This window comes from Micromonospora sp. DT231 (assembly GCF_049847025.1).
Classification (GTDB): domain Bacteria; phylum Actinomycetota; class Actinomycetes; order Mycobacteriales; family Micromonosporaceae; genus Micromonospora.
The window spans coordinates 994,887-1,042,524 of sequence record NZ_JBNCNO010000001.1; the positions used below are offsets into that span (position 1 = coordinate 994,887).

General features: G+C 71.6%; 55 protein-coding genes (1 of these 55 running past the window's edge). 29 read left to right on the plus strand and 26 right to left on the minus strand.

The window, feature by feature from the left end:
- Positions 1-130, plus strand: partial view of a S9 family peptidase gene (locus ACPXBU_RS04490; protein ID WP_425756586.1) — the end only. Its footprint begins 1,766 nt before the window's first position; only the last 130 of its 1,896 coding nucleotides appear in the window; its start codon lies beyond the left edge, outside the window; the stop codon is at positions 128-130.
- Between the two features lie 69 nt (positions 131-199).
- Here the strand turns inward: ACPXBU_RS04490 and ACPXBU_RS04495 are convergent, their stop codons facing one another.
- Positions 200-595, minus strand: a complete 396-nt coding sequence (locus ACPXBU_RS04495; RefSeq protein WP_425756588.1) for a cupin domain-containing protein — start codon at positions 593-595, stop codon at positions 200-202.
- A 53-nt stretch (positions 596-648) separates the two neighbouring features.
- Between ACPXBU_RS04495 and ACPXBU_RS04500 the strand changes: the two genes are divergently transcribed.
- The 5 genes from ACPXBU_RS04500 to ACPXBU_RS04520 all read left to right on the plus strand — a co-directional run bounded on the left by ACPXBU_RS04500 (position 649) and on the right by ACPXBU_RS04520 (position 4,937).
- Positions 649-1,662 carry a helix-turn-helix domain-containing protein gene (locus tag ACPXBU_RS04500; protein ID WP_425756589.1) on the plus strand — a complete coding sequence of 338 codons (1,014 nt, stop codon included), beginning with the start codon at positions 649-651 and terminating at the stop codon, positions 1,660-1,662.
- 160 nt (positions 1,663-1,822) lie between these two features.
- Positions 1,823-2,809, plus strand: coding sequence for a prolyl aminopeptidase (pip, locus tag ACPXBU_RS04505; RefSeq protein ID WP_425756591.1), 987 nt, complete (start codon positions 1,823-1,825; stop codon positions 2,807-2,809).
- A 361-nt stretch (positions 2,810-3,170) separates the two neighbouring features.
- Complete coding sequence (locus ACPXBU_RS04510; RefSeq protein ID WP_334501616.1) at positions 3,171-3,524, plus strand: PadR family transcriptional regulator; 354 nt, start codon at positions 3,171-3,173, stop codon at positions 3,522-3,524.
- Entirely contained in the window at positions 3,521-4,582 is a 1,062-nt protein-coding gene (locus ACPXBU_RS04515; RefSeq protein WP_425756593.1) for a hypothetical protein, read from the plus strand. The genes ACPXBU_RS04510 and ACPXBU_RS04515 overlap by 4 nt, the downstream gene beginning before the upstream one ends.
- Before the next feature lie 178 nt (positions 4,583-4,760).
- Entirely contained in the window at positions 4,761-4,937 is a 177-nt protein-coding gene (locus ACPXBU_RS04520) for a hypothetical protein (protein ID WP_425756595.1), read from the plus strand.
- 584 nt (positions 4,938-5,521) lie between these two features.
- On the opposite strand, the gene ACPXBU_RS04525 is transcribed toward ACPXBU_RS04520, so the two are convergent.
- Complete coding sequence (locus ACPXBU_RS04525; protein ID WP_425756597.1) at positions 5,522-5,983, minus strand: HNH endonuclease; 462 nt, start codon at positions 5,981-5,983, stop codon at positions 5,522-5,524.
- Between the two features lie 21 nt (positions 5,984-6,004).
- On the minus strand, positions 6,005-6,505 hold the full coding sequence (locus tag ACPXBU_RS04530) for a TetR/AcrR family transcriptional regulator (protein ID WP_425756599.1): 501 nt from the start codon (positions 6,503-6,505) through the stop codon (positions 6,005-6,007).
- 82 nt (positions 6,506-6,587) lie between these two features.
- Between ACPXBU_RS04530 and ACPXBU_RS04535 the strand changes: the two genes are divergently transcribed.
- Positions 6,588-7,505 carry an oxidoreductase gene (locus ACPXBU_RS04535; protein WP_425756601.1) on the plus strand — a complete coding sequence of 306 codons (918 nt, stop codon included), beginning with the start codon at positions 6,588-6,590 and terminating at the stop codon, positions 7,503-7,505.
- A gap of 207 nt (positions 7,506-7,712) precedes the next feature.
- Here the strand turns inward: ACPXBU_RS04535 and ACPXBU_RS04540 are convergent, their stop codons facing one another.
- A complete protein-coding gene (locus tag ACPXBU_RS04540) occupies positions 7,713-7,838 on the minus strand; it encodes a hypothetical protein (protein WP_425756603.1) in 126 nt (41 codons plus the stop codon).
- 83 nt (positions 7,839-7,921) lie between these two features.
- Here ACPXBU_RS04540 and ACPXBU_RS04545 point away from each other — a divergent pair, with 83 nt between their 5' ends.
- Complete coding sequence (locus ACPXBU_RS04545) at positions 7,922-8,413, plus strand: hypothetical protein (RefSeq protein WP_425756605.1); 492 nt, start codon at positions 7,922-7,924, stop codon at positions 8,411-8,413.
- 3 nt (positions 8,414-8,416) lie between these two features.
- Here the strand turns inward: ACPXBU_RS04545 and ACPXBU_RS04550 are convergent, their stop codons facing one another.
- The gene (locus ACPXBU_RS04550) at positions 8,417-9,109 is read right to left on the minus strand and encodes a TetR/AcrR family transcriptional regulator (protein WP_425756607.1); all 693 of its coding nucleotides are present in this window, start codon (positions 9,107-9,109) and stop codon (positions 8,417-8,419) included.
- 55 nt (positions 9,110-9,164) lie between these two features.
- Between ACPXBU_RS04550 and ACPXBU_RS04555 the strand changes: the two genes are divergently transcribed.
- The 3 genes from ACPXBU_RS04555 (at position 9,165) to ACPXBU_RS04565 (ending at position 12,729) form a co-directional block, all read left to right on the plus strand.
- On the plus strand, positions 9,165-10,283 hold the full coding sequence (locus ACPXBU_RS04555) for an FAD-dependent oxidoreductase (protein WP_425756609.1): 1,119 nt from the start codon (positions 9,165-9,167) through the stop codon (positions 10,281-10,283).
- A 286-nt stretch (positions 10,284-10,569) separates the two neighbouring features.
- Positions 10,570-12,099, plus strand: coding sequence for a GMC family oxidoreductase (locus ACPXBU_RS04560; protein WP_425756611.1), 1,530 nt, complete (start codon positions 10,570-10,572; stop codon positions 12,097-12,099).
- Positions 12,100-12,246: 147 nt separating this feature from the next.
- Positions 12,247-12,729, plus strand: coding sequence for an NUDIX hydrolase (locus ACPXBU_RS04565; RefSeq protein ID WP_393374657.1), 483 nt, complete (start codon positions 12,247-12,249; stop codon positions 12,727-12,729).
- A 28-nt stretch (positions 12,730-12,757) separates the two neighbouring features.
- Here the strand turns inward: ACPXBU_RS04565 and ACPXBU_RS04570 are convergent, their stop codons facing one another.
- Both ACPXBU_RS04570 and ACPXBU_RS04575 read right to left on the minus strand, forming a co-directional pair.
- Entirely contained in the window at positions 12,758-13,492 is a 735-nt protein-coding gene (locus ACPXBU_RS04570) for an SMI1/KNR4 family protein (protein WP_425756613.1), read from the minus strand.
- 130 nt (positions 13,493-13,622) lie between these two features.
- Entirely contained in the window at positions 13,623-14,363 is a 741-nt protein-coding gene (locus ACPXBU_RS04575; RefSeq protein WP_425756615.1) for an SDR family oxidoreductase, read from the minus strand.
- 137 nt (positions 14,364-14,500) lie between these two features.
- Between ACPXBU_RS04575 and ACPXBU_RS04580 the strand changes: the two genes are divergently transcribed.
- Positions 14,501-14,983 (plus strand): RrF2 family transcriptional regulator, encoded by a 483-nt coding sequence (locus ACPXBU_RS04580; RefSeq protein ID WP_393374666.1) that lies wholly within the window; start codon positions 14,501-14,503, stop codon positions 14,981-14,983.
- Between the two features lie 7 nt (positions 14,984-14,990).
- Here ACPXBU_RS04580 and ACPXBU_RS04585 read toward each other — a convergent pair whose 3' ends face one another.
- Positions 14,991-16,541: an ArnT family glycosyltransferase gene (locus ACPXBU_RS04585; protein WP_425756618.1), complete on the minus strand. Its 1,551-nt coding sequence runs from the start codon at positions 16,539-16,541 to the stop codon at positions 14,991-14,993.
- Positions 16,542-16,663: 122 nt separating this feature from the next.
- On the opposite strand from ACPXBU_RS04585, the gene ACPXBU_RS04590 reads away from it, so the two are divergent.
- From ACPXBU_RS04590 to ACPXBU_RS04600, 3 genes are all read left to right on the plus strand, one after another.
- Complete coding sequence (locus tag ACPXBU_RS04590; RefSeq protein WP_393374671.1) at positions 16,664-17,695, plus strand: aldo/keto reductase; 1,032 nt, start codon at positions 16,664-16,666, stop codon at positions 17,693-17,695.
- Positions 17,692-18,198 carry a DUF664 domain-containing protein gene (locus ACPXBU_RS04595; protein WP_425756620.1) on the plus strand — a complete coding sequence of 169 codons (507 nt, stop codon included), beginning with the start codon at positions 17,692-17,694 and terminating at the stop codon, positions 18,196-18,198. Before ACPXBU_RS04590 ends, ACPXBU_RS04595 begins: the two co-directional genes overlap by 4 nt.
- A gap of 424 nt (positions 18,199-18,622) precedes the next feature.
- A complete protein-coding gene (locus ACPXBU_RS04600) occupies positions 18,623-19,117 on the plus strand; it encodes a CAP family protein (RefSeq protein ID WP_425756622.1) in 495 nt (164 codons plus the stop codon).
- A 107-nt stretch (positions 19,118-19,224) separates the two neighbouring features.
- Here ACPXBU_RS04600 and ACPXBU_RS04605 read toward each other — a convergent pair whose 3' ends face one another.
- The 5 genes from ACPXBU_RS04605 to ACPXBU_RS04625 form a co-directional block, all read right to left on the minus strand.
- Positions 19,225-20,493 carry an MFS transporter gene (locus ACPXBU_RS04605; RefSeq protein WP_425756624.1) on the minus strand — a complete coding sequence of 423 codons (1,269 nt, stop codon included), beginning with the start codon at positions 20,491-20,493 and terminating at the stop codon, positions 19,225-19,227.
- Between the two features lie 275 nt (positions 20,494-20,768).
- Entirely contained in the window at positions 20,769-21,695 is a 927-nt protein-coding gene (locus tag ACPXBU_RS04610) for an NAD(P)-dependent oxidoreductase (protein WP_425756626.1), read from the minus strand.
- On the minus strand, positions 21,665-22,582 hold the full coding sequence (locus tag ACPXBU_RS04615; RefSeq protein WP_425756627.1) for an SDR family NAD(P)-dependent oxidoreductase: 918 nt from the start codon (positions 22,580-22,582) through the stop codon (positions 21,665-21,667). The genes ACPXBU_RS04610 and ACPXBU_RS04615 overlap by 31 nt, the downstream gene beginning before the upstream one ends.
- Positions 22,583-22,747: 165 nt before the next feature.
- Positions 22,748-22,990: a flavin reductase gene (locus ACPXBU_RS04620; protein ID WP_425756628.1), complete on the minus strand. Its 243-nt coding sequence runs from the start codon at positions 22,988-22,990 to the stop codon at positions 22,748-22,750.
- Positions 22,990-23,283, minus strand: a complete 294-nt coding sequence (locus ACPXBU_RS04625; RefSeq protein WP_425756711.1) for a hypothetical protein — start codon at positions 23,281-23,283, stop codon at positions 22,990-22,992. The genes ACPXBU_RS04620 and ACPXBU_RS04625 overlap by 1 nt, the downstream gene beginning before the upstream one ends.
- A gap of 240 nt (positions 23,284-23,523) precedes the next feature.
- Here ACPXBU_RS04625 and ACPXBU_RS04630 point away from each other — a divergent pair, with 240 nt between their 5' ends.
- From ACPXBU_RS04630 to ACPXBU_RS04665, 8 genes are all read left to right on the plus strand, one after another.
- Positions 23,524-24,291: a DUF5753 domain-containing protein gene (locus tag ACPXBU_RS04630; protein ID WP_425756630.1), complete on the plus strand. Its 768-nt coding sequence runs from the start codon at positions 23,524-23,526 to the stop codon at positions 24,289-24,291.
- Positions 24,282-24,473 carry a DUF397 domain-containing protein gene (locus tag ACPXBU_RS04635; protein ID WP_425756632.1) on the plus strand — a complete coding sequence of 64 codons (192 nt, stop codon included), beginning with the start codon at positions 24,282-24,284 and terminating at the stop codon, positions 24,471-24,473. Before ACPXBU_RS04630 ends, ACPXBU_RS04635 begins: the two co-directional genes overlap by 10 nt.
- Positions 24,474-24,686: 213 nt before the next feature.
- Positions 24,687-25,202: a DUF2087 domain-containing protein gene (locus ACPXBU_RS04640; RefSeq protein WP_425756634.1), complete on the plus strand. Its 516-nt coding sequence runs from the start codon at positions 24,687-24,689 to the stop codon at positions 25,200-25,202.
- A gap of 52 nt (positions 25,203-25,254) precedes the next feature.
- Positions 25,255-25,731, plus strand: a complete 477-nt coding sequence (locus tag ACPXBU_RS04645; protein WP_393374688.1) for a MarR family winged helix-turn-helix transcriptional regulator — start codon at positions 25,255-25,257, stop codon at positions 25,729-25,731.
- A 77-nt stretch (positions 25,732-25,808) separates the two neighbouring features.
- Positions 25,809-26,222 (plus strand): DUF6069 family protein, encoded by a 414-nt coding sequence (locus ACPXBU_RS04650; protein ID WP_425756636.1) that lies wholly within the window; start codon positions 25,809-25,811, stop codon positions 26,220-26,222.
- Between the two features lie 41 nt (positions 26,223-26,263).
- The gene (locus tag ACPXBU_RS04655; RefSeq protein WP_425756638.1) at positions 26,264-26,758 is read left to right on the plus strand and encodes a GNAT family N-acetyltransferase; all 495 of its coding nucleotides are present in this window, start codon (positions 26,264-26,266) and stop codon (positions 26,756-26,758) included.
- A gap of 102 nt (positions 26,759-26,860) precedes the next feature.
- Positions 26,861-27,286 (plus strand): Hsp20/alpha crystallin family protein, encoded by a 426-nt coding sequence (locus ACPXBU_RS04660; RefSeq protein WP_393374694.1) that lies wholly within the window; start codon positions 26,861-26,863, stop codon positions 27,284-27,286.
- Positions 27,287-27,353: 67 nt separating this feature from the next.
- Positions 27,354-28,352, plus strand: coding sequence for a tyrosine-type recombinase/integrase (locus ACPXBU_RS04665; protein ID WP_393374696.1), 999 nt, complete (start codon positions 27,354-27,356; stop codon positions 28,350-28,352).
- An 11-nt stretch (positions 28,353-28,363) separates the two neighbouring features.
- On the opposite strand, the gene ACPXBU_RS04670 is transcribed toward ACPXBU_RS04665, so the two are convergent.
- The gene (locus ACPXBU_RS04670; protein ID WP_425756640.1) at positions 28,364-28,735 is read right to left on the minus strand and encodes a VOC family protein; all 372 of its coding nucleotides are present in this window, start codon (positions 28,733-28,735) and stop codon (positions 28,364-28,366) included.
- A gap of 73 nt (positions 28,736-28,808) precedes the next feature.
- Between ACPXBU_RS04670 and ACPXBU_RS04675 the strand changes: the two genes are divergently transcribed.
- Positions 28,809-29,654 carry an LLM class flavin-dependent oxidoreductase gene (locus tag ACPXBU_RS04675; protein WP_425756642.1) on the plus strand — a complete coding sequence of 282 codons (846 nt, stop codon included), beginning with the start codon at positions 28,809-28,811 and terminating at the stop codon, positions 29,652-29,654.
- 8 nt (positions 29,655-29,662) lie between these two features.
- Here ACPXBU_RS04675 and ACPXBU_RS04680 read toward each other — a convergent pair whose 3' ends face one another.
- Positions 29,663-30,835 (minus strand): PQQ-binding-like beta-propeller repeat protein, encoded by a 1,173-nt coding sequence (locus tag ACPXBU_RS04680; protein WP_425756644.1) that lies wholly within the window; start codon positions 30,833-30,835, stop codon positions 29,663-29,665.
- A gap of 31 nt (positions 30,836-30,866) precedes the next feature.
- Positions 30,867-32,570, minus strand: a complete 1,704-nt coding sequence (locus ACPXBU_RS04685; protein WP_425756646.1) for an acyl-CoA dehydrogenase family protein — start codon at positions 32,568-32,570, stop codon at positions 30,867-30,869.
- Between the two features lie 148 nt (positions 32,571-32,718).
- On the opposite strand from ACPXBU_RS04685, the gene ACPXBU_RS04690 reads away from it, so the two are divergent.
- Together ACPXBU_RS04690 and ACPXBU_RS04695 are read left to right on the plus strand one after the other, a co-directional pair.
- Positions 32,719-33,177: a hypothetical protein gene (locus ACPXBU_RS04690; protein ID WP_393374705.1), complete on the plus strand. Its 459-nt coding sequence runs from the start codon at positions 32,719-32,721 to the stop codon at positions 33,175-33,177.
- A complete protein-coding gene (locus tag ACPXBU_RS04695) occupies positions 33,164-34,369 on the plus strand; it encodes a low temperature requirement protein A (protein WP_425756648.1) in 1,206 nt (401 codons plus the stop codon). Before ACPXBU_RS04690 ends, ACPXBU_RS04695 begins: the two co-directional genes overlap by 14 nt.
- Before the next feature lie 82 nt (positions 34,370-34,451).
- Here the strand turns inward: ACPXBU_RS04695 and ACPXBU_RS04700 are convergent, their stop codons facing one another.
- The 4 genes from ACPXBU_RS04700 to ACPXBU_RS04715 form a co-directional block, all read right to left on the minus strand.
- The gene (locus ACPXBU_RS04700) at positions 34,452-35,168 is read right to left on the minus strand and encodes a thymidine kinase (RefSeq protein ID WP_393374710.1); all 717 of its coding nucleotides are present in this window, start codon (positions 35,166-35,168) and stop codon (positions 34,452-34,454) included.
- A gap of 56 nt (positions 35,169-35,224) precedes the next feature.
- Positions 35,225-36,619 (minus strand): MFS transporter, encoded by a 1,395-nt coding sequence (locus ACPXBU_RS04705; RefSeq protein ID WP_425756650.1) that lies wholly within the window; start codon positions 36,617-36,619, stop codon positions 35,225-35,227.
- 19 nt (positions 36,620-36,638) lie between these two features.
- On the minus strand, positions 36,639-37,406 hold the full coding sequence (locus ACPXBU_RS04710; protein ID WP_393374714.1) for a glycerophosphodiester phosphodiesterase: 768 nt from the start codon (positions 37,404-37,406) through the stop codon (positions 36,639-36,641).
- 78 nt (positions 37,407-37,484) lie between these two features.
- A complete protein-coding gene (locus tag ACPXBU_RS04715; protein ID WP_425756653.1) occupies positions 37,485-37,841 on the minus strand; it encodes a MarR family winged helix-turn-helix transcriptional regulator in 357 nt (118 codons plus the stop codon).
- 176 nt (positions 37,842-38,017) lie between these two features.
- Here ACPXBU_RS04715 and ACPXBU_RS04720 point away from each other — a divergent pair, with 176 nt between their 5' ends.
- Entirely contained in the window at positions 38,018-38,914 is an 897-nt protein-coding gene (locus ACPXBU_RS04720; protein ID WP_393374719.1) for an alpha/beta hydrolase, read from the plus strand.
- 143 nt (positions 38,915-39,057) lie between these two features.
- Here the strand turns inward: ACPXBU_RS04720 and ACPXBU_RS04725 are convergent, their stop codons facing one another.
- The 6 genes from ACPXBU_RS04725 to ACPXBU_RS04750 form a co-directional block, all read right to left on the minus strand.
- Positions 39,058-40,260: a serine hydrolase domain-containing protein gene (locus ACPXBU_RS04725; protein ID WP_425756655.1), complete on the minus strand. Its 1,203-nt coding sequence runs from the start codon at positions 40,258-40,260 to the stop codon at positions 39,058-39,060.
- Positions 40,261-40,405: 145 nt separating this feature from the next.
- Complete coding sequence (locus tag ACPXBU_RS04730) at positions 40,406-41,050, minus strand: response regulator transcription factor (protein WP_425756713.1); 645 nt, start codon at positions 41,048-41,050, stop codon at positions 40,406-40,408.
- A 2-nt stretch (positions 41,051-41,052) separates the two neighbouring features.
- Positions 41,053-42,450: a sensor domain-containing protein gene (locus ACPXBU_RS04735; protein ID WP_425756657.1), complete on the minus strand. Its 1,398-nt coding sequence runs from the start codon at positions 42,448-42,450 to the stop codon at positions 41,053-41,055.
- A 111-nt stretch (positions 42,451-42,561) separates the two neighbouring features.
- Positions 42,562-43,137, minus strand: coding sequence for a hypothetical protein (locus ACPXBU_RS04740; RefSeq protein WP_425756659.1), 576 nt, complete (start codon positions 43,135-43,137; stop codon positions 42,562-42,564).
- Between the two features lie 49 nt (positions 43,138-43,186).
- Entirely contained in the window at positions 43,187-44,029 is an 843-nt protein-coding gene (locus ACPXBU_RS04745) for an SDR family NAD(P)-dependent oxidoreductase (protein ID WP_425756661.1), read from the minus strand.
- A gap of 154 nt (positions 44,030-44,183) precedes the next feature.
- Positions 44,184-44,957: a lysophospholipid acyltransferase family protein gene (locus tag ACPXBU_RS04750; protein WP_393374733.1), complete on the minus strand. Its 774-nt coding sequence runs from the start codon at positions 44,955-44,957 to the stop codon at positions 44,184-44,186.
- Between the two features lie 151 nt (positions 44,958-45,108).
- Between ACPXBU_RS04750 and ACPXBU_RS04755 the strand changes: the two genes are divergently transcribed.
- Positions 45,109-46,521, plus strand: coding sequence for a cytochrome ubiquinol oxidase subunit I (locus ACPXBU_RS04755; RefSeq protein WP_393374735.1), 1,413 nt, complete (start codon positions 45,109-45,111; stop codon positions 46,519-46,521).
- A 14-nt stretch (positions 46,522-46,535) separates the two neighbouring features.
- Positions 46,536-47,534, plus strand: a complete 999-nt coding sequence (gene cydB, locus ACPXBU_RS04760) for a cytochrome d ubiquinol oxidase subunit II (RefSeq protein ID WP_425756663.1) — start codon at positions 46,536-46,538, stop codon at positions 47,532-47,534.
- Positions 47,535-47,638 lie beyond the last annotated feature (104 nt).

Genomic DNA, 47,638 nt, shown 5'->3' on the forward strand with positions numbered 1-47,638 from the left:
GGCGCTGCGCCACTTCGACGTCGAGCACGAGTTCGTGATCTACCCGAGAGAGGGCCACTCGATCTGGGAACGCCACCACCAGATCGACGTCCTGCGCCGGACCCGCGCCTGGTTCGATCGCTGGCTCTGACCCTGACCTGTCCTCGCTCTCCAGCCACGCGTTGTCGCGTCGTGGAGCTGTCCCACGCTCAGGTGAAAGTCACCGCAGGTCATGCCCGGCCGTGGCGTCGACGTGGTCCGGGACGGGGTCATGGTGGTCGCCGACGGTGAGGGTGCCGGTCGGTTCGAACATCAGGATCGCGGCGCCGTCCGGGGAGAAGGGTTTGTGGTAGGTGCCGCGCGGTACGACGAACACCGAACCCTGCGGCAGCACCACGGTGCGTTCCCGCTCGCCCGGTGGGCGCAGGGCGATGCTCAACACCCCCGACAGTACGAGGAAGAACTCGTCGGTGTCGTCATGGCGGTGCCACACGTGCTCGCCAGCGACCTTGGCAATGCGCACGTCATAGTCGTTGACCCGCGTCACGATGCGCGGGCTCCACAGTGCCTCGAAGGTGGCCAGGGCGGTGGACAACTCGACCGGTTCACTGATCATGGCTGTCATCGTGGCCGATGCCGTCGGCGCAGAGTGAGTGCTAGAAATCGCGTATGCCGCAACGATCCTCGCAGCCCGGTGGCGGCGCGCACCGGGTGGTGATGCTCGTCGACGACGGGTCGAACCCGTTCGAGCTGGGCGTGGCCACCGAACTGTTCGGCCTGCGCCGCCCGGAGATCAACCGCCGCTGGTACGACTTCACGCTGTGCGCCGCCGCCCCGGACACCGTGCTGCACGCCGGGCTGTTCACCCTCACCGGCGTACCCGGCCTGCACGCCGCCGAGGGCGCTGACACCCTCATCGTGCCGAACCGACCCGACCCGCACGTCCCGCCCGCGCCCGCCGTCATCGACGCCGTGCAGCGGGCCGCCGCCCGCGGCACCCGACTGGTCAGCTTCTGCACCGGCACGTTCACCCTCGCCGCCGCCGGGGTGCTCGACGGCCGCCGCGCCACCACCCACTGGCGCTGGAGCGAGCTGTTCGCGGCCCGCCACCCCCGGGTGTTGCTGCACCCCGACGTGCTGTTCGTCGACGACGGCGACATACTCACCGCCGCCGGAGGCGCCGCCGCCCTCGACCTCGGCCTACACCTGATCCGCCGCGACCACGGCGCCGAGATCGCCAACACCGTCAGCCGCCGGCTCGTGTTCGCCGCGCACCGCGACGGCGGGCAACGCCAGTTCATCCCCCAGCCACTGCCGGCCGTACTCGACACGTCTCTGGCACCGCTGCTCGACTGGGCCCGAGGCCGGCTGCACCAACCCCTGAGCGTGGCGGACCTGGCCACCCACGCCGCCGTCAGCCCGGCTACCCTGCACCGCCGCTTCCACACCGAACTGGGCACCACCCCGCTGGCCTGGCTGACCAGCCAACGCATCACCCTGGCCTGCCGTCTGCTGGAAGCTGGTGAACCACGGCTGGACACCGTCGCCCGCGCCAGCGGCCTGGGCACCAGCGCCAACCTGCGCACCCAGATCCGCCGCCACACCGGACTGACCCCCAGCGCCTACCGCGGTCGCTTCACGACCGTCGCGCGCCCACACCCACAAAGCCGTGATGACAGCTGACCACGGGGAATCTCCCACCAGGGCGAAGACGACCCGGGCACCGCACTCCGCACTTCATAGGTCGATGTTCCGTTGATCAGCGCCGCCACCGGCAGCTCGGGCGCACTCGTGACGGCGGACTCGAACGCCACAGCTTCCCCCGCTATCGGAGGTCCGGACCTTGACCGAGCTGTACCCACCGATCGAGCCGTACGAGACCGGGATGCTCGACGTCGGCGACGGCAACCTCGTGTACTGGGAGGTGTGCGGCAACCCGGCCGGTAAGCCAGCGCTTGTCGTCCACGGCGGGCCCGGATCCGGGTGTGGGCCCGGCTGGCGTCGGTACTTCGATCCGGACCGGTACCGGGTCGTCCTGTTCGACCAGCGTGGTTGCGGTCGCAGCACACCACACGCGAGCGATCCGGCGACCGAGATGCGGCACAACACCACCTGGCACCTGATCGCCGACATGGAGCGGCTGCGCGAAAGCCTCGGCATCGACCGCTGGCTGCTGCACGGCGGATCCTGGGGTTCCACCCTCATCCTGGCGTACGCGCAGCAGCACCCCCGGCGGATCTCCGAGATCGTCATCGCCGCCGTCACCATGACCAGGCGCGCCGACATCGACTGGCTCTACCGGGGCGTCGGCCGGTTCTTCCCCGAGCAGTGGCAACGATTCCTCGAAGGGGCCCCGGGCACATCCCGCGACGGGGATATCGTCGCCGCGTACGCCCGCCTGATGGAAGACCCGGACCCCGCCGTTCGGGACAGGGCCACGATCGATTGGTGCGCGTGGGAGGACGCGGTCCTGTCCGGAGAGACGCGCGGCGCGGCGAATCCGTACGGCGATCGCCCTCCCGCGGCGCGGCTGGCCTTCGTGCGCATCTGCGCGCACTACTTCGCCCACGGCGCGTGGCTGGAGGAGGGCGCACTGCTGCGCGATGCTGACCGGTTGGCCGGCATCGCCGGTGTCCTCATCCACGGCCGACTCGACCTGGGCGGGCCGCTGCAGACAGCGTGGGACCTGCACCGCGCCTGGCCCGACTCGACGTTGACCGTGATCGAGAGCGCGGGGCATCTCGGCACAGCCGAGACCCGCGAGCACGTTGTCCACGCCCTCGCCCGATTCGCCGCCGACGACTCCCTTGGCGTACGAAGCCGCCCGTGATCGACCTGAGGTCGGCACCGCCATCTCGTGGACCGGGCCGGCGTGGGCGCAGTCGCCCGAGGTGAAGTCCCGATCGGCCTCCCGCCGACTGCGGTCGCCAATTATCAGATTGTCAGTAACAGTAATCCGATAAACCACCACCACAAAAGGGGCGAACCCGGCGTGCACCATAATGACAGTTCTTGTGCGTAAGGAGTCAGGTTGGTGTCGTGGCCTTGGTGAGACGGTGTCCTGGCCCAGTGGAGTCGATACGGGCGCAGTGGAGTCGATGCCGGGGGTCAGAAGATCTGATGCGGCGCAGTGAATTCAGGCACAGGTTGACGGTATATACCGGCCGACGTAATCTGCCTGCATGACATCGATGCAGGAGCCGACGTTCCTGATACTCACTGCGTTGGCGACCGGGCCCAAGCACGGCTACGGCGTGACTCAGGAGGTCGCCGAACTCTCCGAGGGAACGGTGAAGCTGCGGGCCGGCACCCTCTACGGAGCCCTCGACCGCCTGGTGGAGCAGGAACTCGTCATGGTCGACCGGCAGGAGATCGTCGACGGGCGGCTTCGTCGCTACTACCGGCTCACCGACGCGGGCGCCGGCAAGCTTGCCGAGCAGGCCCGCCGCCTGCGCAAGCACGCCGAGGCGGCGGAAAGCCGGCTACAGGCGCGACCGAACGTGGCGTTCGGATTCACGGCAACCCCGTTCGGGGCTCGCCCATGACCGCCTCGGGGGAGGTCATGCGGGAGCCGTCGGCGCACGTTCGACTGGAACGCTGGTACCGGCGGCTGCTGTGGGCATATCCGATCGGGTACCGCCGCGCCCACGGCGAGGAAATCCTCACCATGCTCATGGACTCCGCCGAGCCGGACCGTCGGATGCCCGCCCGCGCCGACGTGGTGGATTTGGTGCGCGGGGCGGTGCGGCAGTGGTTCCGGCTGCCGATCGGCCGTATGGCGGTGGTGGCGGCCGTGCTATCGGCCGTGATCCTCGGAGCCGTAGGAGCAGGCGTGGGCTCGTGGCTGGCCTGGCAGGCGGCCGCGCTGCCGTCCGACGCATCGGCCATCCACACTGCCGAAACGGTTCGGGGTGTCCCGTTGCGGGCACCCAAACTCAGTCGCGATGACTGGTTGGGAAATCCCCAACGCAATGGTGTCAACGTCGTCGACGAGCAGTCATCAGATTGGACGCTCGAAGCAGCGAAGGCCCGCCTGCAGGCCGAGGGCTGGACCCCTGGCGGCAGCGAGATGTACTCCGGCGCCCCGGTCATCCGAGGTGGCAGGCAGTTGGAGGCGGCCTCTGAAGAGTTCTACGCGATCAAGGATGGTGCCGTCGTCACCGTATCGGCCGTCACTGTTCTGACGCCCGGTGTGGTGGGTACGAGTCTGGCGACTCACCTTGGGGTCACCGCGCCGCGTTGGGAACCGGTGGCGATCATGCTGGGCGGACTCGTCGGCGCCGTCATCGGCTGGCTCCTCACCGGTTGGGCAGGGTATCGCCTGCGACGCCGAACATTGCCTCGCCGGCTGACCGTCGTCGCTCTCGGCCTCACCGCGCTGTGGCTCGCCGCCGGACCCACCATCGGCCTGTACGAGACGCTGGCCGACTTGGCCTTCCCCAAATCTGAACCCCAACCGACCGACCCGGCCTACTTCTGGTTGTTTCTCGATCGCCGCGCCCAACAATTGCACGGAGCACTGGCTATGGGACTTGCGATCCTGGTCGTAGCCGCCATGAGCCGCCGCCAGCCCGAAGCGCGGCCCACCGCAACGGTGAGCTGACAGGCATCCCGGCTCAGTCGGCCGAACCCGCTGGCTGAGCCGGGACCGCGCCCCTCGCTCCCATCACTCTGGTACCGCGACATCAGGTTCTCGTCCGCACCGTGCCCACCGGCGAAGCGTTCACCTCCGCCGACGCCCGTCGGATTGTCAGCATCGGCCTGGCGGTAGCGCTGTCCAGATGCTCGGGTTCGCCGCCGACAAGGCCATCATCGCCCGCTCGGCCGCGGTCGGCATCGTTGACGTCGCCTTCTCTTTCTCCTTCATGCCACTGGCAATCGGTGCGCTCGTCCTGTTGCTGGCCGGGGTGTTTCGGCAAGGCGTGCGGCTGCGAGCCGATGTGGCCGGGCTGGTGTGATGGCGCGATCGTCAGACGAACCTGGTCACCGGGTTGTAGTTCGACTCGACCGAGGCCACTCTCGTCTACGACGTGCACACTGCCACTCCGGTCGGCACCCAACGCACCGCCGAACACTTCCGGCTGCGGGACGACCGGATCGAATCGATTGGGCTGATCTTCGATGCCACCCGCTGGCACTCGATCATGGCTGCGGCCGGTCAAACCGAGCCTGCTTCCGATTGACCAAGCCGCAGAATGCGCCGGCAAGCCACCGGCCCGGCTGGCACGCCCCGGCCGCGCCGGAGATGCGGAGGCCGAAGTCTTCCGGCCGGAAGACAGCACACCCCAGCCACGGCAGCGTGCACAACTGCACCGCCGCACCCAGCACGTCGCCACCGCGCGAAGCCTCCATGCCATCGCTCGATCAACATCAAAACGACGGCACTCCATGCATCCAGCGTCACAACCCGGTCACCGTGCCGAAGATCAAACTAATCGTCGTTTTGCGCTGGAACTACGGGCGGGCCTTTTGGACTCGTTCACGATCCCAGAACTACCGACGTGGGTCGCGGTCCCGGCATCGGGCCGCGTGGCGGGGCTGACTACGAGCGGCCGTACGCGGAGCGTGCCTGCGCTACCTCGGCGGCCTCGCGTTCACGCCAGCGGCGCTGAGCCTCCTGATTGCACGTCCGACAGACTCGGCGGTACCGGGCGGTCGCCGGGTCGAGTTCACGGTCGTGACCGTTGCGGCACTGTGCCGGCTGGTTTCGGCTGCGGCTGGCCTCGGCCCGGCTGAGCTGGCGCAGATGTGTCGGCTCGATGCAGTCGGCGGCGCCGCAGGTCTGGTCGACATCGAGAGCGGGGTCATAGCCGCCGACGAGGACGACGTACGCGGCGATGTGCGCCCACGCACGACCGGCGACCTTCTGGTGCACCCCGCGTCGCCGCCCGTAGCCTTCGATGACAAGGCAACCGTCCTCGGTGCGCTGTGAGCGCTCCAGCAGGTAGGTGCGCAGTGACTCCTCGGTGTGGTACCGGGACAGACCCTTCACGGCCGAAAGCACGGTGCCACCGTACTCCGGGGGTCAGGCGCGGAGGCCGGCGACGACGATCTCGACGAGGACTGTGGCGCCGCGGTGCCGCGCCGTCGCGACGCAGCCGATCACGAGGGCTTGAATGTCGTCGAGGGTGACGTCCGGACGGATGGTGCCGCGTCGCTGCGCCTTGTTCAGGAGTTCGGCGAAGGCGGCGTTGAGGGCGGCGTCGGCGTCGGCGGGTATCTGGTATCCGCCGCCGGCCAGAGCGTCCGCGATGGCGCGATTGGTGAGGCCGGCTTCCACCATGACGGTGAAGAACTCGGCGAAGTCGATGCCGGAACGGGCCTTGTCGGTGAGGGCCTGGAGGCGGTCGAGCACCACGGCCTCGATGAGCGACTCCTTGGTCGGAAAGTGTCGATACACGGTGCCGGCGCCGACGCCCGCGCGGCGGGCGATCTCGTCGATGGGCACGCCCAGGCCCTCGGTGGCCAGGGTCTCGTAGGCGGCATCCAGGACGCTCTGGCGATTGCGGCGGGCGTCGGCGCGCATGAGGTTCCTCCGGCCTGTCGACAAGCGGGGCGAGCGTTCCGTATAGTTAAACGGGGCGACCGTTCCGATTATAGGAGACGCCATGTGGAGCGCGCGCGACATACCCCGGCTCGACGGCAGCACCGCGCTGGTGACCGGAGCTACCTCCGGCATCGGCCTGGAAACGGCGATAGCTCTGAGCGCACAAGGAGCCCACGTCGTCATCGGCGCTCGCACCGCGGCACGCGGTACGGATGCCCTACGCGCGTTACCCGGCAGAGGCAGCGTCCTCGCACTCGAACTCGCCAGCCTCCACGCGGTACGGCAGGCGGCAAGCGACCTGCACGAGCGCTTCGAGCGACTCGACATCCTGATCAACAACGCCGGTCTGTGGTGGCAGCCGGCACAGCGCACCACGGACGGCTTCGAGTCTCAGATGGGCGTCAACCACCTCGGCCACTTCGCGCTGACCGGTCTCCTCCTCGACCTGCTCGAGCGGTCACCGGCCGGGCGGATCGTCACGGTCAGCAGCAAGGCGGCCGCCGCGGGCTCCGTCACGCACCTCGACCTCAGGACCCTCGACGGATACCGGCCAACCACGGCCTACAACGCCTCGAAACTCGCGAATCTTCTGTTCGCGTTCGAACTGCAGCATCGACTCGCCGCGTCCGACTCGTCGACGATCAGCCTCGCGGCCCATCCGGGCGGCGCGCGCACCAGCCTGTTTCGGGACGCGTCGCCAGGCTTCCGGGTGGCCAACGCGACGATTGGGTGGCTGTTTACCCAGCCTGCTCGGGCCGGCGCACTGCCCGTACTCCGGGCAGCCACCGACAGGCGAGCCGCCGGCGGCGAGTACTACGGACCGGGCGGTCCCGGCCAGTTCAAGGGCGCCCCGAAACCGCACCGGGCTCCGGACCGTGCCTGCGACCCGGTCACCCGACGCCGGCTGTGGGCGCTGTCCGAAGTGGCGACGGGCGTCACCTACCCTTGCGTACCGAAGGAGCTGCGTACTGACCTGTAGCGAGCATTCCCAATTGGCGCCGAGAAAGATCACCGCTCAGGCCTGAGCCTGAGTCGGGGGGCTGTGGGAGAGCATCGGATCCGTGGAGATCGTCGAACAGTTCGTGCGGGGCAAGTACGGGGATCCTGACGTGTGTGAGGACGCGATCGTGGTGACCGCCGAGCACGTGGCGGTCATCGATGGCGCGACGGACGTGAGCGGCAGGCGCTACGGCAACGTGGCGGGTGGGTGGTGGGCCATGGCGGCCTGCCGGGACGCCGTGCGGCGGTTTCCGCGCGACGTCGACTCGTACACCGCGGTCGCGGTGATGACCGCCGAGCTGGCGGCCCGCATCGACTCGACGTTGAGCGCAGCGGAACGGCCGAGCGCGGCGGTGACCGTCTACTCGCGAGCGCGTCGAGAGATCTGGCAGGTCGGTGACGTCGGATTCGCGTACCGGGGGGCTCCCCGCGTCGGTCGGTCAGCCGCGCAAGTTGGTCGACCAGGTCGCGGCGTCCTTCCGCGCCGCGGTTCTCGCCGCGGAGGTCGCCGCCGGGGCGATCAGCATGGATCGGCTGGTGGAGGTGGATCCGGGACAACTCGCGGCGCGAGCGCTGACCGGGCGGCAGGGCGGCCTGCGGAACAGCACCGGACCGTACGCGTATGCCGCCATCGACGGCCGTCCGGTTCCGCCGTCGTTGGTGGTCGTGCACCCGGTGCCTGGCGACGTTGACGAGCTGGTGATCGCCAGCGACGGATATCCGGTCATCGGTGAGACCTTGGCCGAGTCCGAGTCGACGCTTGCCCTGCTCCTGGAAAAGGACCCGTGGTGCGTGGCCGAGCTCGCCGGCACCAAGGGGGTGCTGCCCGGTCAGGTGAGCTTCGATGACCGCGCCTACCTGCGGGTTCGCGGGTTGGGCGGGAGGTGAGCGTCACGCCGGCGGTCGGGTGATTTTGGCGGCCACGGCGTCGAGGACCCAGTCCAGGCCGGTCGCGAAGGACTCCTCGGGGTCCATCTCTGTGCCGTCGTGCACGGCCTTGGACAGCGCCGGGAAGCGGCCCGTGGCCAACATCGTCGTCACGTGCGGGCCGAGGGCGCGTTGCCAGTCGCGCTTGGACAGGCCGGTGGCGCGTTCGGCCCGCAGGTTCGCGATCTCGCGCCTGATCGCACCGGTGACGTAGGCGCTGACGGTCTGCACGGCGCGCAGGACGGTGTCGACGTCGGCGAGACCGTCGAGGGCGGCCAGGTTGGCCTCGGTCACGGCCATGGCGTTGGGGCCCAGGGTGGGACGGCCGCCGAGCAGGTCGGCCAGCCAAACGTGTCGCAGGGCGGCCTGTCTGGTGCGGTGGGCGAGGATGCGCAGCGTCTCCCGCCAGTCACCGGGCCGCTCCTCGGGGAGGATCTCGGCGTGGACCTCGTCCACGATGAGGTCGAGCAGCTCGTCCTTGGTGGAGATGTATCCGTACAGCCGCATCGGGCCGGCGTTCAGCCGAGCGGCGACCTTGCGCACCGACACAGCCTCCAGCCCGCTTTCGTCGGCCAGCGCGATGGCGGCGGCGATGATCCGCTCCCGGTCGAGCGGCACGGGGGGAGGCGGCGGCTCCGGCCGGTCCCACACGGTCATCTGGTCACTCCCTGTTGTTGCGACGCATTCTAGGGGCACGATACGGTGTATCGCTATGAGACACCGTATCGCGGTCGCCGGAGGTGGCCCCGGGGGCCTGACCTTCGCCCGCGTCCTGCACCGCCACGGCTACCCCGTCACCGTCCTCGAACGCGATCCCGCGCCCGACTCCCGCCCCCCGGGCGGCACGCTGGACCTGCACGAAGGGCTGGGCCAGCTGGCACTGGACAAGGCGGGGCTGCGGGCGGAGTTCGAGGCGTTGTCTCGTCCCGAGGGGCAGGCCATGCGCATCCTGGACGCCGCCGGGACCGTTCTGCGCGACTGGCGACCCTCTCCGGACGAGCGGGCCAATCCGGAGATCGACCGCGGGCAACTCCGTGACCTGCTGCTCGACTCTCTCGACGTGCGGTGGGGTCACGAGGTGGCGCAGGTGGTGCCGGGGACCGAGGACGGCGTACTGGTTCGTTTCGCGGACGGGCGACAGGAGACGTTCGATCTCGTGGTGGGCGCGGACGGCGCCTGGTCCCGGGTCCGCCCGGCAGTCTCGCCGGTGACGCCGCACTACACGGGTGTCACCTCGGTCGAGACCTCCCTCGACGACATCGACACCCGCCACCCTGACCTCGCCCGGTTGGTCGGCGACGGTTCGGTGGCCGCCTACGGCGTGAACCGATCTATCGTCGCCCAGCGCAACAGCGGCGGTCACGTCAAGGTGTACGCCAAGTTCCGCGCGCCGCTGGACTGGCACGCCGATCTGGACCTGGCCGACGTCGAGGCCACGCGATCAGGCCTGCTGGCGCTGTTCGACGGCTGGGCGGCCCCCGTCCTCGACCTGCTCGGCCACGGCACCGCCTTCACCCACCGCCCCTTCTACGTCCTGCCCGAATCCCACACCTGGGCCCACGTGCGCAAAGTGACGCTCCTGGGCGACGCCGCCCACCTGATGCCCCCGTTGGGGGCAGGCGCGAACCTCGCGATGCTGGACGGCGCCGAGCTCGCCGAGTCCATCGCTGCCAGCCCCGACAATGTGGACGAGGCGGTCCGTGCCTTCGAGGAACAGATGTGGGCACGGGCCGGGCGGTGGGCGAAGATCACGACGGCCGGTCTGGAACGCCTCGTGAGCCCGGACCCCGCCGAGGCCCTCGCCCTCTTCGACCACGTCCAGCCCTCCTGAGCGCCAGGACCCCGACGAGGGCGTGGAGCTACCGGTCGGACGGGCCCGCCCGATCCGGCGTGCCCCCCGCGCAGGAATACCCGCAGGGCGTCCGGGACGTGCTCCCAGAACCGCGGCTCAGCGCCGGAGCGGAGGTCGTACCCGACCCGGGTGATCACCGACTCGGCCGGCCGGGCGACCTGGTCGTTGCGGCAGGTCGTGTCGGCACGCTTCATTCAGCGGAAGACCGAGCGACGAGCACCGGTGACGGGTCCTGGCATCTCGGGTGTCCGGCTACGCTGGGCCCGTGCCTCGATACGACTTCGTGGTTGTCGGCGCGGGCGCGGCCGGCGCGGTGCTCGCGGCCCGCCTCAGCGAGGATCCGGGCCGTTCCGTGTTGCTGCTGGAGGCCGGGCCTGACCTCGTCGGGGCGGCGGTGCCCGAGGCGTTGCGAACCGGCTCGGTGGAGGCCGAGGACGGCTTCGACTGGGCCCTGCGGGCGACAGTCGTCGCCGGGCGGGAGGCGCCGCTGCGGCGCGGCCGGGTGGTCGGCGGCTCGACGCAGATCAACGACCGGGGCGCGATGCGGGCACCAGCCGCGGATTTCGTCTCCTGGGGCGGCCGTGGCCTGCCGGAGTGGGACTGGCCGGCGGTGCTCCCGGCGTTTCGCCGGCTGGAGGCCGACCAGCAGTTCGGCGACCGTGACCACCACGGCGTCGACGGGCCTGTCCCGATCACCCGATGGTCGCGCGGTGAGCTGACGGCGGCGATGGACGGCTTCCTGCAGGCCACGCTCGGCCTCGGCCACGACTACCAGGACGACATGAACGCCCCCGACGCCGTCGGTATCGGGATGTATCCGCAGAACCGGCGCGGCCGGCTGCGGATGTCCACCGCCCTCACCCACCTCGACCCGGCCCGGTCGAGGTCCAATCTGGTCGTCCGGGGCGACGCCGAGGTCGAGCGTGTGCTGCTCGACGGCGGACGGGCGGTGGGTGTGCAGGTCGCGGGGGAGCGGATCGACGCCCGCGAGGTCATCCTCTGCGCCGGCTCGCCGTACAGCCCGGCTCTGCTGCTGCGCTCGGGGATCGGCCCCGCCGACCAGTTGCGCGCGGCCGGCGTCACGCCCCTCGTCGACCTGCCCGGGGTGGGCGCGGACGTGATCGACCAGCCCGGCGCGATCATCCTGGTGGTCCCCGAGCCGGCGACGATCGGCGGCGACTGGCCGCGTACGCAGCTCATCGCGCGGCTCGCGGGCATACCGGGCCACGAGGTCGACCAGGCGTTCTACCTGAGCCTGTTCACCGGCATGAGCACGTTGCGGGGCGCCGGCGCGGGTCTGGACCGGATCATCGGCGCCGACCAGGTCAACACGGTGATGATCGGCGACATGGCGATGGCCTCGCGTGGACGCATCTCGGTGCGCGACGCCGACGGGTCGACGCCACCCGTGGTCGACCTCGGGTTCTACTCCGCCGAGGGTGACCTCGCCCGGATGCGCGACGCCTACCGGCACGCGTGGGAGATCGCCAACCAGGCCACCTTCACCAAGACAGTTGCCCGGTTCGCGCTCGTCGACGACGCGACCGTGGGCGACGACGAGCAGCTCGACCACCTGCTGCGCGCCACCACGTACAGCCGGTTGAACCTGGTCGGCGGCGCGCGGATGGGCGCGGCGGACGACCCGGGCGCGGTCGTCGACGGGCGGTGCCGGGTACGTGGCGTGGCCAACCTGCGGGTGGTCGACGCCAGCATCGTTCCGGTGCCGCTGCGCGCGCCGGCCGCGTTGACCAGCATCATGATCGGGGAACGCGGGGCTGAGCTGATCGCCGGCTAGCGGCGCGCCGGGGGGCCGGGAACCTGGTCGCCGAACGGGCCAGGGATGTGCCACCGTGACACCGCCGTCGCCCACCTCTCGGAGGTGAGGCCCGCTGAACGCGTGTGCGGGCGGCACGTTCCCGGCAACTGCGCGATCCTGGTCGCTGTGATCACACAACGGCTTCGGGTGGCCGCGTACGCGGTGTGTCTGCGCGACGAGAGTCTGCTGCTCGCCCGCTGGGTGTCGCCGGACGGGGCTCGGCGGCACTGGACGCTGCCCGGCGGTGGGGTCGAGCACACCGAGGATCCGTTCGACGCCGTCGTGCGGGAGGTGGCGGAGGAGACGGGGTACGCGGCGCGGGTCGAGCGGTTGCTCGGGGTGAACTCGCGCACGAGGAACGTGGAGCGGCTCGACGACGACGTTGTCGAGCTGCACATGCTCGCGGTCTTCTATCGGGCCCGGGTCGTGGGCGGTGAGCTTCGATCCGAGACCTGTGGCACGACCGACCTGGCGCAGTGGGTGCCGATGGCGCAGGTCGCGACCCTGGAGCGTTCCGTCGTCGTCGACATCGGTCTGGAGCTGCACCGCAGCGCGCCACCTACCGGGCACGTGGAGCCGATCCGCACGACCGGCCTGCTGCGACACTGACCGCCCGTGCGGGTCCTGTCGACGGGCATCAGGTGTGGGGGCTGCGCGCTTGGACGTCCCGAAGCCACGCCGGACGCGTCCCCCACGAGGCCGACGGGGTGCTGCCCCACTCGCATTCCGGCCCCACGAACGGATCGATCTTCAGAGGCGAGGTGGCCGGGTCCGCCGAGACCAGCGCCAGATCCTCGGCGTAGCGGCCGAGCAGCAGCGTCCACGATGGAGCCAACACGTCCCACGAGGCGCATTCGACATCCACCCGGACCACCTGCCCGGGCGTGCCCCCCGGTGCCGGATCACCGTCGAGCAGCCACAGCACGTCGCCGTTCATGTGCCCCACGACCACCGCGCCCGGCGTGCCGACGATCGGCCGCACCGGGCCGTTCAGGCAGAGCATTCCCCTGTCGACCAGGTAGGCCCAGACCTGGGGGTCGTCCCAGTCCGGCTCCGGACCGTAGTTGTCGCGCCACATCCGGGTCATCTCGATGATCTGGTCGGTGTCGCAGAGGTTGTCCAGCGGCACCGGGGTGGGCTCGACGGACGGCAGCGTCGCACCGGGGTCGGTCCCGTTGTGGATGCGGAGACTTGCCCGGAAATCGGGCGGCAGTGTCAAGGCCAGGGCGGCTTCCACCGCGTCGATGGCGGGTGCCGGGGCCGGTGCGTTGAGCTGGCGTAGGGAGGACGGCAGGACGCGACCGAGGCCGGCCTCGATCCGCGCCCACGCCTCGGCGACTCGCCTGTCGACCTCGGCTCCGGTGTCGATCACGACGCGACTCTAGTCGTCACCGGTTCGTCTTCGCGGCCCCTGCCACGGTCGGCGGTGGTTGACGACCGCGCCGGCCCGTACGCCGCGGTGGTCCTCGATGGCCACGGCGGCGTACGGGCCGGTGGGCACGTCAGCCCTGGCGGTCGAGCCACTCCCGGTAGGTGGTGGGCGCGAGGACGGCGTCGTCGGTGGCGATGAGAGCCGCGCCGGGCACGGCGGCGAACATGCCGGCGTTGTCGTCGGTGGTGACGGTGCGCTGGTCACCGCGTGCGGCGAGGGTGATCCGCCCCAACTCGTCGAGGGCGAAGACGTCGGGGCCGGCGACGTTGCGGACACCGCGCAGGGGTGCGCCCATGCTGACCTCGGCGACGGCCTGCGCCACGTCGGCCGCGGCCATGGGCTGCACGGGGGTGCTGGGCAGGCGGACGGTGGCGTCGTCGGCCGTCCACGACAGGATCGCGTCGACGAACTCGAAGAACTGGGTGGCACGCACGATCGAGTACGGGACGGGACCGGCCTTGAGGATGTCCTCCTGGAGGACCTTGGCGCGGTAGTAGGCCAGGTCGGGCACCTGGTCGACGCCGACGATGGAGAGCACCACGGCGTGGCCGACGCCCGCGCGACCGGCGGCGGCGAGGAGGTTGTCCATCGTCGTCTGGAAGAAGGCGGGGGAGGCGTCGTCGAAGGTCGGCGAGTTCGTCAGGTTGACGACGACGTCGGCGCCGGTGAGCCCGTCGGACAGGCCCTGCCCGGTGAGCAGGTCCACCCCGGTGGAGGGCGAGAGCGGCACCGCGTCGTGCCCGGCGGTCCGCAGGATTCGCACGACCTGCGACCCGATGAGCCCGGTCCCACCCAGTACGGCGATCTTCATGACAGTGCACCTTCCCGTGACGATGTGGGGTCTTTGTCCGGCCCGCCGGACGGCGACCGATACTCGGACCTTTCTTATCCGAGAACAATACTCGGACATTTGAAGTCCGAGTAACGGGGGTTGGCTAGGGTGAGGGCATGAAGATGTCCGGCGGGGTCGAGTGGGCGCTGCACTGCTGCGTGGTGCTCACCGTCAGCAGCACGCCGGTCCCGGCGGCCAAGCTGGCGGAGCTGCACGACGTCTCCGGCAGCTACCTCGCCAAGCAGCTCCAGGCCCTGGCCCGCGCCGGCCTGGTGCACTCCGTGCAGGGCAAGTCGGGCGGCTACGTCCTGACCCGGGCACCGCAGAGCATCACCCTGCTCGACGTGGTCCGAGCCGTCGACGGTCCCGGCCCGACCTTCGTCTGCACCGAGATCCGCCAGCGCGGCCCGTTCGCGACCCCGGCCGACGCCTGCACCACGCCGTGTCCGGTCGCCCGCGCGATGTGGGCAGCCGAGGACGCGTGGCATCAGGCGCTCGCCGCGGTCACGATCGCCGACCTCGCCCGCGACGTCGACGCCACCTCCGGCCCCGAAGCACTTGTCGGCATCCAGACCTGGCTGACCAGCGGCGCCGGCTGAGGGCCTGTCACCCGGTGTGGCGTACCTCGGTGTCCCAGATCTGTGCCCACGGACGCCGCAGCCCCCGGCACACGTGGATCGGGCCGCCGTTCTCGTCGTTGTCCACCTCGACCCGCTGATCCACCCGCCCCGCGAGCGTGCACTCGTCGAACCAGGCGGTCAGCGGCTCCGGACGCTCCCAGCCGACCGCGATGACCACGTCCGCGCCAGCCGGCGGCTGGCCGAAGTCGACCATGCTGTTGTGCCCGGAGTACGCCTGCGGCAGCTCACGGACCGGACCGTAGCGGGCCAGCGCACCGGCCTCGCCGTAGTTGCTGGTCAGGATGACCGCGCGGGGTCGCTCCTCGGGCGGCAGCCCACGATGGACGGCGGCGACCGAGTCGGCGAACGCCGGCCAGCCGATCGTCTCGCCGGCGTCGTAGTTGACGTCGACCACGAACCCGGGCAACCGCTCGGCCGGCAGCACCGGCAGCAGCAGCACGATGGTGGGTAGCAGGAGCGGCACCACGCCCAGCGCGAGCAGCCCTCGGCGCAGCCGGACCGACCCGCGCGACGCCCACCCGACGGTCACCACCGCGCCGGCGGCGGTGAGCACCAGCAGCAGCGGCGCGTCGTAGTAGCCCTTGCCGCCGGCGATCAGCACGATGCCGAACACCACCAACCAGGCCCAGCCCACCGCCCGGTAGGCCCGCCAGGCCGGGCGGCGCAGCAGCGCGACGAGGCCGGCGATCCAGATGGGTACGGCGTACGGGCTGATGATGACGAACTGGAGGGTCAACGCGTCGACGCGGCCACTGTAGGAGCTGTCGCCGTCGGCGATGGAGCCCGCCACGCCGAGCTGGGGAAAGCCGTGCGCCGCCTGCCAGATCAGGTTCGGTGCGGCCAGCAGCAGGGCGATCCCGGCGGCGGCGAGCACCCAGCGGTCGCGCAACAGCCGACGTGGCCCGGCGATGAGCACGCCGACGATCAGGCCCACGGCCAGCAGCGCGGGCAGCACCTTGCTGAGCATGCCCACGCCGAGCGCCAGCCCGATGCCCAGGGCCCAGCGGCTGTCGCCGGTGCGCAGCAACCGCACCGCACACCACGCCGCGGCGAGCCAGACCAGCAGGTCGACGGTGGTGGTGCTGAGCAGGTGCCCGCTGGCGAGCACGATGCCGGACAGCGCGGCCAGCACCGCCGCGCAGGTCTGCACACCGCGACCGGCGCCCAGCTCGCGGGCGATGGCGGCGACCAGCAGCACCGCGCCACCGGCCAGCAGCGCCGACGGGGTCCGCAGAATCACCAGGTTGTCCGGCGCGATCGTGTCCAGCAACCGGGCCAGCGCCGGGACCAGCGGGCCCTGGTCGACGTAGCCCCAGTCGAGGTGTCGACCGGCGAGCAGGAAATACAACTCGTCACGGTGATAGCCGTAGCGGCCGGCGAGCAGCAGCAGGAGCAGGCTTGTCGCCAGGGCCACCAGCCACGGGCCACGCGTGGGCGCACCGGGCTCCGGCGCTCCCGGTGGCGACGTCGGAACCGACCGCTGGGGTCGGTCAATGTCGATCACGGGCTCGCTCACCCGCTCATGATGACCGGCGGCGTGACGGCGCGGGTGCCCGTGTGGGGGGCTGGCGGTCTCCCTGTGCGGGTGGCCCAGCCGAGTGCGAAGATCGGCTTTGTCACTCGGACCGAAAGGACGATATGCGCTATCGCACTCTGGGCGGCACCGGCACCGTGGTGTCGACCCTGTGTCTGGGCACGATGACGTTCGGGGCGGAGACCGACGAGGCCGGCAGCTTCGCCCAACTGGACCGGTTCGTCGAGGCCGGCGGCACCTTCATCGACACCGCCGACGTCTACTCCACGGGTGTCTCCGAGGACATCGTGGGGCGCTGGCTGCGGACGCGACCCGACCTGCGCGACCGACTGGTGATCGCCACCAAGGGACGGTTCCCGATGGGTCCGGGCGCGAACGACGCCGGCCTGTCCCGGGTGCACCTCACCCGTGCCCTGGACGCCAGCCTGCGGCGGCTCGGTGTCGAGGCCGTGGACCTGTACCAGGCGCACGCCTGGGATCCGCTCACCCCGCTGCCGGAGACGCTGCGGTTCTTCGACGACGCGGTACGCGCCGGCAAGATCCGCTACGCGGGGGTCAGCAACTTCACCGGTTGGCAGTTGCAGAAGGCGGCCCTGCTCACCCAGCACCTCAACCTCACCCCGATCGTGACCCTGCAACCGCAGTACAACCTGCTGGCCCGGGAGATCGAGTTCGAGCTGGTGCCGGTCTGCGAGAACGAGGGCATCGGCATCCTGCCGTGGTCGCCGCTGGGTGGCGGCTGGCTGACCGGCAAGTACCAGCGCGACAGCACGCCCACCGGCGCGACCCGGCTCGGTGAGAACCCGCAGCGCGGCGTCGAGGCGTACGCCGGTCGGAACGCCGAGGAGCGCACCTGGCGGGTGCTCGACGCGGTGCGCCGGGTTGCCGACGAACGGGGTGTGTCCATGTCGGCGGTGTCGTTGGCCTGGCTGGCCGCCCGGCCGGCGGTCACCTCGGTGATCCTCGGCGCGCGTACCACCGAGCAGCTCGACGACAACCTGACCGCCGCGGACCTGGTCCTCGACGCCGAGCAGATGCGGTCGCTGGACGAGGCGAGCGCCCCGCTGGTGGGTGACTACCCATACGGCGGGGCGGGTGTGCGACAGCGCGCCCGCGACCTGCCCACCGGGTCGTGATCGCCTTCCCCGAGCCGACCGACCCGGCCGGCAGCCGCACCGAGGTCTTCCTGCGCTACCTGGACTACTTCCGCGAGTCCGTGGTGGCCAGGGTGTCCGCGTTGGCCGAGCCGGAGCTGCGGCGCAGCCGGCTGCCGTCCGGGTGGACGCCGCTGGAGTTGCTCACGCATCTGCGCCACGTCGAGCGGCGCTGGGTCGAGTGGGGTTTCCAGGGCCGGGACGTCGCGCAGCCGTGGGGCGACCGCCGCGACGACCGCTGGTACGTCGCCCCCGACGAGACGCGGGAGGACCTGGTGGCGGCGCTGCGGGCGCAGGGCGCGCACACCACGGCGGTGGTGACGGCGCACGACCTGGCGGAGGTCGGCGCGCCGGGGGAGCGCTGGAACGGCGCGGCGCCGGCGACGCTGGAGCGGGTGCTGTTCCACCTGGTCCAGGAGTACGCCCGCCACCTCGGTCACCTCGACGTGGTCGCCGAACTCGCCGGCGGGCCGACCGGAGAGTGATGCCGCCGGCCCGACGGTGACGACGAGGCGCGGCGGTGCGGCGGCAGTTCGCGGTGAACGAGGTCAACGCGGCGGGGTGCGAAATCGCCGTTGTGACAGAGAAGAGGAAATTCGCTGTCCCGCCACTGATGTCGTTCCGGGTCCAGACCAACGTGCGGCTGACGCCGACGTCCACGCCCGGGTACCCCGGTCACCTGGGGCGGTGCGGGCGGATGCGCCGCGGTGTCTCGTCCCCGGTGCACCGGCGAGACCCCTGACTTGTCGCTCTGTCATTGATGCGTCACCGTCAGTGATGGTCTTTTCGTGTTGGCGAATGGAAGGCTGCCGATGGCCGCCCGGCCCGCGGTGCGAGCCGTCCAGGGGTCGAGCAGCCCGCGAAGGGGGCAGATCTTCCGCCGTTCGTCTTCCAGAAGGGTGTCACGTCATGCGAGCTGGATTCTCTGATCGCACCAACGACGAGTTCCTGCAAGAGGTACTGACCAAGATCAACCAACTGCGGGCACGGCACGGATCGCCGCCGCTCACCCTCGACCCGGAACTCGTGGAGTATGCGAAGTCGCGGGCATCCTTCATGGCCGAGGCCACCAAGCTCACCCATGAGGGCCTGCGACCGGACACCGGTGAGAACGCTTCTTGGGCGGGCGCCTCGACCGGCCCCACGGCGGGCTCGGGAACTGCCGCGGTAGACAACTGGTACGCCGAGAACAGCAACTACAACTTCGCCACGGGCGAACCCATCGACGCCACGAAGGCCATCGGGCACTTCACCGCACTGGTGTGGAAGAACACCACGAAGCTGGGCGTAGGGCGGGTCGCCGGCCAGGGCACGAAGTGGTGGGAGACCTTCATCGTGGCCAACTTCTCGCCGCCCGGGAACATGGAGGGCCAGTACGTGATGAGCGTGGGGCCCGCGAGCTGACACTCGGACCCCTCGCAGCGGGGCGTTCCGGCGATGGCCGGTGCGCCCCGTTCCGCGTCAGTCGAGTGGCCGACGTCCATCATTCCCGAGCGACGCGGACCTCCTGATCAGCCGATCTCCTCGATGGTCGGCGCGGGTGTCGTCGCACCGTCCTTGGGTCGCATCGCCGGTGGCAGTCGTAGCGCGACGATGCCGGTGGCCACCAGGCCGCCGACGCCCGCGACCACCAGGGTCACCGGAGCGGACGTGACGTCGAGCAGCAGGCCACCGGCGAGGTAGGACAGCGCGGCGGCGACCCCGATCGCGCCGTACAGGTTTCCGAAGACCCGGCCGAGCATGCCCGGCGGGACCGTCCGTTGCAGCAGCGTGCTGGAGGCGACGTCCATGGCCGCCAGTCCGAGCCCACGGACCCCCTGGAGGGCGATCGCGGCGGCGACGGCCCAGGCGAGCCCGGTCAGCAGGTTCCCGAGACTGCTGACCCCGAAGCCCACGATCAGCAGCAGCGGCATCGACGCCCGGGTGCCCCATCGGGACAACATGGCGTACCCGACGACGAGCCCGACGCCGACCGCGCCCAGCAGCAACCCGACCGCCCAACTGCCCACCTCGAAGGTGTCCCGGGCCAACACCAGCAGTGCCACGTCGTCGACCCCGTTGAAGGCGACCACCGCGGTGAAGCCCAGGAAGATCACCCGTACCGTCGGGACGCTCAGCAGATAGCCGATTCCCGATCGGGCCTGCCGCAGCAGGGACGGCTGGCGCCCCTCCTGGGTCACCGCCGGGATCGAGGGGAGCGTCGCGAGCAGCACGGCCGAGACGAGGAACGACACCGCGTCGACGAGCAGCACGCCACGCAGACCGACCAGCGGGAACAGGGCCGCGGCGAGGAGCGGGCCGGCCGCCTCCGCCGCGTTCGAGCCGAACCCGACTGTGGAGTTGGCGGTCTCCAGGTCGCGGTTGGCGACAAGCGCGGGCACCGCCGCCCGCGACGCCGGTTGGAAGATCTGCGAGGCGGTGGCGCGAATCGCGACGAGGGCCAGCAGCACCGGCAGCGGCGGCAGTGTCACCACGATCACCAGCAGCACCGCGGCCTGGACGAGTTCACAGGCGACCATCAGCCGCCGGAGGTTGAGCCGGTCGGCGAGGGCCCCGCTGAAGGGACCCAACAGTGAGGGCGCGAGATCTCCGACGAGCAGCAGGAGGGAGACCGCGACTGCCTTTCCGGTCGTCTCGCTGACGTGCAACATGAGCGCGACAAGGCTGAGCGAATCGCCCGCGTACGAGACGAGCCGGGCCGAGAAGAGAGCACGAAGAGGTCGACTGCGGCGAAGCAGTTGAGTGGGACGCAACGACGCGGTGTCTGCCGCGTCGGACATGTCGATCTCCTCTGTCACCCGAGAGCTGAGGTGCGACGTGAGCTGCGGGCGATGCCGTCCACCGACCCGACCCGTGTGACGGTAGTCAACGCAGTGCCGCTGGGCGCGGCATTAATTGTCGCCGGACCGTGTGGTTCGACGGACTCCGTCGACCGGGTGCGGCGTCAACTGGCCGGCGTTGCCGTGGAAGAGCTGGCTTGCGGGTCGTCTCGTAGCTCCCTGGACCTCGGTCGCGGGGCGGTGCCGTGATCCTGTGCCGCGTGTGCGGAACCGGGTCAGGCCGGTGGGCTGCCAGCGACGATTCCGACCGCCTCGACGAGCCCGTTCGCGCCGGCCAAGCCGCGGTCGTGCAGCTCGCTCGGGTCGACCCCGCGCGCGCGGACCGCGTCGGCGAAGTGCTCGATGTCCTTGCGCATGAGCGTCTGCAGGTGCGGGGCGATGTCGGGAGTGATCTCGGTGTTCAACGCGCCGAGCATGAAGCTTGCCCCGCTGCTGACCGAGATCGCCTCGACCAACGGGCCGATCTTCACGTCCAGCTGAGCGGCGATGCGCAGCATGTCGGCCGCGTTCTTGAGGTTGCTCATCGTCATCGAATTGTTCAACAGCTTCGTCAACTGGCCGGTTCCGGAGTCGCCCATGTGGACCACCGTCCGGGAGAACGTCTCGAAGATCGGCACGCAGCGGTCGTATGCGTCGTGCTCACCACCCACGAACGTGGTCAACGTCCGCGCCTTCGCGCCGGGCCCGCCACCGCTCACCGGCGCGTCGAGGAACGGGATGCCGCCCGCCGCGAACCGTTCGGCGAGCGCGGCGCCCTCGCCCGGGTCGCCGGTGCCGTGGTTGACCACCACGGTGCCGGCACGCAGCCCTTCCAGGAGTTGCTGGTTGTCCAGCAGATCACGGATGTCGCCGTCGTCGCGCAGGCACAGCAGGAGCACGTCGACCGCGCCGGCGAGGGCCGCGACGCTCTCCTGCACCGTGTACGTGTATCCGGTGAGCGCCTCCAACGACTGCGGACGGCGGGCCCACACGTGCAGTTCGAAGCGCTCACTGACCGCTTGGGCCATCGGGGCGCCCTGATCCCCCAGTCCAATGAATCCGACGATCGTCATTGCCTGTTCCCTTCTCCTGAGGTCGGCCGGCACCGGGGTTCCGGGGCCGCCAGACGTGCTCAGCCGAGGAGCCCGAGGGCGACGTCCCACAGCCGCTGCGCGTTGGCGGGATCAAGCGCGTACCGGGCGACGCCCGTGTAGTCGGCAGGCATCTCCTCGACCACCAGGGCTTCGGTGGCGTCCTCGAAGTAGCGCCCACCGACGCCGTCGACGAGTGGCGAGCCGGCCAGCAGGGCGGTGGTCGCCGCGCCCTGCTCCGGAGTCTTGTGCAGTTCCTTGGGCGTACGCAGCCCGCCGGTGTGCTTCTGCAGGCCCGTCGCGATGGCACCGGGGTTCAGCGCGTTGGCGTAGATGCCCTCACCGGACCAGCGCCGGGTCGCCTCGACAGCGAGCAGCACCTCCGCGGTCTTCGACTGCCCGTACGCGAGGAACGCGTCGTACGGGCGGAATCGGAAGTGCAGGTCGTCGAAGACGACTGGGGAGAACAGGTGCCCGCTGGAGGCGACCGAGACGATGCGTGCGCCTCCGGCGGCGGCCAACGCGTCGTGCAGCCCGACGGTCAGCGCGAAGTGGCCCATAAAGTTGGTGGCGAACTGCATCTCCCAGCCTTCGGCGGTGCGCTGTAGGTGCGGCAGCGCCATGATCCCGGCGTTGTTCACCAGGATGTGCAGTGGCTGGTTCCATCCGTCGACGAATCTGCGCACCGACCCCTGGTCGGCCAGGTCGAGTTCCCGAGCGCTGATACCGGCGTTTCCGGTTATCGCCGTGATGTCCGCAACGGCGGTTTCGGCGGCGCTGGGGCGACGGACCGCCAACACCACCTCGGCGCCCGCGCCGGCGAGGGCGCGGGCGGTCTCGACGCCGATTCCGCCCGCACCGCCGGTGATGATCGCGCGTTTGCCGGTCAGGTCCACGCCAGCCAGCACGTCGGCCGCCGTGGAGCTGAACCCGAACGGGGTCTCGATGCGCTGTGCCATGTGTCCCATTCCTCTCGGTCGTGCCCGGTGACCCACTCTTCCCGCATCCCACGGATTCAGGCGTGGTCCCGCTTTTCCTGGTCGTCGCAGGACCAGGCTCGCGACGCGGGTGGGCCTGCACCGCCGCCGCCGGGATGCGACACCTGACGGTGTGCCGGCGAGTGGCTACCGGGCTTCGGCCCAGCCGACGAATCGCGGGGTGAGGTCGGGCGGCGTGCTCCCCGGGTTGAGCGTGGTGAGGTCGGCTGCGGCTGTCTGCTGAAGCGCTGCCAGGTGGGCCAACAGGCCGGGACGATCCTCGCGGTACTCGCCGAGCAGGCGCAGCTTCGCGGCCGAACACGGCCACCGGATGCCACAGACCCGGCACCGCCACGACGGCCGCAACGGCGAGTGCGGCGGGCGGGGCATCAGCCGACCCCCACGGGACCGGTACGCCGGCTGGGTGCGGGCCGGCGGGTCGCGGTGGCCCGGCGCGGGGACAACGCCTGGATCCGTACGCCCGCACGCATGACGAACAGTTCGCGCCGTGCGATCGCCTCGCCCTTCGGGTTCAGCTCGTAGGCGTCGAGCCAGAGCCATCCGTCGTAGGTGTGTCGGTCGGGCAACTCGCGGATGACCCGGACGACAATCGGTGTGCGGAACTGGACGCTGGCGGCGGTGCTCAGCAGGATCACGTCCCCCGCCCGCAGGGTGCCGGTCATCGCGGCTCCGGTGGTGTCGGCCGGCGCTGCTCCGGCTTTCTCGGCTGGCATCGATGCCCCCTGGCTGGCGTTGGGAAGGGGGCCGCCCCGTCGGGGCGGCCCCGCCACGAACGCGTCCGCCGGGTTCGGGTCCCTGCCGGCCGCGCCGTCTACACCGCACCTTTCCGGGAGTTGCTGGACAATCACACAGCGTTATGCAATCTTCTTTGGACGGTTGATTTGTTCCAAAGGAGGGACGGCGTGAACCATGCCTTTGTCGCGGCGCTCGCCGAGGCGGGTCACACGGCCGAGAGCCTCGCAGGTCGCATCGGTGTGCACCCCAAGACCGTCGCGAGGTGGGCGAACCCGGGCCACATTCCGCAGAATCGACACCGGTCCACGGTCGCGGAGTTGTTGGCAAAAGACACCGATGCGCTTTGGCCGGACGTGGTCCGTCGTCGCGAGCCGGTGTGGTTCCGGCGGTGGGTCGACATCGAACGCGAGGCGGTGACGCTGCGGTCATTTCAACTCGCCTGGGTGCCCGGGCTGTTGCAGACCGAGGCGTACGCGCGGGCGACCCTGGCGGGTGGGGTGCTGAGAGCGGACGCGGTCGACGAGTTCGCCGCGGCGCGGATCGCCCGGCAGGCGATCCTCACCCGCGACAGCGGGCCGCTGCTGATCGCCGTGCTGGACGAGGCGGTGCTCCGGCGACGCGTCGGCGACGACCGCGCCCTGATGGCGGCGCAACTCACCCGCCTGCTCGGGCACGCCGAGACCGACAGCGTCCAGCTCCACATCGTTCCGGCGGACGCGCCCAGCTATCCCGGTCTGGACGGCCCGTTCACCATCGCCGACATGCCGGACGGGTCGCGGGTCGCGCACGTCGACGGCCCGGCGCAGGCGCAGATCCTCGACCAGCCATCGGAGCTTGTTAACCTGGAACGACGGTGGGAGCGTATTCGCGGAGAGGCACTGCCCCGAGGGCGTTCCTTGGACCTTCTGAGAGAAGCGGCAGCATCATGGACCTGAGCGGCGCGCGGTGGCGTAAGAGCACGAGGAGCGGCGGCAACGGCGGTGACTGCGTCGAGGTCGCCGACAACCTCCCGGGAGTGGTCCTCGTGCGGGACACGAAGGATCGCGACGGCGGCACCCTGACCTTCAGCCCGCAGGCGTGGCGTGGCTTCGTCGCGATGACCCGCGACGCCTGCTGACCGAGCACATCGCACACAGGCTCCCGGCGCTGGTCGGGGGCCTTTCGCGTGAGCGCGCACGGTCCGGCTCACCGGACGCCGACGGCCGCCCACGGGGTCGGCGGCCAGCGGTGTCAGCGCGTACCCCAGCGACACCACCCCAGCCGGCGGCCGGCCGAACGCGCCGGGAAATCGCCTGGCGGTCCGCGTACCTCCGATGCGAGGGTGACCGGCGTGACTGCGCACACTCTGGCCGGGGCCCTGGCCGACGACGGACGACGACGGATCTTCGCGGCGATCGTGCTCGGCGCGACAAGCGCGGCGCAGGTCGCCGAGCGCACCGGCCTGCCGGCGCGGGTCGTGCTCAGCGGGGTTCGCCGGCTCACCGACGCGGGCCTCGTCGCCGGCGCGGACGGCGCGCTCGCGGCCGACGAGGCGTCGTTGCGGGCGGCCGCCCGCGACAGCCGCCCGGCCGACGACACCGACCCGGCCGCCGATCCGGTGCTGCGGACCTTTCTGCGCGGGGACGTCCTGGTGGGTCTGCCGGCGCAGCCGAAACGGCGGCGCGTCCTGCTCACGCACATCGCCGAGCGGTCGTTCGAGCCGGGCGCCCGCTATCCGGAGCGGGCCGTCGACGAGGCGCTCAAGGCGTGGTGCGTGGCGGGCGGGTCGGACCACGCCACGCTGCGTCGGTATCTCGTCGACGAGCAGTTGCTCACCCGCGCGCACGGCATCTACCAACGGCCCTGATCGTCGACGGCGCAAACCGTCTGGTCACGGAGCATCTTGCTAGCCTCGGCGCATGACCTCCTGCACGCCCGCCGACGGCCCACCGGATCTGTTGTTCCTGCTCTCCTGGGCGAGTCACGCGTTGCAGACCGAGCACGCCGCGGGGCTGACCGAGATGGGCATCTCGCCGCGGGCGCACTACGTGCTGGCGCAGGCGCACACCGGCGAGCTGACCCAGCGGGAGATCGGCGAACGGTGCGGCGTGGACAAGACCACGATGGTCGTCACGCTCGACCAGTTGGAGCGGGCCGGGCTGGCCGAGCGCCGTCCGTCACCGACGGATCGGCGGGCCCGGCTGGTCGTGGTGACGCCGGCGGGGGAGCAGGTTCTGCAACGGGCACGGCAGGTGGTCCGGCGCATCCAGGACGACCTGCTCGCGACCCTGCCCGAGCAGGACCGGGAGGCCTTCCTGCGAGCCCTGCTGGCGTTGGTGAGCGGCCCGCTGGCCACCACCTCCCCGTACGCGCCGGGGGCCCGCTCCGGCTGTTAGGTCCGAGAAAGATAGTTCCGAACAAGACTATCTGCTACGGTCGTACTCGTTCGTTTCCCCCTGAACGAGGAGCCGTCATGAGCGCTACCGCCGTCACGTCCCCCACCACCTCGACCCTGCGCCGCCGCGCCCTCGGCGTCGCCGCCGCCGTGGTGGCCGCCCTGGCCATCTGGGCGATCGGCGCGCTGGCCGGAGTCGATTACACGGTCGAGAGTCCGGGTCAACCCGCCATCGACCTCGGAGCTGGCGCGATCGTCACCGTCGCCCTCGGGGCCGCCCTGCTCGGCTGGGCGGCGCTGGCGCTGTTGGAGCGGTTCGCCCCACGGGTCGCCCGCCCGGTCTGGATCTCCCTCGCTGTGGTGGTGACGCTGGTGTCCCTCGTCCCGCTGTTCGGCGTCGAGGCCACCGGCGGCGCGAAGCTGACCCTCGGCGCGACGCACCTGGCCGTGGCGATCCCCCTGATCGCCCTGCTGCCGGCCCACCGTCGCTGACCGCCTCGATAAGCGATTGACCGGGTGGCGATGATCGACTGGTGACCACCACCGCCCGGCCAATCTGGACGATCAGCGCCAGCCGACCCGACCAGCCCGACGCGCTGCTGCTGCTGCGCGAGTACATGACCGAGATGGTGGAGCGCTATCACCATCGCCCGGCCCTGCCCGGCGAGGTCGACGAGGCGCTCGCCGAGATGCCCAGCGACGACCTGACCCACCCGGACGGCCTGCTGCTGCTCGCCCACCGCGGCGACGACCTGGCCGGCTGCGCCGGGCTGCGCTGGCACTCGGGCTGGGCCGAGTTGACCCGGGTGTTCGTCCGACCCGCCCATCGGGGCGCGGGTGGCGGCGCCGCGCTGCTGGCCGCCGTTGCGCAGCGGGCCACGGCGGCCGGCGCGGACCGGATTCGACTCGACACCCGCGCCGACCTGGTCGAGGCCCGCGCCCTGTACGCCCGGCACGGCTACGCGGAGATCCCGGCGTACTCGCAGGGTCCCTACGCCGAGCACTGGTTCGAGAAGCGGTTGTCCTGAGCGGTTGACGCCGGTCGGCGGGTGCGCTAAATAAGAAGAGGAAGTTGAGTCACCCCGGCTCAACTCAACACCTTCGGCCAGGAGATCCGAGGAGGCATGACCATGTTGATGCGTACCGACCCGTTCCGCGAGATCGACCGGCTCGCCGAGCAGTTCTTCGGTACGGCGGCCCGTCCCGCGATGATGCACCTGGACGCCTACCGCGACGGCGACCACTTCTACGCGGCGTTCGACCTGCCCGGCGTCGACCCGGACACCATCGACTGCACCGTCGAGCGCAACGTGCTCACCGTCCGCGCCGAGCGTCGCCGGGCCAGTGGCGACGGCGTCGAGTTGGTCGCCGCCGAACGCCCGATGGGCACCTTCACCCGGCAACTGTTCCTGGGCGACACACTGGACACCGACAAGCTGGAAGCCGGGTACGAGCACGGGGTGCTGACGCTGCGCATCCCGGTCGCCGAGCGCGCCAAGCCCCGCCGCGTGACCATCACCGCCAACGGCGACGGGCGTCGGCAGATCAACGCATGATCACGATGTCGGGTGGGATCGGCGCGCCTGCACGCTGATCCCACCCGAGGCTGAGAGCCTTTTTCACATGGTGTTCTCCGACGCTCCGGTGCTGGCCCGCCCGTCCGCGCCACCCGCGCTGCCGAGTGGACCCGTCGAGGTCACCGAGGCGTGGCTGCGTAACCGGCGGTTGTCCGAGCACACCCGCGACGCGTACCGGCGCGACGTCACCGGCTGGCTCACCTGGTGCGCCGGGCGTGACCTCGACCCGCTGCGGGCCACGTTCCTGCACGTCAACGACTACGCGCGCGCGTTGGAGTCCACCGTCGCCGCCCGCAGCGGCCGACCGCTGACCCCGGCGACCGTGGCGCGGCGGCTCTCCGCGCTGTCCAGTTGGTACGACTTCCTGGTGAAGTTGGGCGCGGTGGCGGCCAACCCGGTCTCCGGGGCGGACCGTCCCCGCGTCGACCGGGACCACTCCGCCACCCTCGGGCTCACCCCGGAGGAGGTGGACGCCCTGCTCGGCGCCGCCGACGCGGACACCGGCCCGACCGCCCTGCGCAACCGGGCGGCGATCGCGCTCCTCGCCGACCTGGGCCTGCGGGTCGGGGAGCTGATCTCGCTGGACCTGACCGACCTCGGCACCGAACGCGGCCATCGCAGCGTGCGCTTCGTCGGCAAGGGCGGCAAGCAACGCCGCCGGGCCCTCACCCCCGGCAGCGGGTACGCCGTGGACGCCTACCTGGCCCAGCGGGCCGCCGCCACCGGCGTGTCAGTGCCCCAGTTGACCGGACCGCTGCTGGTCACCGCCAGCGGTGCCCGGCTGGACCGGCACTCGGTGTTCCGGATGGTCCGCCGGCTCGCCCGCGCCGCCGGCATCCCGGCCTGGGCGAAGCTGTCGCCGCACTCCCTGCGGCACGCCTTCGCCACCACCGCCCGCTCCGAGGGCGTGCCACTGGAGGACGTGCAGGACGCGATGGGTCACGCCGACCCGCGCACCACCCGCCGCTACGACCGCGACCGGCACAACCTCGACCGCGACCCGGCCTACGTGGTGTGGGCGGCCCGGTCCCGCCGCCGCAGCTGACGGCCGCCCGCTCAACTCTGGGGGCGGAGGCAGATGCAGAACGGCTGGCCGATCGGGTCGAGAAGCACCACCCACCTGTCGCCGCCGGGCTGGAAATCCGGCTTGGACGCGCCCGCCGCGACGAACGTGGCCTCCGCCGCCGCGAGGTCGTCGACATGGAGATCCAGGTGGTAGCGCTTGTCGCCGGCCGGATCGGGCCAGGCCGGCGGCTGGTAGCCCTCGACCAGACCGAAGCCGATGGAGACGCCACCAAAGTTGATCATCGCGTACTGGGGTTGGCTGTGGGTGACCTCCCAGCCGAGCACCTGGTGGTAGAACGCGGCGTGGCCGGCGGGGTCGGAACTGTCGAGATTGACCATGGCGAGGTCTGCGGAGACTGTCACGCCAGCAGTATGTCGCCGACCCCCGACAGGTTCGGCGCGCCTGCGCGTCGGACCCTCGTCCTACGGTCGACGGATGAGACACGGACTGGAGATCTCCTGTGGTGGCGCCACCATCGAGGCGTCGACTCTGGTGGAGCTGGGTGAGCTGGCCGAGCACGCCGGTTGGGACGGCGTGTTCCTGGAGGACTATCTGATCTACTACTCCGGCGACGAGCCGTCCACCTACGACCCGTGGCTGGTGCTCACCGCGATCGCCGGCCGCACCGACCGGGTGCGGCTGGGCACCACGGTCACCGCGCTGCCCCGACGCCGGCCGGCGAAACTGGCGCGGGAGGTCCTCACCCTCGACCATCTCAGCGCGGGCCGGGCCACCGTGGCGGTCGGTGTCGGGGACCCCGCCGACCGTGGGCTGGCCGCGTTCGGCGAGCAGACCGAGCTGGCGGTGCGCGCCGCGATGCTCGACGAGGGTCTCGACCTGCTGACTGGGCTGCTCAGCGGCGAGCGCGTCGACCACCACGGCACCCACTACCGCGCCGACGGGGTCGCGCTACGACCCGCGCCGGTGCAGTCGCCCCGGGTGCCGGTCTGGGTCGGCGGCAGCATGCAGGCCGGGGCGGTGCGCCGCCGCGCGGCCCGCGCCGACGGCATCGTGCCGTACAAGCTCACCGACACCGACGGGTGGTCCGACTTCACCCCCGACGAGGTCCGCGAGTTGGTCAGCGCCCTGCCACCGACGCGCGCCGACGGCCAGCCGTTCGACGTGGCGATCGGCGGCCGGCGGCGACGACCCGACGAACGCGCCGAACGCGCCTACGTCGATCAGCTCGCGGCGGCCGGCGCGACCTGGTGGTTGGAGTTCGTCGCGCCCGGCGATCCGGCGACGATGCGCGCCGCCGTCGCCCGGGGCCCCCTGCGCTGACCGCCGGATCAGGGGACCGCGAGCGGCCAGAACGTGACGCGGGCCGTGCCGTCGCGGCAGATCAGACCGGTGCCGGCCCGTCGGCAGTTGGTCAGACCCGCCGGAAGCACCATGGACACCCGAGGACCGTCGCGTCCCAGCGTGGCGACCAGCGAACTCCTGCCGTCCGCCGCCATTCCCAGCACCACCAGGGGCTCCGCCGGCACCAGCGGGCCCGCCACCGTGCGCCAGCGCGCCCCGGCCGGCCACGTCCACACCCGCGCCCCGGTGCCCGCGTCGATCGCCCAGCGTCCCTGCTCGTCCTGCCCGCAGATCAGGCCCTGGCAGGGCCGCATGGTCAGCTCACCCGGCTCCGCCGGCGCCTGCCACCGCGGCGCCAGCCCTGGCAGGTCGTACCCGGTCAGCGTCACCGCGTCGCCACTGGGATGACGCAGCACCAGGTGTGCGCCGACGACCTGGGGGTTGTCCGGGCCGTAGTCGGCCGGTGGAAGCTGTCCCCGCCCGTGCTCGGTGCCGTCGCGGGCGTCGAGCAGTCGGGCCACCCCGTCGTCGCGCACCAGCAGCACCCGCCCGGGTAGGCCGGGCAACGCCCGGAGCACCGCCGTGGACGGCAGCGAAACCGACCACCGGGTCGCGCCTGTGGTCCGGTCGACGCCGTGCACGGTGCCCTCGACCCGCCGTCCCGGTTCGGAGGCGCTGCGCACCTCGCTCACCGCGACCGCGGCGTCCCCGGCCGCGTACACCCGCTCGGGTCGTTGCCACACCTGCTGGCCGGTACGCATCGACCGCGCGGTGGTCATCCGCGCCCCGCGCGCCTGGTCGCGTTCGACGAGCAGCAGCAGGTCACCGGCGACCTCGGCGAACCATCCCGCGGCGGGTGGCACGGTGACCCGCCACCGCGGCGGGCCGTCCGGCGCGGCCGAGTCGTAGGCGCTCACCGTCGGCGGGTTCGAGTCCGGGTCGACGACCAGCAGCAGCGGCCCCGCGCCGAGCACGGTTGCCCGGGCGGGCACCGCCAGCGCGACCGAGGGCGTCAGCCGCGCGGCCGGGGCGGCACCGCCGAGCAGCGCACAGACCGCCACCAGCACCGCCACCCGCCACCGGCGGGACAGCCGCAGCGGTGGCGGGTGCTCGTCCAGGGGCACGCCCCGGTCGTCACCCAGCTCGATCAGCACCGACATTCGCGCCACCCGTCCGCTCGCGCCGCCCGTCTCAGCAGAGCAACTCCAGGTGGTGGTGGGCGTCCTCGGCGATCTCCTCGTGCCGCAGCCAACGCCGCGCCCACAGCCGGGCCGCCAACTCCGCCTGCTCGTCACCCCACGCGGCGTGCTCGACGAGCAACGCGGTGGTCAGCGCGTACGCCAGGCGCAGCGCCAGACCACGGGCACCGGCCTGCACCGCGGCGGCGCCCGGATCGGCCGTCACCGAGGTGATCGTGTCGCCCAACCGCGCGGCGGCGGCGGCCAGCGTGTCGGCAAGCGTCGGCGACAGCGGTCGGGCCAGGTCGACCGCGGCGGCGAGCCGGCCCAGCACCGGCGTCCCGGCGTCCTCGCGGGTCAACGCGCGCAGCACGTCCAGGGCCAGCACGTTCGTGGTGCCCTCCCAGATCGGCAGCACCTGCGCGTCGCGCAGCAACCGGGGCACGCCGGTGTCCTCCACGTAACCGGCCCCACCGAAACTCTCCACGTACTCGCTGGCGGAGCTGACGGCCAGCCGGCCGGTGGCCAGCTTCGCCAGCGGCGCCACGATCCGCAGCTCCGCCGCGGCCGCCGGGTCCGCGCCGACCTCGACCCGCCCCAGCAGGGCGAACGCGTGCCCAGCGAGGGCGAACGCGCCCGCCGCGTCGACCGCGAGGGTGCCCAGCGTGGCCCGGTGCAGCGGCGAGGACACCAGCGGCCCGCCGGCGACGTGCCGCACCTCGGCGTACGCGCGGGCGTAGTCCAACCCGCGTCGCATCCCACCGGCCGCCGCGGCGGCGTTGTGCACCCGGGTCACCACGACCAGGGTCATCGCCCGGACCAGGCCGGGCACCGCCGGATCACCCAGCGGAAGCGCGTACGCGTCGTGCAGACCGATCTCGGCGGTGGGCAGCGCGCGGGTGCCGAGCTTGTCCTTGAGGCGGCGCACGATGACCCCCGACGCGGGCGCGCCCGGCGCCCCGCCGATGCTCAACGGCGAGTCGGCCGCGTAGCGGGGGACCAGGAACGGCGCGAGGACCCGGCTGCCGCGCCCGGCGCCCTCCGGCCGGGCCAGCGCCACCGCCATCGCCGCGTCGGCGGCCGAGCAGAACCACTTCTCCCCGGTCAGCCGCCAGGACCCGTCCGCCGCGGGTCGGCCGACCGTGCTCGACCGGCCCAGGTCGGAGCCGCCCTGCGACTCGGTCATCCACTGCCCGCTGGTGATCGCCGTGGCCGGGTCCGTGGCGACCAGTCGGGGCAGCCACGCGTCGCGGACCCCGGCGTCCACGTCGGGCATGCTGAGCAGCGCCGCCGCCCCGTCGGCCATCGCCACCGGGCAGGAGAACGTCGCCGACTCCGGCCCGTACAGGTGCAGCAGGGCGTGTTGCACGACCCGCGCGGCGGCGCCCCAGGTGCCGCGCGCGTCGGTCAGGTAGGGAAGCGCGACCACGGCGTGCCGGGCGGCGGCGGCGCGCTGCGCCTGCCAACCGGCGGAGGTGTCGATCCGGTCGATCCGCGCGCCCCACGGGTCGTAGCGGACAAGCGTCGGCGGGTGCGCCTCCGCGTCGGCGTGCGCCGCGCGTAGCGGCCCGGTGACGTCGGCGGCCAGGTCGGCGAGGCGTCCCTTCGCGGCGGCGTGCCCATCCGGTCCGAGGTGTCGCTCCAGCCAGGAACGCAGCAGGCCGTCACCGGCGTACGGGTCGACGGGAGGTGGCACCGGCTGCACGAAGCGGCTCATCGATCGACTCCTGGCACTGCTCGGGGGGTGTGCGCCGACGGTAGACGATCCGTGGCCGATCCGAACAGGGCGGTCGCACCCACCCGGGTTCGGTCGATTTCCGACTTGTCGCACGTGAGCGCGATCGTGTTCTCTACGGTCGGTAGTCGTGGGTGCCGGCCAGGGTTGGAGCCGACCGGCCCGGCGCAACCGCCCGATGCGCACCGGGCTCGCGTTCGCCGGGTTCGGTGTGGCGCTGTGCTGCGTCGGGGTGGCCGGGCTGGCCGCCTGGAACCTGCAAACCGTCCGCCAGGCCGCCGGCCCGATCCGGGACACCGCCGACGACTTCCTCAGCGAGGTGGCCCTGGGCGACAGCGACCGGGCGTACGACCGGCTCTGCGCGGACGCGCGCAGCCGGTGGAGCGCGATCGGCTTCACCAGTTGGGTACGGACACCGCCGATGGTCACCGACTACGAGATCACCGACGTGTCGGTCGCCACCCGCAGCGGACGACCGCACGGCACGGTGACCGTGAAGGTGACCCGCGACGGCGGGCTCAGCGAGGAACGACGCCTGCCGGTGGTCCGTGAGAGCGGGGACTGGCGGGTGTGCGGTGACCCCTTCTGAGCCACCGGCCATCACCCCGGTACGTCCCTGGCTGTTGCGCCCGCGCACGGGGGTGCAGCCGACCACCTCGACGGAACTCTTCTTCGACCTGGTCTTCATCTTCAGCGTCACCCAGCTGTCGCACTACCTGATCGAGCACCCGGACTGGCGGGGCGCCGGACGTACGGCGCTGTTGCTGGCGCTCGTCTGGTTCGTCTGGGTCTACACCACCTGGCTGACCAACTGGTTGCAACCGGATCAGGGGCCGGTGCGGGTCCTGCTGATCGGGGTGGCGCTGGGCAGCCTGTCGATGTCGGCGGCGATCCCGCAGGCGTTCGCCGACACCGGTCTGCTCTTCGCGGTGGTCTACGTGGCCGTGCAGGTGGGCCGCTCCCTGGTCGCGATGTGGGCGGTGCAGGGCAGCCCGTGGCTGGTCGACGGATTTCAGCACCTGCTGCCGTGGTTCTTCGCGACGTCGGTGCTCGTGGTGCTCGGCGGCCTGGTCGACGGGGTCGCCCGGGAGGCGTTGTGGGCGACGGTGATCGTGATCGAGGTCGTCGGCCTCTCCAGCGGTTACCCGCTGCCGGGGCGGGGTCGCACCCACGCCGAACGGTGGATGGTGGAGGGTGGGCACCTCGCCGAACGATCCTCGGCGTTCGTCCTGATCGCGCTGGGCGAGTCGATCCTGGTCACCGGCAGCACGTTCACCTCGCACGTGGACCTGGCCACGGCGGGGGCGTTCCTGCTGGCGTTCGCCGGTTCGGTGGCGCTGTGGTGGGTGTACTTCGCCCGGTCGGCCCCGGCCGCGACGGAGGTGATCGCGGGGGCGGGCGAGCGTACCGGCGCGTTGAGCCGGGTCGCGTTCAACTACCTGCACCCGGTGATCGTCGCCGGGGTGATCGTCGCCTCGGCGGGCGACGAGCTGCTGCTGCGGGAGCCCGGCGCGCCCACCACCACCGTCGCCGCCCTGTTCGTCCTCGGTGGTCCGGCGTTGTTCCTCGCCGGGCACGCCGCCTACACGGCGTGGCTGTGGCGACGCCCGCCGACCAGCCGAATCACCGCCGTGCTGGTGCTGCTGGCGCTGGTGCCGGTCTGCGTGGGGCTGGGCGTGCCCGTCGCGGTGTGCGCCGCGCTGGCGTTGGCGGTGACCGTCGCCGTGATCGTGGCCGACCGGTCGCGGGTACGGTCCGCCGCCGCCCGAGGACCGTCCTGACCCACCCGTGGCACTGCGTCGGTTCTCGGACAACGCCAGCGTGGGCGGGCCGCCGGATGGTTAGCGTGGGTCTGCCGGTGTCTCAGTCGCGGGGGCCGAGGTCGCCGCTGCGGTAGTGCCGGCGGCAGAGCACCTGGTAGCGCACCTCGGCGGTGTCGACGGTGTCGCCGATGACGACCTGCGCGCCCTCGCGGACCACCCGCCCGTCGACGACGCGGGCGTTGAGCAGCCCCTCCCGCCCGCACCAGCAGAGCACCTCGACCTGGATGCGGGCCACCTCGTCGGCCAACTCGAAGAGGCGTTGCGCGGCGGGGAACAGGCAGGACCGGAAGTCGGTGGCCAGGCCGAACGCGAACACGTCGACGTCGTAGCTGTCGACCAACTCGGCCATCTGCTCGACGTGCTCGACGGTGTAGAAGCACGCCTCGTCGCAGATCAGGTAGTCCACGCGTACCCCGTCGGCCCACCGGCCGCGGACCAGGGCCCGCAGGTCCAGGTCGTCGGTGATCTCGATGGCCTCGTGGGCCAGGCCGATGCGGGTGGTGACCTGCGGGCCCAGCGACCTGTCGATGCGGGTGGTGACCAGCCCGCGGCGGCCCTGCCGGGCGTGGTTGTAGTTCATCTGCAACGCCATCGTCGACTTGCCGCAGTCCATCGGCCCCCAGAAGAACTTCAACGCCGCGGCGTGCACCGGACGCCCGTCCAGCCCGCGCGCGGCCGCGCACCCGGCCGGTGCGTGCGGCTGCCCGGGGAACGGGTGGGCCAGGCAGGTCGGAGCGGTGGCGGCGTCGTCTGTCACGGTCGGGCAGCCTAGCCGATCGGCCGAGGCTGATCTGTCGCGCGCGGGACGCGTGCTCAGAGCACCCGGGGCGGGGTGTTGCCGGCGGCGACGATGGCACGGCGGATCGGCACGGCGGCCAGCAGCGCGAAGCCGACCACGAAGAAGATCAGCAGTGAGACCAGGCCCACCCGGTAGGAGGAGGTGAGCTGGAACACCAGGCCGAAGGCGAGCGGGCCGAGCCAGCTGGTGCCCTTGTCGCTGATCTCGTAGAAGCCGTAGTACTCGCCTTCCTTGCCGACCGGGATGAGCTGGCTGAACAGCGACCGGCTCAGCGCCTGGCTGCCGCCGAGGACCACGCCGATGCCCGCGCCGAGGATCATGAACGGCACCGGCGCCTCGGCGGGCAGCCGGAACGCGGCGATGATCACACCGGTCCAGAGCACCAGGCTGAGCAGCACGGTCTTCCACGCGCCGATGCGCCTGGCCAACGCGCCGAGGCTCAGCGCCCCGCCGAAGGCGAGGAACTGCACCAGCAGGATCGTGATGACCAGGGTGCTCTGCTCCAGGCGCAGCTCCTCGGTGCCGTACTGGCTGGCCAGGGTGATGACGGTCTGGATGCCGTCGTTGTAGACCAGGAAGGCGAGCAGGAAGAACAACGTCAACGGGTACGCCTTGATCTCCCGCATGGTCCGGGCGATCTGCCGGAACCCCTCGGTGACCACGTTGCCGCCGCCACCGGCCAGCGCCGCGGCACTGGGGTGCTCGCGCATCCAGCGCAGCGGCACCAGCGTGAACAGCGCCCACCACACCCCGGCGGACACGATCGACCAGCGGGCCAGGTCCAGGGTGCGTTGCGGGTTGTCGCCCTCGTCGAGCAGGGTGAGCGCGACGAGGTTGAGCGCCAGCAGCAGACCACCACCGAGATAACCGATCGCCCAGCCGCGGCTGGAGATGCCGTCGCGTTCGTCGGGGCCGCCGAGCTGCGGCAGGAACGAGTGGTACACCACGACCGCCGCGCCGAAGGAGATGTTCGCGATCAGGAACAACGCCCCACCGAGCAGGTAGCGGTCGCCGGTGACGAAGGCCATCAGGATCGTCGCGCCGGCGCCGGTGAACGCGGCCCCGCCGAGCAGCCGCTTCTTGTGCGTCGACCGGTCGGCGATCGCGCCGATGACCGGCAGCACGAACACGGTGAGGATCACCGACAGCGAGATCAGGTACGGGTAGTAGGACCCGGGGGCCACCCGGATGCCTAGCGGGTAGACGAACCCGTCGCAGGTTTTCGCGCCCAGCTCGCAGCCGGCGGCCAGCTTGGTGACGGTGGTGAGGAACGGGCCCAGGAACACGGTGATGACAGTGGTCTGGAACGCGGAGTTGGCCCAGTCGTAGATGTACCAGCCCCTGCGCTCGCGGCGGGTGCTCGCCGGGGGCGGGGTGTCATCCACCGTGGGGGTCACGGTCTCGGCCATCCGGGGGTCCTTCGACGGATCAGGCGGCCCAGTGGCCGCGGCTGCGGTAGACGTCGCGCAGCACGCCGACGTGATCGGTCATGATGCCATCCACACCGAGATCCAGTAAGTCGTGCATCTGGTCGGGTTGGTCGATCGTCCAGACGTGCACCTGAAGGCCGAGCCGGTGGCAGTAGTCGAGGAACCGGCGGTCCACCACCGGCACCCGCCCGTAGCGCGGCGGCACCTGCGCGGCGACCACCGACGGGGGCAACCGCAGTGCCCGCCCGTGCAGGGAGGCCAGCCGCAGCCGGGCCACCCCACGCATGCCCAGGCTGGTGGCGACCCGTCCCTGCGTGAGCGCGCGCAGCCGGGTCAGGCGGGCGTCGCTGAACGACGCGAGCAGCACCCGGTCGCCGGCGCCGACCCGGGTCACCGTCGCGACCGTCGGCGCGACGCCGCCGTCGGCCTTCACGTCGATGTTGAAGCGGACCTGCGGCCAGGCGCCCAGCACCTCGTCGAGCCGGGGTACGACGGCAGCGCCGCCGACGCGTACCGAGGCGAGGTCGGCCCAGCTCAGCTCGGCGATGCGCCCCGCCTCACCGGTGACCCGGCGCAACGTCGGGTCGTGGAAGATCACCGCCACGCCGTCGGCGGTGGCGTGCACGTCGGTCTCCACGTACCGGTAGCCGAGCCCGATGGCGCGGGCGAACGCCTCGGTGGTGTTCTCGTCTCCCTCGGCGGCGCCGCCACGGTGGGCGAACGCCAGCGGCGCGGGCGCGTCGAGGTAGTCGAATCGGGTCAACACGCGAGGCAGTATGCCCCCGGTTGGTGACCGGCGGGTGGCCGGCCGGCGTCTGTCGCCCGCTCGCGCGGACCAGGCTCGTCAGCCGACAGGCGTGCCGACACCGCCGTGTTCCAGGGTGGCGCGCAGCCGTGCCAGCGTGTGACCGAGTTCCGCGATCTGGGCCGGGGCGATCGACCGACCGAGGTGCGTGGCCAGGTGTTCCTGGAAGGTGCCTTCGGCGGCGCCGACGAGTTCCGTGCCCTGCGGGGTCAACTCCAGAAGCAGTGACCGGCCGTCGGCCGGGTTCGGCACGCGCCGAACCCAGGCCCGGGCTTCGAGCCGGCCCACGCCCTTGCTGGTCGCCCCGACCCCGATCGCGAAAAACTCGGCGAGGTCGGCGACCCGCGAACCAGGATGGTCGCGTAGGTAGCTCAGGAACTCGAACTGCGAAGCCACGATGCCGTGCTTGCGGCGCAACGTCTCGTTCACGGCGTTGTAGAGCCGCGTCTCACAGCGAACAAGGTCGCTGAAGACCTGAGCCAGTGTGACGGACCCGGCACCAGAAAAAGATGCCGCGGCAGGTATATTAGCTTCCACGGCAGCTAATTTATCGCCTGTGGGAGGCCTCGGACATGAGCAGGGAACAACGCGCGGCCATCGGCGCCATGCTGGGCGGGCCCAAGGGCTTCGCGCCCGAGCCGGTCGAGACGATGCGGGAGAGCTTCGACGCGCTCATGGCGTCGTTCCCGGTTCCTCCGGTGCGAACCTCGGAGCTGACCCTGGGCGGCCGTCCGGCAGTGCTTGTCGAACCGGAGGGCCCGACCCACCCGGGCACCATCCTGTACTTCCACGGCGGCTCGTTCGCGCTCGGATCTCCGCGGACCGCGATGGGCCTGACCGCGAGTCTGGTCACGCGGACCGGCATGCGGGCCTTCTCCCTCGACTACCGGCTGGCCCCGGAGAACCCCTTCCCGGCGGCGATCGAGGACTGCCTCACGGCGTATCGGTCCCTGCTCGACAGCGGCGTCGCCGCCGAGTCGATCGCGTTCGCGGGCGATTCCGCCGGTGGTGGCCTCACGGTGACCACCACCCTCGCCGCCCGAAACGCCGGGCTGCCTCTGCCGGGCGCGCTGATCGCGTTCTCGCCCGGCCTGGACCACACCCGCACGGGCGAGTCGATGCGCACCAAGGAGGGCGTCGACCCGTTCTTCACGCAGCAGGGCATGGCCCACATGGCGGGGTTGTACCTCGGCGGCCAGGACCCGAACCAGGAGCTCGCCGCGCCCGCCGTGCTCGCCGACCTGACCGGCTTCCCGCCGATCCTGCTGCAGGTCGGCACGAAGGAACTACTGCTCGACGACTCGGTCCGGCTGGCGAAACGCGCCCGCGACGCCGAGGTCGACGTCATCCTCGACATCACCGCCGGCGTTCCGCACGTCTTCCAGTCCTTCATCGGCCAGCTCGACGAGGCCGACCACGCCCTGGCCCGCGCCGCCCTGTTCATCACGCAGCGACTACAGACCCCCTGAGCGCACCGCACGAAGGCTCGTTCCCCCGTGCGGTGCGCGCACGCCGCTGGTCGAGCCGGTCGCCTGTCCCGGCGCACCGGGGCGGTGGCGGCCGCCGCACCACGTCGCCCACACGAGCGCGCGTACGGCGGCCGCACCCGGCGTCAGCCGCAGATCAGGTCGTCCAGCAGGGTCATCTGCCGCTGGATGACCGCCACCGCCGGACCCGGGTCGGCCAGCTCGGTGGCCAGGTACAGGACCGTCGAGCGGCGCCCGTCCGGGCTGACCGCGGCGAGGGTGCTCATCCCGGGCATGGAACCGACGTGCGCCCAGGAGCCGCCGCACCGGTTGGGTATCCACATGATCCCCAGCCCGTACCGGATGCCCGCCCGGATGCCCTGGAACCCGTCGGCCAGCACGGTGCGGTGCAGTTCGGTCTGCTGCGCGGGCCGCAGGAGCTGACCGCGGCCGACCGCCTGCCAGAAGCGGGCCAGGTCGGTGGGGGTGCTGACCAGGCCACCCGCCGAGGCCGTCACCGTCGGATTGAACACGGTCGTGTCGACCATCGGCCCGCCGGGCGCGAACTGCCGGTACCCGTTGGCGTGCGGCAGGGGCAGGGTCGGCTGGTCACCCGGGTAGAACGTGTGGGTCAGGCGCAGCGGCAGCAGGATCCGGGAGCGTACCTCGGTGTCCCACCGGTGTCCGGTGACGCGTTCGACGAGCATCCCGGCCAGCAGGTAGTTGGTGTTCGAGTAGCTCCACCCGGTGCCGGCGGCGAACAGCGGCGCGTGCCGCATCGCGGTCGCCACCTGCTGCGCCTCGGTGTAGTGATCGAAGCGGTGCGCCAGGAACTCGTCGGCCGATCGCAGGGCGGCGAGGTCGCCGGTGGGGTCGTAGAGGCCGCTGGTGTGCTGCAGGAGCTGACGAACGCTGACGTACCGGCCGTCGTTGCCGGTGCCGGCGACGACGCCGGGCAGCCAGCGTTCGATCGGGTCGTCCAGTCGGATCCGGCCCTCGCCGACGAGTTGGAGCACGACCACCGACACGAACGTCTTCGTGGTGCTGCCGATCCGGAAGTACCCGTCGACAGGCATCGGCGCGCCGGTGTCCAGGTCGGCCACTCCGCTGCGCGCCACGGTCACCCGGTCCGCGTCGCGGACCAGGCCCTGCGTCCCGGACACGCCCAGGCCGTGCAATTCGTCCAGGCCCTCCTGGAGCACCGTGACCGTGGACCGGTGGTCCGGGGTGGGCGGCGCGGCTGACCCGGCGGCCGGGGCGACCGTGGTGGCCAGCACTGCCGCCACGGTCGCGGCCGCCACGACGTCGCGCCAGCGCGCCGCCGTCCGACCTGCGAAAACCACGCTCATACGAGGGCTCCCTTCGGGGACAACGTTTGTCCCCAAAACGCTACGAAGAGCGCCGATATCCCCACCAACCGGAAAACCCCAGATTCGACGTGGGGGTTTACCCCCAGCACCCAGCACCCCGGCGGACAGCGGGGCCGGCGCGGACCTACGGACACAGGTAGCGCAGGACCGCGAGGACACGGCGGTTGTCGGCCTCGTCCGGAGGTAGCCCCAGCTTGTCGAAGATGCTCGCGACGTGCTTCTCCACGGTTCCGCCGGTCACCGTGAGCGCGTCGGCGACGCCGGCGTTCGAGCGCCCCTCCGCCATCAGCGCGAGGACGTGGCGCTCGCGCGGGGTCAACGCCGCCACCCCGTCGGCGTGGCGGCTGACGCGCAGCAGTTGACCGACGACCTCCGGGTCGAGCGCCGTGCCGCCGGTGGCGACCCGCCGCAGCGCGTCGTCGAACTCCGTGACGTCGGCCACCCGTTCCTTCAGCAGGTATCCGACGCCCGCCGCGTTGCCTGCCAGTAACCGGGCCGTGTACCTGGTCTCGATGTACTGCGACAGCACCAGCACTCCCGTGCGGGGGTGCTGGCGGCGGATCTCGAGTGCGGCGCGCAGCCCTTCGTCGGTGTGCGTCGGCGGCATCCGGATGTCGGCCACCACGACGTCGGGCTGATGCGCGGTCACCTCGGTCAGCAGCGTCTCGCCGTCGCCCACGGCGGCGCACACCTGGTGGCCGTGATCCTCGATCAGGCGGGCGAGCCCCGCCCGGAACAGGGCGGCGTCCTCGGCGATCACCACGCGCACGCTCATGCGCGCAGCGGAAGCTCGACGGTGATCGTCGTCGGGCCACCGGGCGGGCTCGCGATGCTCAGCGTGCCGTCGACCACGGCGACCCGTTGCGCCAGCCCGGACAGGCCGGTGCCCCGGGTCGGGTCGGCGCCGCCGGTGCCGTCGTCGGCGACGCTGAGCCGCAGCACATCCCGCCTGCCGGCCACCCGGACGGCGATCGTGGTCGCGAAGCTGTGTTTGGCGGCGTTGGCCAGCAGTTCGGTGGCGCAGAAGTACGCGATGGTCTCGATCGCGGGGGTGGGCCGGACCGGGATGCCGATCTCCAGCCCGACCGGGATCACACTGTCGGCGGCCAGCGAGGCGAGGGCGTCGGCCAGCCCGTTGTCGAGTACCGGCGGGTGGATCCCGCGGGTCAGGCTGCGCAGGTCGCCGAGCGCGTCCTTGGCGCCGCGTAGGGCGGCGTCGACCAGCTCCCGGACGGCGTCGGCGTCCGCGACCTCGCCGCCGTCGCCGAGCTTGCGGCGGGCCATGCCGAGGTTCATGGCCAGCGTGGCCAGCCGGATCTGCGCTCCGTCGTGCAGGTCGCGTTCCAGCCGGCGCAGCAGGGCGGCAGAGTCGTCCACCGCCGATGCCCGGCTCAGCTCCAGCTCGTGGACCCGCTGTGCCAGCCGCCCCGGCCCGAGCAGGCCCCGGATCAGCCAGGCGTCGGCCGACGTGACGGCTCTTGTCACCCACGGCGCGGCCAGCAGCATCGCCGCTCCGGCGGCGGTGGCGGCGAACGTGCCGCCGAGGGTCGCGACGCGGAACGTGCCGTCGCCGAACAACCCGAACGGCGTGAACACCGGCACCGGGTCCAGCCGGACCCCCGGCGGGTGGTTCCGGAACGCCCCCCACAGCAGCGGGTAGCACAGGTTGACCACGCCGCCGATCCAGAAGAACACGGCGTACAGCTCGATCAGGCTGGCCGGCAGCTTGGCCAGCAGATAGCCGACGACCCGCCAACCGGCCCTGTCGCGCGGCCCGGGCCAGGCCCGACCGGCACGCATCGGCGGTGGCGCCGCGACCCGGACCCCGAGCAGCCGGGTCGCGAGCGTGCGGTGCAGTGCGCCGAGCCTCCGGGCCGCCGTCGTCGACACCAGCAGCACGAGCAGCAGTCCCACGCCGGCGACGGCGATGACCACGTCGGTCGGGGCGGGGTTGCTCCGCCCGCCGGTGCTGACCCACCAGCTCAGGTCCACCGCGCCAACGAAGAGTGCCACCGGGTTGACCACGACGAAGGGCAGCCCGGCGAGGCAGAACGCCAGCTCTCGGCCCGCACGCTTGGTGAACGGAGCCACGACCGCCGCGCGGGCGCCCCGCCACGGCACGCCGCGCATCGGTCCGGATCGCCGGGTGCGGTTCCGGGCCTCGGTCACCGGATCTCCTTGCGTCGTCGGTGGCTACGGGGGATCACGGTAGGCGCGCAGGTGTCCGGGCGGGAGCCGGCTGACGGCCGTCTTCGCCTGGGGGATTTCCCCCAGGCCGCACTAGCTCCAGTCGGTCTGGTAGCCGTCGCGGCGCAGCAGACCCAGCAACTCGGCGTCGCTGGGGGCGTGCACCCGGGTGAGCGCGGCGCTCAGGTCGTCGACCCCGACCGGGTCCGGCCCCTGCACCTCGATGGCCCGCACGGTGGCGCCGTCGGCGCGGTACAGCGCGATCGACGGGTCGCTGTTGTCGGTGTCGTGGGTCACGACAAGCGTGCGCCCGTCGCCCAGGTCGGTGCAGGTGCGCAGCCGCGGCACGGCGCAGTCGACGCCCTCGGGCAGCCCGGTCGCCGGTTGCGGCACGCGCAGCCGCCAGAGCACGGGCACCGACCGGCCGTCGGCGGTCCGCAGTGCGTAGGCGATGTCGAGGCCGCCGCGATCGACCCAGCCGACGGTGCCGGGCCGGGTGACGTCGTCGGGGATCAGCAGGTGTTCCCGGGGCCACGGCGATGCCCTGGTCAGGTCGGCGAGGTCCCGCTGGTCCTTGGCGTCGTGGTACGCGCCGCGTAGCCCGGCGTAGCCGACCCCGCAGACGACGAGGAGTGTCACTGCGACCAGGACGAGACGACGGTACGGCACATGATCACTGTTCCAGTCGCCTGAGCCGGCGTCGTACCGACCCAGGGGCTCAGGCCAGCCAGCCGCCGGTCATCCGCGCCACCGCGGCGCCGTCGAGGTCGGCGAGCTTGACTCCGACGAACTGCCGGGCGCCGTCGGAGGTCTGCACCCGTACCGGCGGTGTCGGGTCGGTCAGCGTGGCGACCACCACCGCCGCGGCGTCGGCGGGGGACTGCGCGGCGGCGAACGCCTGCCCGGTGCGGGCCAGGTACGCGCGCAGCGCTGGCCCGTACACCCCCGCGTCGGCGCTGGCGGTGTCGGCGTCGATGCCGATGTTGGCGACGAACTCGCTGGCCACCGCACCCGGCTCGACGAGGGTCACCCGTACGCCGGTGGTCGCGGCGAGCGGGGCGAGGGCTTCCAGGTATCCCTCGACGGCGAACTTCGCGGCGCAGTACGCCTCGTTGAACGGCTGCCCGACGATCCCGCCGACGCTGGAGACGGTGACCAGCCGGCCCCGGCTGGCCCGCAGGTGGGGCAGGGCGGCGCGGCTGACGTTCAGGACGCCGAAGAAGTTGACCTCCATGACGGCCCGGACGTCGTCGACGGTGTCCTGTTCCAGGGTGCCCACATGCCCGGCGCCGGCGTTGTTGACCACCGCGTCGAGCCGGCCGTACGCGCCGATCACGTCCCCGACGCAGCCGTCGACCGCGTCCGCGTCGGTGACGTCGAGCCGTCGCACGTCGATCAGGTCGGCGACCCCGGCGGCGCTGGCGGCCTCGCGGAGCCGGTCGGCGCGGGCCACGTCGCGCATGGTGGCGACGGTCCGCCAGCCGGCCCGCGCGCAGCCCAGCGCGATCTCCAACCCGATGCCGGTGGACGTTCCGGTGATCAGCACCGTCTGCTCGCTCATGTGTCGGCCTTTCGTTGCGGGCGCTGCGGGCGGACTCGCTCCTGGACCCGCCGCAACAGGGTAAGGGCACGGACGGTGATCGACTCGGTTTCCTGAAAAGCGCCGTGTCCGCGGCTGCGGCTTCCAGGAAGCCGAGTTGATCTCGGAGTCGCTGTCAGGCTGAGCGGCGGCGGTGCACGCGGCTGGTGTCGGCGGGACGACCGGGGTCGACGTGGCGGGGCAGGTCCGGTTCGTCCGGGCGCAGCGGGGCGAGGCTGTCGGTGAGCGCGTCGATGATCCGGCTGGTGGCCCGGCGGGCGGCGCCGGGGCTGTCGGCGGTGCTCTCGCCCAGGTCGACGGGTGCGCCGAAGTGCACCCGGAGCACCGGGCGGCGCCACAGCGCACGGGCGATGCCGCGCAGCATGCCCCGGGGCGCCCGGTAGGGCAGCACCTCGTGGGAGCCCCACTGGGCCACCGGCACGACCGGGGCGCCGCAGGCCAGGGCGAGGCGGGCGGCGCCGGTCTTGCCGCGTTCGGGCCACATGCCGGGGTCCAGGCCGATGCGTCCCTCGGGGTAGATGAGGATCACCGACCCGCGGGCGACGGCGGTGGTGGCGTCGTCGAGGGCGCGGTGCACGGCGCTGGTGCCCCGGTCGACGCGGATGTGCCCGGCGTGACGCATGGCCGCGCCGAGCACCGGGGCGCGGAACAGTCCGGCGGTCGCCATGATCCGGGGTGCGATGCCGCGGGTCTGGCAGGCGGCGGCCAGCACCAGCGGGTCGAACGGGCTGATGTGGTTGGCGGCCAGCACCAGCGGGCCGCGACGCAGGTGGGCCTCGACGTCGCCGGTGACCTCGAGGCGGGCCAGCAGGCCGACGAGGGCGCGGGCCAGCAGTTGGGCCGTGCGCCAGATCAGCGGGGGTTGCCAGGTCGAGTGCGTCGTGTCCATCAGCGCGACATCGTCGCACGCCCCGGTGGGGTCACGAGGGCGGGTCGGGTGATCAGGGTCATGGACCCCGGGCGGGTCCGGGTCAGCCGAGCCTCTACGACGAGCAGTAGTATTTACTACGTCTCGTAGTACGGATGGATGGGGGTTTCAGGTGGACGCGTTGGACGTTGCCCGCTGGCAGTTCGGTGTCACCACCGTCTACCACTTCCTCTTCGTACCGCTGACCATCGGCCTGTCCGTGCTGGTAGCCATCCTGCAGACGATGTGGCACCGCACCGGCAACGAGCGCTACCTGAAACTCACCAAGTTCTACGGCAAACTCTTCCTGATCAACTTCGCCATGGGCGTGGTCACCGGCATCGTGCAGGAGTTCCAGTTCGGCATGAACTGGAGCGACTACTCCCGCTTCGTCGGCGACATCTTCGGCGCGCCCCTGGCCATCGAGGCGCTCGTCGCGTTCTTCCTCGAATCCACGTTCATCGGCCTGTGGATCTTCGGCTGGGACCGGCTGCCCAAGCGAGCCCACCTGGCCAGCATCTGGGCCGCCGCGATCGGCACGAACCTGTCCGCGTACTTCATCCTCGCCGCGAACTCGTTCATGCAGAACCCGGTCGGCTACCGGATCAACCCGGACAGCGGGCGCGCCGAGCTGACCGACTTCCCGGCGGTGCTGACCAACAAGGTCGCCCTGATCACCTTCCCGCACACCCTGGCCGGCTCGTTCCTGGTCGCCGGGTCGCTGATCGTCGCGGTCGGCCTGTGGCACGTGATCCGCAACCGCGACTCGGCCGACACCGACGCGTACCGCTTCGCCACGAAGTTCGGCTCCTGGGTGGTCCTGGTCGCCTCCGCCGCCGTGCTGTTCACCGGCGACATCCAAGGCAAGATCATGACGGACGTGCAGCCGATGAAGATGGCCGCCGCCGAGGGCCTCTACACCACCGAGAGCCCCGCCTCGTTCTCCGTGCTCACCATCGGCAGCCTCGACGGCAGCCGCGAGGTGTTCGCCCTCAAGATCCCGTACCTGCTGTCGTTCCTGGGCACCGGCGACCCGCACGGCACCGTACGCGGCATCGACGACCTGCAGGCCCAGTACGCCACCCAGTACGGCGCGGGCAGCTACACCCCGATCATCCCGGTCACCTACTGGAGCTTCCGCTTCATGATCACCTTCGGGTTGGCCGCCGGCGCGATCGCCCTGCTGGTCCTGTGGAGCCAGCGCAAGGGCCGCACCCCCAGCAGCAGGTGGCTGCTGCGCGCCGGCCTGGCCATGCCGGTGCTGCCACTGCTGGCCAACTCCTTCGGCTGGATCTTCACCGAGATGGGTCGCCAGCCGTGGATCGTCTTCGGCGAGATGCTCACCCGCAACGGGGTGTCGCGCAGCGTCTCCCTGACCGAGGTGCTCACCTCGTTCACCGCCTTCACCCTCATCTACGCCACCCTCGCCGTGATCGAGGTGAAGCTGCTGCTGCGCTACGCCAAGGCCGGCGTACCCGACGTCACCGAACAACCCCCCACCGACGACACCGACGACGCCGAGCGCCCGCTCGCCTTCGCCTACTGATCCCGGAGCCCATCGTGGACCTGACCACCATCTGGTTTCTCCTCGTCGCCGTGCTGTTCACCGGGTACTTCATCCTGGAGGGCTTCGACTTCGGCGTCGGCATGCTGCTGCCCGTCCTGGGCCGCGACGACCGCGAGCGCCGCGTCCTGATCAACACCATCGGCCCGGTCTGGGACGGCAACGAGGTCTGGCTGATCACCGCCGGCGGTGCCATGTTCGCCGCGTTCCCCGAGTGGTACGCCACCCTGTTCTCCGGCTTCTACCTGCCGCTGCTGCTGATCCTGCTGGCCCTGATCGCCCGGGGGGTGGCCTTCGAATACCGGCACAAGCGCCCCGAGGCGTCCTGGAAACGCCGCTGGGACACCGCGATCGTGGTCGGCTCGCTGCTGCCGGCGATCCTGTGGGGCGTCGCCTTCGCCAACATCCTGCGCGGTGTGCCGCTGGACGCCGACCACGAGTACGTCGGTGGTCTCGTGGACCTGCTCAACCCGTACGCCCTGCTCGGTGGCGCGACCACCCTCGCGCTGTTCCTCACCCACGGCGCGGTGTTCCTCGCCCTGAAGACCACCGGCGACATCCGCGAGCGCGCGGGAACGCTCGCGGTACGCGTGGGCGTCGGCGCCGCCGTGCTCGCGGTCGCCTTCCTGACCTGGACGCTGAGCATCCGCTCCAGCGCGGCGGCCGTCGTGCTCGCCGTCGGCGCGGCCCTCGCCCTGCTCGGCGCGCTGGCCGCCGCCCGGGTACGCCGGGAGGGGTGGGCGTTCACCGGCACGGCCGTGGCGATCGGCCTGGCCGTGGCGACCCTGTTCGCGGCGCTGTTTCCGAACGTGCTGCCGTCCACCCTGGACGCGGCCGGCACGCTCACGGCCACCAACGCCGCCTCCACCCCGTACACCCTGAAGATCATGACCTGGGTGGCGGTGATCTTCACGCCGGTCGTGCTGGCGTACCAGGGGTGGACCTACTGGGTGTTCCGCAAGCGCATCGGCGTGGCCAACATCCCGCAGCACTGACCCCCACCCCGACCGGGCGAGCGGAATCGCGCCGATCTGTGAGTGGGGGTTGTCAAGAGGTGCGGTGGTGGGTGGTGATGGTGCGGTAGAGCTGTCGGGCGATG

What these genes read in the sequence shown, in the direction of transcription:
- ACPXBU_RS04495 (WP_425756588.1), bottom strand. Translation starts at nt 595, where the DNA reads ATGATCAGTGAACCGGTCGAGTTGTCCACCGCCCTGGCCACCTTCGAG.
- ACPXBU_RS04500 (WP_425756589.1), top strand. Translation starts at nt 649, where the DNA reads ATGCCGCAACGATCCTCGCAGCCCGGTGGCGGCGCGCACCGGGTGGTG.
- ACPXBU_RS04510 (WP_334501616.1), top strand. Translation starts at nt 3,171, where the DNA reads ATGCAGGAGCCGACGTTCCTGATACTCACTGCGTTGGCGACCGGGCCC.
- ACPXBU_RS04515 (WP_425756593.1), top strand. Translation starts at nt 3,521, where the DNA reads ATGACCGCCTCGGGGGAGGTCATGCGGGAGCCGTCGGCGCACGTTCGA.
- ACPXBU_RS04520 (WP_425756595.1), top strand. Translation starts at nt 4,761, where the DNA reads ATGCTCGGGTTCGCCGCCGACAAGGCCATCATCGCCCGCTCGGCCGCG.
- ACPXBU_RS04530 (WP_425756599.1), bottom strand. Translation starts at nt 6,505, where the DNA reads ATGCGCGCCGACGCCCGCCGCAATCGCCAGAGCGTCCTGGATGCCGCC.
- ACPXBU_RS04535 (WP_425756601.1), top strand. Translation starts at nt 6,588, where the DNA reads ATGTGGAGCGCGCGCGACATACCCCGGCTCGACGGCAGCACCGCGCTG.
- ACPXBU_RS04540 (WP_425756603.1), bottom strand. Translation starts at nt 7,838, where the DNA reads ATGCGGGCCGCCAGCTCGGCGGTCATCACCGCGACCGCGGTGTACGAG.
- ACPXBU_RS04550 (WP_425756607.1), bottom strand. Translation starts at nt 9,109, where the DNA reads ATGACCGTGTGGGACCGGCCGGAGCCGCCGCCTCCCCCCGTGCCGCTC.
- ACPXBU_RS04555 (WP_425756609.1), top strand. Translation starts at nt 9,165, where the DNA reads ATGAGACACCGTATCGCGGTCGCCGGAGGTGGCCCCGGGGGCCTGACC.
- ACPXBU_RS04575 (WP_425756615.1), bottom strand. Translation starts at nt 14,363, where the DNA reads ATGAAGATCGCCGTACTGGGTGGGACCGGGCTCATCGGGTCGCAGGTC.
- ACPXBU_RS04580 (WP_393374666.1), top strand. Translation starts at nt 14,501, where the DNA reads ATGAAGATGTCCGGCGGGGTCGAGTGGGCGCTGCACTGCTGCGTGGTG.
- ACPXBU_RS04590 (WP_393374671.1), top strand. Translation starts at nt 16,664, where the DNA reads ATGCGCTATCGCACTCTGGGCGGCACCGGCACCGTGGTGTCGACCCTG.
- ACPXBU_RS04600 (WP_425756622.1), top strand. Translation starts at nt 18,623, where the DNA reads ATGCGAGCTGGATTCTCTGATCGCACCAACGACGAGTTCCTGCAAGAG.
- ACPXBU_RS04605 (WP_425756624.1), bottom strand. Translation starts at nt 20,493, where the DNA reads ATGTCCGACGCGGCAGACACCGCGTCGTTGCGTCCCACTCAACTGCTT.
- ACPXBU_RS04615 (WP_425756627.1), bottom strand. Translation starts at nt 22,582, where the DNA reads ATGGCACAGCGCATCGAGACCCCGTTCGGGTTCAGCTCCACGGCGGCC.
- ACPXBU_RS04620 (WP_425756628.1), bottom strand. Translation starts at nt 22,990, where the DNA reads ATGCCCCGCCCGCCGCACTCGCCGTTGCGGCCGTCGTGGCGGTGCCGG.
- ACPXBU_RS04625 (WP_425756711.1), bottom strand. Translation starts at nt 23,283, where the DNA reads ATGACCGGCACCCTGCGGGCGGGGGACGTGATCCTGCTGAGCACCGCC.
- ACPXBU_RS04635 (WP_425756632.1), top strand. Translation starts at nt 24,282, where the DNA reads ATGGACCTGAGCGGCGCGCGGTGGCGTAAGAGCACGAGGAGCGGCGGC.
- ACPXBU_RS04645 (WP_393374688.1), top strand. Translation starts at nt 25,255, where the DNA reads ATGACCTCCTGCACGCCCGCCGACGGCCCACCGGATCTGTTGTTCCTG.
- ACPXBU_RS04650 (WP_425756636.1), top strand. Translation starts at nt 25,809, where the DNA reads ATGAGCGCTACCGCCGTCACGTCCCCCACCACCTCGACCCTGCGCCGC.
- ACPXBU_RS04660 (WP_393374694.1), top strand. Translation starts at nt 26,861, where the DNA reads ATGTTGATGCGTACCGACCCGTTCCGCGAGATCGACCGGCTCGCCGAG.
- ACPXBU_RS04665 (WP_393374696.1), top strand. Translation starts at nt 27,354, where the DNA reads ATGGTGTTCTCCGACGCTCCGGTGCTGGCCCGCCCGTCCGCGCCACCC.
- ACPXBU_RS04675 (WP_425756642.1), top strand. Translation starts at nt 28,809, where the DNA reads ATGAGACACGGACTGGAGATCTCCTGTGGTGGCGCCACCATCGAGGCG.
- ACPXBU_RS04680 (WP_425756644.1), bottom strand. Translation starts at nt 30,835, where the DNA reads ATGTCGGTGCTGATCGAGCTGGGTGACGACCGGGGCGTGCCCCTGGAC.
- ACPXBU_RS04685 (WP_425756646.1), bottom strand. Translation starts at nt 32,570, where the DNA reads ATGAGCCGCTTCGTGCAGCCGGTGCCACCTCCCGTCGACCCGTACGCC.
- ACPXBU_RS04705 (WP_425756650.1), bottom strand. Translation starts at nt 36,619, where the DNA reads ATGGCCGAGACCGTGACCCCCACGGTGGATGACACCCCGCCCCCGGCG.
- ACPXBU_RS04720 (WP_393374719.1), top strand. Translation starts at nt 38,018, where the DNA reads ATGAGCAGGGAACAACGCGCGGCCATCGGCGCCATGCTGGGCGGGCCC.
- ACPXBU_RS04725 (WP_425756655.1), bottom strand. Translation starts at nt 40,260, where the DNA reads ATGAGCGTGGTTTTCGCAGGTCGGACGGCGGCGCGCTGGCGCGACGTC.
- ACPXBU_RS04745 (WP_425756661.1), bottom strand. Translation starts at nt 44,029, where the DNA reads ATGAGCGAGCAGACGGTGCTGATCACCGGAACGTCCACCGGCATCGGG.
- ACPXBU_RS04750 (WP_393374733.1), bottom strand. Translation starts at nt 44,957, where the DNA reads ATGGACACGACGCACTCGACCTGGCAACCCCCGCTGATCTGGCGCACG.